We start from the raw sequence: 55979 nt of genomic DNA on the forward strand, positions 1-55979 counted from the left end.
AGACGTGACGATCCCCGCTCACCCGAACCCGGCACCGTACCCGAACACGGCGCCGGGCGAGCAGGTCGAGGCGCGCGCCTGCCCTACCCGGAAAAGGCACCACATGCATTCGCTCACCCTCGCAGGGACTCCCCGTCGCGGGCGGAGGGCCCAGCGCCTGTCCGCCGCGCTGCTCGCCACCCTCGCCCTGGCCGGCACGGCCGCCCTCGCCGGTGCCGCCGCGCCGGCCCGGGCCGCCGAGATCGACAACGCCATCACGAACGTGACGGTCACCCCGACCACGCCGAAGCAGGGGACCCAGCTCACCACGACGATCGCCTGGCAGGTCCCGGACGACACCACGGCCGGTGACACCTTCACGCTGGCCCTCAGCGAGCACCTGAAGAACCTGCCGACGGAGTTCGCGCTCCGTGACCCCGCCACCGGCGCGATCGTGGCCGACGCCACCGTCGTCGGGACGCGACCCTCCGTGGTCACGTTCACGATGACCGACTACGCCGAGGCCCACCTCAACGTCAGCGGACAGGCGTTCGTCACGTCGGACTTCGAAGGGAGCACCACGCCCTCCGGCGTCCCCACGCCGTTCACGTCGACCACGAACGACGGGCGCGACTTCACGACCGTGGTCACCCCGACCGGGGTGCCCCGCGGCCAGGACCAGCCCACCAAGTACGGCACCTACGCCGCCGCCGACCAGGGACGCTCCACGGCGGCCCGCTTCCTCACCTGGCACGTGCTCACCCCGCTGGGCGCGTTCGAGTCGGCCACGACGACGGACGCCGTCCCCGCGGGACAGGCCTGGACCTACGACTGCGACACCCTGGTCACCGACTCGATCCGCCTCAAGGCCGACGGCACCTCCGCCGCCCCCGTCGCCGTCACCCCCACGTCCTCCACCTGTTCGCCCGCCGGCTTCAGCGTGACCTGGGGTGCCCAGGTCGCCAACGTGCAGGACCGCGTCAGCATCGCCGTGAGCCTCCCCGCGCCGACCGGAACCGCGACGCCCGCGCAGACGTTCACCAACCTGGCGACGGTGTCGACCGTCGTCGGCGGCGTCACCACGACCGGTTCGGTCAGCTCGTCCAAGACCCAGGCCTCGGCCGGGGGAGAGGGCAGCGGTGACGTCCCTGTCCCCGTCCCCGCCGTCACCATCACGAAGGACGACGCCGCGGGCAACGCGGCCGACACCGCCGACGCCGCCGTCATCCTCGCCGACGGGACCGCCTCGCTGGCCTACCGGGTGACCAACACGGGTGCCGACGCGCTCGCCGACGTCACGGTCTCGGACGCGGTCGTCGCCAACGGGACGGTCACGGGGCTGAGCTGTGACTTCAGCGCCCTGGGCGGACCCGCCACCGGCGTCACCTGGGCCGGCCCGCTCGCGGTCGGAGCGTCGTTCGACTGCACCGCCGCCCTGACGGGTGTCACGGCCGGTGACGTCGACCACCACGACGTCGGCACCGTGACGGCGCGCGGTATCGGGTCGGGGCAGGCCGTCACGGCTTCGAACGACTGGTTCGCCCGCACCCCCGCCGTCGCGATCGCGCCCACGACGCCGTCGTCCGCGCCCACGACGCCGTCGTCCGCGCCCACGACTCCGGCCGCCGCCGTTCCCGCGGCGCGCCCCGCCGCTCCGGCCGTGTCGACGCCCCGAGCCGCCGCCTCCGCCGGTCTCGCCTTTACCGGAGCCGAGTTGACAGGCCCGGTCACGCTGGCCGCGCTGCTCACCCTGCTCGGTGCCGCGCTCGTCGTCGGAAGCCGTCGCCGAGCGGCCCGCGCCGCCCTCACCGGGGACGCCGACCGCACGCACCGCGGCGAGTAGCCGTCCGACACGGGGGTGCCGGGTCCGGCGGACGTCTCATCCGCCGCACCAGGCACCCCCCGTTCGTCCAACCTGCGCATCCCTGAAACAGACGTGGACTAGGTTCGCTACTCGTGGAAGAACACAACGGACACACGATGCGCGTCGTCAGCTACAACCTGCGCGAGCACACGGCCAAGGGCGAGATCCGTGCGCTCGCCGAGGACAACGACGCCGACGTGCTCTGCCTGCAAGAGGCCGACACGAAGGACATCCCCGACGAGTTCGGTGACTTCGCCCTCGCCGCCTCGACCCACAACAACCGTCTCGGCCTGGCGGCCTACTACCGCCGGACACGATTCGAGCTGCTGGGCACGAACGTCTACGCGTTGAAGAAGTCGATGCACGACCGGGTGATGTCACCGGCGCACGAGCGCCTGCTGGCCATGCACCTGGCCGACCGCCAGAGCGGACGCGACGTGCTCATCGGTTCGTTCCACGCCGCGCCCCTCACGGCCACGAACGGCCTGCGCAAGAAGCAGGTCGAGTCGGCGCACCGCCTGATGCGCGCACTGGCGCCGGGCGTGCCCATGTTGATGGTGGGCGACTTCAACTACCCGTGGTTCCACGGGGGTCTCCGCAAGCACATCGAGCGGGACGGCTTCGTGCTCACCCGCAGCTCGACGCCGACCTACCTCGGCTACAAGTACGTCAAGGGCCACTTCGATTTCGCGACGAGTTACGACCTCAAGATCGAGGACGTCGTGACGCTCCCGGCCGGGGTCAGCGATCACCGGCCGATCCTGGTCCGCGCCCAGGGGCTCTGAGCCCGCGGTCGCTCGGCCCACGGTGCCCGACGGGCCCGGTCACCTCTCGGTGGCCGGGCCCGTCGTCGTGGTACCGGGCGAACGCAGGAGGCGCGGTGCGGCCGACAGCCACACCGCGCCTCCTGAAGGTCGTCGCGCCCTCGGGCGCTCGTCGGGGTCAGGCGGCGAGTGCGAGCTCGCGCGTCTCGACCGACGAGGCCTGCACGATGGTGCGGCTCGGCTCGTGACGCCAGCTGCGACCGGGGATGACCCAGCCCGCGGCACCGTCGACGACGACGGACGCGCCGACGCGGACGGCGGCGGTGACGTCGTCGCGCCAGGCGCGGACGGCGAACTCGGTGCCGCGGTCGTCGACGACGACGAACTCGACGAGGCGGGCGGTGGTCAGGGTGGGCGCGGTCGTGACCGTGCCGGTGATGCTGATGATGTCGTTCATGATGCTCGATTTCGATGTGTGCTCTGTGCTGCGACAGAATCCGTGGGACGACCCGCCGGGTGGGCGGTCGTGGTCCGCCTGACGGCGGTGGTCGGGCCTGCGATGACGGCGGCCGGAGAAGTAGGGCATCGATGATCGGTGGTCATCGTGCGCATCCGGCGAGGTCGTCTCGCGTGGCTTTTCGGGCGGTGCACCGGTGTGGACTCGGTCGTCACCGCACGGGGACTCTGTGAGAAGAGAGGCCCAAGCGACTCATGACTGTAACACGCCCGGGGTACGCGCACCAGTGCTTCCTTGGAAGACCCGACGGGGTCGGGTGGTTGGCTGTACACATGACCACGATCCCCACCATCACCCTGAACAACGGAATCCAGATCCCCCAGCTCGGGTTCGGCGTCTACCAGGTCGACCCGGCCGAGACGAAGGACGCCACCCTCACGGCGTTCGAGGTCGGGTACCGCCACATCGACACTGCCGAGATGTACGGCAACGAGGCGGGCGTCGGCGAGGCGATCGCCGAGAGCGGCATCGACCGCGGCGAGATCTTCGTCACCTCGAAGCTCAACAACGGCTTCCACAAGCGTGACGACGCGCTCAAGGCGTTCGACGGCACGCTCGACGCGCTCAAGCAGGACTACGTCGACCTGTTCCTCATCCACTGGCCCCTGCCCGGCATCGACGTCGACTACGTCGAGACCTGGAAGGCCCTGGAAGAGATCCACGCGAGCGGCCGCGCGAAGTCGATCGGTGTCTCGAACTTCCAGCAGCCGCACCTCGAGCGCATCCTCGACGAGGGTTCGGTCGTGCCGGTCGTCAACCAGATCGAGGTGCACCCGTACCTGACCCAGGACGCTCTGCGCGAGTTCGGCGTCTCGAAGGGCATCCACACCGAGGCCTGGTCGCCCATCGCCCAGGGCGGCGTGCTCAAGGACGAGACCATCACCGAGATCGCCGAGCGCGTGGGCAAGTCCACCGCCCAGGTGACGCTGCGCTGGCACATCCAGCGGGGCGACATCGTCTTCCCGAAGTCGGTCACGCGGTCGCGCGTCGAAGAGAACTTCGACCTGTTCGACTTCGAGCTGACCGACGCCGACGTGGCCGCGATCACCGCCCTGAACAAGGACGAGCGCACCGGCCCGAACCCGGACGAGTTCAACTACATCCCCAGCTGATCCTCCGATCGGCACGGCGCCGCACCGAGGTGTGACGCCGGGGCACCGAGGCCGGGCCCGCACGTCGTCACGACGCGTGGGCCCGGCCTCGGCACGTCGGGGCATCCGGTGGGCGCCTAGTACGATCGACGTTTCCCCAGACCACAGCCGACCAGACCCGGAGGGCGTGACACGGTGCGACGGTTCGTCGGCGTCCTACGCCTGCTCGCGGCCGCCGTCGGCGTCGTCGCGCTGGTCGCCGACTTCGTCTACGTGCTCGGGTTCAGCACCTTCAGCTCGATCAACTACTTCAGCTACTTCACTCAGCAGAGCAACATGGCCAACGTCGTGGTGCTCACGGTCGCGGGGGTGCTGGTGCTGAGCGGCCGTCCCGAGCCCGGATGGTTCGCGGGTGTCCATGCCCTGGTCAGCACATACGTCATCGTGTCGGGCATCGTGTTCGGCATCATCGTCGCCGAGTCGGCCGGCCACAACTACCGCATCGAGGTGCCCTGGTCGAGCCAGGTGCTGCACTTCGTGATCCCGACCTTCGTGCTCGTCGACTGGGTGCTCGGTCCCGACCGCCCCCGGGTTCGCTGGCGCGTGGTGTCGATCGTGCTGGTGTTCCCGCTCGTGTGGGGCGTGTTCACGATCGTCCGCGGCGCTGACGTCGGCTGGTACCCGTACTTCTTCCTCGACCCGGCGCAGGTGACCTGGCCGGGCGAGTTCCTGCTCTACAACGGCATCGCCCTGGGGACGATCGTCGGCGTGCTCGTCGCGCTCGTCGCCCTCAGTCACGTGCGGCCGCACGCGCGGGCCCGGCCGGGGGGCGGGCCGGCGTCACCGACGCGCGCTGCGCCTCCCGCGGTCGGGGGACCAGGAGGCGCGGGTCAGGACGTCGGGTCGGGCGTCGATCCGTCGGTGGGCTCAGGGGCCCCGTCGGCCACGAGGTCGAGGTAGGGCGCCAGGCTCCGCATCGCCGCGGCCACCGCCGCGTCGTCGTCGAGCGCGCCGAGCTCGGTCGCCGCGTCGCCGCCCGTCAGGGCGACCAGGACGGGGGCTCCCGTGGCCGGCATCAGGTTGACGAAGAGTCGGTAGGGCGCGTCCTCGTCGAGCACGGCCCAGACCGTGGCCCGGGTGGACCAGAAGGCCTCGTCGAAACGCAGCCAGAGCACCTCGCGGTCGCCGACGCCGAGGGCCTCGATCGCGTCGGCGTGGGTGGACGGCAGCTCGGGCGAGAACTCGGGGACCCCGGTCTTGAGCACCCCCAGAGGGATCGTCGACACGGCGCGGTCGACCGAGAGCGACTCGCCCGTGGCGAGCCGCAGCCCGACGCCCTGGTCGCCGTACTGCACCCGGACGACGTTGCTGTCACGCAAGACGTCGAGGCCCTCGAGCAGGCCCGCGACGAAGCCCGACAACCCACCCGTCACCAGCGTGTCACCGGTCGGCAGCAGGTCGCGTGCCGGATCGTCGCCGAGCGTCGCGACGGCCAGGTCGTCCGCCTCGGCGCCCCAACGGGCCGGGAGCAGGTCGTCGAGCACGAGGGCGAGACGGTCGGCGTCCGAGACCCCGTCGGAGCCGGGGAGGGTCGAGACCTGGTCGGCTCCGGACCCCGCGAGGGCGTCGGCGACACTCGTGCCGGTGTCGGCATCGCTCGTGGAGGCGCGACCGGCGGCCCAGGACGCGGCCTGATCGAGACGGTCGGCCGCGTCGCCGAGCGAGTCGGTCGTTGCGTCGGACGTCCGGACCTCGATGGTGTCGTCGAGCGGCCGCGTACGGACCCGGGTCAGGGCGAGGGCGGCCTGCAGGGCCACCGACTCGGGCCCGCCGAGCAGGCCGACCCCGAGTTCGACCGGGTAGGGCCAATCGTCGCCGTGCACGCTGTGCACCCGCCCGCCGACCCGGCCACGGGCCTCGACGACGACGACGTCGTAACCCCGGTCGGCCAGGGATCGCGCCGCGGTCGCCCCCGCCATGCCGGCGCCGATGACGGCGATGCGCTCGTCCGCCCCGGCGACCTCGGCGACCTGCGCCGCGACGTCGAAGCCCGACTGACGGGCCCCGTAGACGGTGCCGCCCATCGTCGAGGCGACGGCTTCGCCGGCGAAGAAGAGCCGGTCGTCGAGGGGGGTCCCGAGCAGCCGACGGTCGGCGTCGGACGTGCCGGGCGTGAGGTGGCTCGTCGCCCCGAGCGAGTAGGGGTCGTCGGTCCACGAGCTGCGGCGGAAGGCGGCGGGGACGACGGTGGCCCCCGGGGTCGGGGTCGGGGTCGGCGTCGGCGTCGGGGCCGGCGTGCCGGTGGCCGTCGAGGTCGGGCTGCCGGCGGGCGTGGGGGACCCCGTCGTGCACGCCGACAGCACGAGGATCGCGGCCCCCGAGACCGTACCCGTCAAGAACGCTCGCCGACTGATGCCCATGGTCCGCCCATTCTCGCAGCCGCGGCGCACGACCGCGCGCCGGACCGGGCCCGCGGCCGACGCCTCGAGGCGGAGGCGGTCCTGGGGCCCGGCACCGCGCCTCCTGGGGTGTCCTGGCGCCCGGCGCCGCGCCTCCTGGTCGCGGTCTCAGGCGTCGACGGTCTCAGGCGTCGACGGTCTCGAGGAAGGTTCGCAGCAGATCGGTGACCTGATCGACGGGCAGCAGCGACGAGGCGTGGTCCTGGCCGACGAGCGAGTAGAAGACCGCGGCGGGCATGCGGCGGGCGGCCTCCTGCGACTCGCGGTGGCGGTCGACGTCACGCGTGCCCGCCAGCAGCAGCGTGGGGACCTCGACCGAGTCGAGCTGCGGGATCGTGAGACCACCCCCGGTCTCGGCCGCGGTGAAGAAGGCGGCCAGGGCGGCCGGATCGTCCTGCATGAAGGCCAGGCGGGTCTCGGGATCGATCGGGCGGCCGATCGTCTCACCCCACCGGTCCACGAAGCGGGCCATGCCACCCGTCGTCAGGGCGTCGTGCCAGTCGGGCGTGAACGTGGCACCGATGTTGCCGTTCATCGGGGCCCAACTGCCGCCGATCGTGGTCAGCGTGCGGATCCGGCCGGGCTCGTGCGCCGCGATCGAGAGCCCGATGCGGGCCCCGAACGAGTAACCGACGTAGTGCGCCGGCTCGAGCCCCGTGTCGTCGAGCACGGCCGCGACGTCGCCTCGGTGCAGGCGCATGTCGTAGGCCGTCGAGTCGTGGGGCTTGCCGCTCTTGCCGTGGCCGCGCATGTCGAGGGCGATCACCGTGAAGTCGCGCTGCAGGTCACGTAGGTAGCCGAGGCCGCGCCAGGTGCCGCGCGACAGACCCGAGCCGTGCACGAGCAGCAGGGGCGGACCGTCGCCGTCGACCTCGTAGGCGATCTCGGTGCCGTCGACGGGGTTCGGGGTGGTCGCACGCATCCCCCCAGTCTGGCAGCGCGGTACAGCCCGTGCAGGTTGTGGTCGTAGTGCTCGTTGCGCTCGTTGCGCTCGTTGCGCTCGTTCATCCCATGCGGCTCGTGCGGCCCGTGCTGTTCGTTCTGCTCGTGCGGCTCGTGCGGCTCGTGCTGCCAGGGCGACGGCGTTCCCGGGGCGTGCCGACGGCCGACGTCGGCAACTCCTGCATCGTGCCGCCGGCACCGTCTTCGAGCGGCGCCACGGGCGGCGGCCGCATCCGCGCTCAGGATTTGCCGTCCGGGTCGGCGCCACGTCGGTACGTCCTCCCCGTGTTCGGCGGCCGCTGAGGGGCGGCAGGCGTCCGGCTGGCCGGAAACGGTCAGGGCGAGGTGGGCATGGTCGGCCTCTGCGAGACCGGAGCAGGGTGGGGGCATGGTCGATGCTTGGACGGCGGCACAGATCCGCGAGGCGGAACGGCCGCACCTCGAGGCGGGCGAGCCCCTGATGCAGCGGGCCGCCGACGGACTCGCGGAGGTCGTCCGCGACCTGCTCCGCGCCTCCTCGGTGTCTCGGTACGGCCGTGCGGCCCGAGTGCTGCTGCTCGCGGGCAGTGGGAACAACGGGGGCGACACGCTCTTCGCGGGGGAGCCGCTCGCCCGTGAGCTCCTGCCCCGAGGAGGCGCGGTGACCGTGGTGCCCGTGGGGACCCGCGTGCACGAGGCGGCACTGGCCGCCGCACTGGACGCCGGGGCCGCTCTCGATGACGTGGGACCGTGGTGCGATCCCGAGGCCGTGGCCGCGCGGCTGCCGGGGTACGACGTCGTTCTGGACGGACTGGTGGGAACGGGATCGAGTGGGGTCGGGCTCCGAGGAGACGCGCTCCGCGTGGTGCGGGCCATGCTGCCGGTGATCACGGGCGCGGACTCGGCGTCGACGGGCGGCCTGCGGAGGTCGGCGCCGCTCGTGATCGCCGTCGACGTTCCGAGCGGCATCGGAGTGGACGACGGGGCCCTGCCCGAACCGCCCCTCGTGTTGCCGGCGGACGTCACCGTCACGTTCGGCGGGCACAAGGTCGGGCTGCTGGCAGGACCCGGTTCGGGGCTGGCCGGTCGCGTCGTGCTCGTCGACATCGGCCTCGGCTCCGAGCTCGCGCGCGTGACCCCCGCATTCTCGACCCGCTGATCGCGCGCGGCTTGCCGGGCCCCACGCCCGCCTTCCGGCCGCGCCTCCGCCTCGTCCCCGCGATCACCCTCCCCGGTGCGGGTGGCAACTCCTGTCCGCTGTCGTCGAGGGTACGACCGGACGGGGTCCGGCCACGTCGTGAGCGCCGGGGGCAGGAGTTCTCGACGCCCGGACCGCGTCGGCGGCCGGACGTGTCACCGGGTCGGTGTCGTCTCGTCCCCAAGGATCGTCATCCGTCGCCCCGTCCCCTGCACGAGGAACGATCGTGGGGCGGCCACCGCGGCTCGGACACGCTCGGTGGCATGACCACCATCGCCGAACTCGTCTCGTCCGCCGGAGGGCTGCTCCACAAACGCGACCTGGTCTCGCACGGAGCCACCGACCGTCACCTCACCGTCGCCGTCCGGTCGCGGAGCGTCAGCAGGCCGCGCCGGGGGTGGTACTCCACGTGGCCGTCCCACGACCCTCGCTACGTCGCGGTGGCCGTGGGGGGCCGGCTCACGGGTGCTTCCGCCCTCCATCTGCTCGGGGCGTGGTCGTGGCGTCGAGCCCCCGTCACGGTGTCGGTGCCCGTCACGGCTTCGCGCCTCCGGAGGCGACGTGGCGTGCGAGTTGTGTGGGACCCGGTCGAGCTGAGCAGTCGGGGTTCGACGTGGGCGGTGGACCCTCGAGACGCTCTGGCCCGTGCTGTCGTCGAGACGCGCTCGCTCGAGGACGCGGTCATCCTCGTCGACTGGGCGAGAGAAGCCGGCATCGTGCGGGACGACGAGGACGCCATCGAGGTGCTGTCCCGCAGGAGCGCCGACGCCGCCGGCCTCGTGGCCTGGAGCGACGGCGGCGCGGAGAGCATCCTCGAGAGCGCCGCCGGCACGAGACTCCGTCGAGCCGGGCACCACGTGGTGCGCCAGGTCCCCATCGAGGGGACCGGCAAGATCATCGACATGGTTGTCGACGGGATCGTCGGCTTCGAGACCGACGGCCGACTCCATCACGAGAGACGCTTCAACGAGGACCGGCTCAAGGACGCGGACATCGCCCGGAACGGCCGGGTTCCGTTCCGGGCGAGCACGACGATGGTGCGGGACAGGTGGGTGTCGACGGCCGCGGCGATCGACGCCCTCATCCGTACGGCGGGCGGCCCCCGTCCGGTCGACGGTGTCGGCAACTCCTCCCTTCCACGACTGCTCGGGTCCAGAGGCCGCAGGAGGTGGCGGCTCGCGGTTCCCCGAGGGCGCGACGGTCGAGCAGCGCTGTCATGGGCGACATGAGGCGCAGGCCGGAAGCCCCTCCGCCCGAGCCAGTGCGGAAGCCCCTGCGCCCGAGCCAGTGCGGAAGCCCCTGCGCCCGAGCCAGTGCGGAAGCCTCTGCGCCCGAGCCAGTGCGGGGGCCGCGACCGGATCAGCGCCGGGGGGAGTCCTTCGAAGAAGGAACGACGGAGAGTGGAGTCGTGATCGTCTCGAGCGACTTGCGAGCCGCGTCCACACCGAAGATCAGGGCGATGACGCCGCCGACCAGCATGACGCCCGCGCCGAGGAAGTACCCACCGGTCAGGGGCCCGCGGTCGCTGCCGTCGCCGATCAGGGCGCCGTAGAGGCTGGGTGCGACGGCCCCGACGATCTGGCCGAGCGCGAAGAAGTAGCCGATCACCTGGCTCCGTAGCTCGAGCGGGAAGATCTCGCTCACCGTCAGGTAGGCCGATGAGGCCCCCGCCGAGGCGAAGAAGAACGACACGCTCCAGAACGCGGTCTGCGTCGCGGCGTTCAAGACGTCCGCCTGGAAGAGGATCGCCGACACTGCCAGGACGGCCGCCGAGACGGCGTAGGTCAGGAAGATCATCTGCCGTCTGCCCCAGCTGTCGAACAACGGGCCCAACACGAGCGGTCCGAGCAGGTTGCCCACGGCGAAGATCAAGAAGAAGTACTGCGTGCTGCTGGGGCTCGTGCCGTAGAAGTTCTGGAGCACGAGCGCGTAGGTGAAGAAGATCGCGTTGTAGAGGAACGACTGCGTGATCATCATCGCGGCACCGACGAAGGTGCGCTTCGGATAGTCGCGTACCAGGGTGCGGATGATGGTCGTGAACGCGATCCGCCCCGCGGCGACCACCTCGATGGCCTGGTCGTCGGATACCGGCGTGAGGTGGTCGGTGCCCTTGTCGCGTTCGACCCGGGCTTCGATGTCGTCGACGGTCGACTCGGCCTCCTGCTCGCGGCCGTGCGTCATCAGCCACCGTGGGCTCTCGGGGATGTGCCGCCGCAGGTAGATGATCGCGAGTCCGAGCACGGGGCCGATGAAGAACCCGATGCGCCAGCCGACGTTCTCGGCGAACAGGTCGGGGTTCAACAGGAAGATGTTGGCTGTGGCCCCGAGAGCCGCTCCACCCCAGTACGTGCCGTTGATCGCGATGTCCACACGACCTCGGTACTTCGACGGTATGAGCTCGTCGATCGCCGAGTTGATGGCGGCGTACTCGCCGCCGATGCCGGCGCCGGCGAAGAACCGGAACACGGCCAGGAAGGCGAAGTTTGGCGACAGGCCGGCGATGGCGCTCGCCACGAGGTAGATCGCCAGAGTCAGGATGAAGAGCTTCTTCCGGCCGAGGCTGTCGGCCATGCGCCCGAAGATCAAGGCGCCGAAGACCTGGCCGACGAGGTAGATCGTGCCCAACAGGCCCACCTCGGCCGCGGTGAGCCCGAGGTCGGCCTGGAACCCGGCCGAAGCGACGATCTGGATCTCGAGCCCGTCGAGCACCCAGGAGAACCCGAGGCCCACGACGATCGACCAGTGGAACCTCGTCCACGGCAGGCGGTCCATCCGGGCCGGGACGAGACTGCGCGTGCCACCGCCCGAGGCGCCGGTCGGCGAGGTGGTGGGTGAACTTGTCATGGGTCGGCCTCCCGGTGATGCGTGACGACGAGTGCGCAGGCTGCAACTCTGCAGAAGCTGCACGTGCACGGACGCTACTCGCGCCCGGCGTCCCTGTCCGCGCCGACAGGGGGGTCGTCACAGCAGCACATGCGCGAGGGCTCGTGTCGAGAACTCAGGGCTTCCGAGGAGGCGCGGGCCGAGAGAACCGGGGCCCGGACGAGGGGCGAAGCAGCGATCAGGAGTTGGCCGCGTTCGTCGGTCGGCCAGGGGATCGGGCGGGAGGGGCGGGAGGGCTGGAGGTTGCCAGGGGCCACGAGGTCAGAGGTCGCCGTTGCGAGAACCGTCGCTGTTGTGGTCGCGGCGAGGCGCGAGGCGCGACCCGCGACCCGCGACCCGCGAGGGGCGAGGCGCGAGGCGCGAGTTACTAGTGCGCGACGACCGGCTCGGCTCCCTCGACGACCGGCGGGCGTCGCACGAAGAACGACCCCACGACGGCGAACACCGAGATGATCGCACCGACGAGGAACGCGGCACGGACGCCGGCTCCGGTCGCGGCGGCGCCGGCGCCGGACTGGCTGGCGGCGGCGGTCGCGGCCAGGGTCATCACCGTGACGAACACGGCCGTGCCGGCGGCTCCGGCCAGCTGCTGGACCGTGCCGACGATGGCGCTGCCGTGCGAGTAGAGGTTCGACGGCAGCGAACCGAGGCCCGAGGTGAACAGCGGGGTGAACATGAAGGCGAGCCCGATGCTGAGGGCGACGTGCGCGCCGAGCACCATGGGGATCGGCGTGGACTCGGACACCGTCGACATGAACCAGAGCACGGCGCTGACGAGCGTGGTGCCCGGCACGAGCAGCACGGTCGGGCCGTACCTGTCGAACAGGCGGCCCACGACGGGCGACAGCAGCCCCTGGACGAGACCGCCGGGCAGCAGCAGCAGCCCGGTGGCGAGCGGGTCGAGGCCGTGGACGTTCTGCAGGTAGATCGGCAGCACGATCAGGGTGCCGAAGAGAGCGATCATGCCGACGCCGAGCACCGAGGCCGAGATCGTGAAGGTGCGCGACGAGAACGTCCGCAGGTCGAGCAGGGCCCGGTCGCGGCGTTGCAACGAGCGCTGACGCAGGACGAACGCGGCGAGTGCGACGACACCGACGGCGAGCGGCACCCAGGCGGGCACGGCGGCCTCGGCCCCTTCGCCGATGGAGCTGAGCCCGAAGACGATCCCACCGAAGGCGAACGCCGAGAGGATGACCGAGGTGACGTCGAGAGGCACCTTCTTCGGGGTTGTGACGTTCTTGACCCGGGCGGCGCCGAGGGCGAGCGCGGCGAGCGCGATCGGCAGCACGAGGATGAACATGAAGCGCCACTCGAGCACGCTCAGGATGACGCCCGAGATGGTCGGCCCGATGGCCGGGGCGACCGAGATGACGATCGAGATGTTGCCCATGGTGCGGCCGCGAGTGGCCGGCGGCACGAGGGTGAGCACGGTGGTCATCAGCAGCGGCATCATGATGGCCGTGCCCGAGGCCTGCACGACGCGGCCGAGCAGCAGCACGCCGAAGCCGGGAGCGATCGCCGAGATGGCCGTTCCCAGGCTGAACAGGCTCATCGCGGTGATGAACACCGGGCGGGTGTTGAAGCGCTGCAGCAGGAACCCCGTGATCGGGATGACCACGGCCATGGTGAGCATGAAGCCCGTGGTCAGCCACTGGCCGGCCGTGACCGTGATGTCGAGGTCGCGCGTGAGGCTGGGTAGCGCGACGCCCATGATCGTCTCGTTGAGGATCACCACGAAGGCCGAGACGAGCAGTAGCCCGATGACGAGCTTGTTGCGGGCGGCGGTGTCGGCCTGGTCGACGTCGGCTCCCGTCGTCGCGGTGTCGCGGACGGTCGTCGGGGGAGAGGGGTCGATGCTCAAGTGGGGCTCCTCGGAGATGACGGCGGGTATGCCTGTGCGGCTGAACGTACGAGACGGTCCGGTTCTTCCCGATCCGTCACGAACGCGTCGCCGTCACCTGCGAGGAGGCGCGGTGCGGGTCGGTCAGACGTCGCGTCGCTTGACGAGCGCGAGCGCCAGTCCGAAGAGCACCACGACCCAGCCGATGAGCACCAGCAGGGCGCTCCACGGTTCGAGGACGAGGGCCCCGTCGGGGCTCGGCAGCGCCACGGCCGACTGGCCGGAGACGACGTAGTCGTAGAGCCGGGCGGCAGCGTTCGGCGGGATGATCTCGGCCAGCGTGTAGACCCAGGCGGCGTCGACGAACGCCGTGAAGATCTGGACGATGATCGGCAGCACGAAGACCAGGCCCACCGCGGCCGCGATGGCCCCGGCGCCGTTGCGGATGATGGCGCCCAGTGAGAAGGCGATCATGCCGGTGAACGCGATCGACGCCGCGGCGCCGAGCACGCTCTGCCAGAGGGCCCCGTCGCCGAAGTCGACCGTGATGTCGTTCGACGGCAGGATCGCGCTGTTGATCAGCAGGGTGACGACGAGGGCGACGAGCGAGACCACGAAGAGCGTCAGCGTGATGACCACGAGCTTGGCGACGACGGCGGGCAGGCGTCTGGGCACCGTGGCGAAGGTCGACCGGATCATGCCGGTGCCGAACTCGCCGGTGATCACCAGGACGCCGAGGATCGACGCGACGAGCTGACCGAAGACCACGCCGACCGAGACGGACTGCGCGACGATCTGCTGCTGTTGTTCGGCGCTGGCCTGACCGGCCTCGAACAGGCCCGCGCTGACCGCGAACAGCGCGCCGAAGCCGACGATGATGACGACCATGATCGACAGGCACCACCAGGTCGAACGCAGGGTGCGCAGCTTGATGACCTCGCTGCGGAGCACGCCGCCGAAGGTGAGCTTCGAGGTCGGACGTGCGGGGCGGTCGCGGTGACGGGTGGGGGTCGTGGCGGTCATCGGGTCGCTCCCTGGGGGGTCTGCGCGTCGTCGGCGACGTGGCTGCCTCGCGCCGCGCCTCCTGCGTGGTATTCGACGGAGTCTTGCGTGAGGGTCATGTACGCGTCCTCGAGCGAACGGACGAGCGGGGTGAGTTCGTGCAGCACGACGCCGGACGAGGCGGCCAGGTCGCCGACGCGCTCGGCGGTGACGCCCCGCAGCTCGACGACGCCGGGCTCGACGGCCGTGACGGCGACGTCGGGCCCCTGCAGCAGCGAGACCAGGTGGTCGGCGTGCGGACTGCGGACGCGGACCGCGTCACCCGAGGCCTGCGAGATGACGTCCGAGATGGGGGAGTCGGCGAGCACCTTGCCTCGCCCGAGGACGATGAGATGGTCGGCGGTCTGCGCCATCTCGCTCATCAGGTGCGACGAGAGGAACACGGTGCGGCCCTCGCTCGCGAGGAAGCGGGCCAGGGTGCGCACCCAGACGACGCCCTCGGGGTCGAGGCCGTTGACCGGCTCGTCGAGGATGACGGTGGCGGGATCGCCGAGCAGCGCGGCGGCGATGCCGAGACGCTGCCCCATGCCGAGCGAGAAGCCGCCGACGCGCTTCTTCGCGACCGACTCGAGGCCGGTCAGGGCGATCACCTCGTCGACGCGCTTCTTGCCGATGCCGTGGGTGGCGCCCATGGCGAGCAGGTGGTCGTGGGCGCTGCGACCGGTGTGCACGGCCTTGGCGTCGAGCAGGACACCGACCTCGTGCAGGGGCGCCGCGTGGTCGGCGAAGCGCTTGCCGTTGACCGTGACGCTGCCGCTGGTGGGGCGGTCGAGCCCGACGATCATGCGCATGGTGGTCGACTTGCCGGCGCCGTTCGGGCCGAGGAACCCGGTGACGAGACCGGGTCGGACCGTGAACGTCGCGTCGTCGAGGGCGCGCTTGTCTCCGTAGATCTTGGTGAGGTTCCGGGCTTCGATCATCGCGTGCGTCCTGTCGTCGGCATGCTGAGGGGTGTCCGCATCGACCCAGGCTAGGGGCGGGGGGTGTCCAGGGCATCCCCCGCTCGGCCGAGACCTGCGGACGGCGCATGGTCCCCCCGGTGGACACCCGGGGGCGGGGCCGACCGGTTAGGGTCGTCCCTCGTGATCGCCGACACCCTGTTCGCCGCCCTGCCCGCCTCGACCGGCGGGGGGTTCGTCCTGTTCAACCCGGACGAGTTGCTGCCCGCCCTCGGCCCCTGGGCCCTCGCGGGCATCTCGTTGATGGTCTTCATCGAGTCGGGTGTGCTGTTCCCCTTCCTGCCCGGCGACTCGCTGCTCTTCACCGCCGGCGTGCTGCACGAGGCGTTGGGGCTGCAGGTCTGGGTGATCGCGCTCTGCGCGTTCGTCGCCGCGGTGCTGGGCGACCAGGTGGGCTACTTCCTCGGCAACCGCTTCGGCCGCCGACTGTTCAAGGACGACGCGCGCATCCTCAAGACGGCCTACCTCGAGCGGGCCGAGGCCTTCTTCGCGAAGTACGGCGGTACGAGCCTGATCCTCGGTCGCTTCGTCCCGATCGTCCGCACCTACGTCCCGTTGGCGGCCGGGACCGCGGGCTACCGGTACCCCAAGTTCCTGCTCTTCAACGTGACGGGCGCCTTCCTCTGGGCCGTGGGCATGACCGTGCTCGGCTCGCTGCTCGGAGGCATCCCGTTCATCCGAGACCACATCGACGTGCTCGCGGTCGTGCTCGTCGTGCTGTCGGTCGTCCCGATCGCCCTGCACGCCCTGCTCGCCTGGCGCCGGTCGCGCCGCGAGGCCGCCCTCACCGAGTTCCGGACCGCCGACGTCGGCGACGACGCGGGCACCGGGCCCGACGCGGTCGGCCGCCCCGAGTGACCGCTTCGCCGCTCGGCTCGGTCGACGACCTCGTCGCGCGCGCCCTCGCGGTCCACGCCCGGACCCAGGAGGCGCGGCTCGGCTCCTCGCAGGGCGTCGCGACGGCCGCCGGGTCGCCACCCGTACCCGCCCGCACCCTGATCGGCGTCGCCGGTGAGCCCGGCGGCGGCAAGAGCACGGCTGCCGCAGCCGTCGTCGATGGGCTCACCCGGGTCGGGGTGAGGTCCGTCGTCGTGCCGATGGACGGGTTCCACCTGGCCGGATCCTCTCTCGGGCGGCTCGGACGCCTCGACCGCAAGGGAGCGATCGACACCTTCGACGCCGACGGCTACCTGGCGCTGCTCGACCGGCTGCGGTCGCGCTCGACGACGGTCTGGGCACCCGAGTACGTCCGCGGCGTCGAGGAGTCGATCGGCGGTGCGATCGAGGTCGACCCGTCGGTCGAGGTCGTGGTCAGCGAGGGGAACTACCTGCTGGCCGAGCTCGCGCCGTGGCCCGAGGTGCGCTCGGCGTTCGACGAGGTGTGGTTCGTCGACACCCCCGCCGAGCTGCGCCGTCGCTGGCTCGTCGCCCGGCACGTCCGGTTCGGCATGACGTCCGAGGCCGCCGCGGCCTGGGCCGCCGGCCCCGACGAGGCGAACGCCCGACTCGTCCGGGCCACCGGCGCCCGGGCCGACGTCGTCGTCGACGCCGGCCGTCTCTGGCCCGACGCTTGACCGCTTGATCGCCCGCCCGCGCCTCCTCGGTTCGGTGCGGGGTGCGCGAGGCGCGGCTCGAGATCTGCACACCGAGCTCAGGAGGCGCGGGTCGGGATCTGCAGAGGGGGTGCGGGAGGCGCGGGTCACGTTCGTCGGCCGACCGACCGACCGACCGACCGACCGGCCGTGTCGGGGGTCCGCCGTAGGGTGGACGATCATGCGCCTGTTGTTGATCCGTCACGGTCAGACCCCCGACAACGTCGAGGGCAAGCTCGGCACCGTCGCCCCCGGCGTCGGGCTCACCGACCTCGGTCGACGGCAGGCCGAGGCCTTGCCCGCGGCGCTCGCCGACGAGACGATCGGTGCGCTCGCGGTCAGCACGCTCGTGCGCACACAGCTCACGGCGGCACCTTTGGCCGCGGCCCGGGTGCTGAGCCCCACGGTGCTGGACGGGCTGCGCGAGGTGAAGGCCGGCGACCTCGAGGACCGCAGCGACACCGAGGCGGTCTCGGCCTACGTCGGTCGTGTCTTCGCCTGGGCCTCGGGCGATCTCGACGCCCGGGTGCCCGGCTCCGAGGACGGGCACGAGTTCTTCGCGCGGTACGACGCCGCCTTGGCCGAACTGGTCGCGGGGGGCGAGCGCGACGGCCACCGGACGGTCGCGGCGGTCAGTCACGGTGCGGCCATCCGCGCCTGGGTCGGATCGCGAGCGGTGAACGCCGACGACGAGTTCATCCGTCATCACCTGCTCGAGAACACGGGCGTGGTCACCCTCGAGGGCACCCTCGACCGCGGCTGGCGCCTGCAGACGTGGCAGGGCCTGCCCGTCGGCGGAGCCGAGCTGCTCGACCTCGACGCGCCCGACCCCACCGGCGAGTCCTACTGACCTTCGACCCGTGGTCGCAGGGCGCCCCGGGGCGCACGACGCCCTGGCTCCGCACGACGCCCTGGCTCCGCACGATTCCCCTGCTAGGCGAGCAGACGCTCCAGGGCCGGCCCGCCGAACTTGCCGTCGGGGTCGACGTCGCGCACGAGGGCCGCGAAGTCGGCCAGTCGCGGATACGCCGCCACGATCGCCGAGTGCGGCAGGGCCGACAACTTGCCCCAGTGCGGGCGTGGGGCGAACGGGGCCAGCGCCTCCTCGACGCGGGGGATCAGGGCGGCCACCTCCGCGGGGTGCTTCTTCCAGGTGAAGGCGATTCCGAGGCTGTCCTGTGGCGTCGGACTCAACCAGAGGGTGTCGCCGGCGACGGTGCGGGTCTCGCAGGTGTGGAGGTGGGGACGCAGGTCGTCTCCGAGGCGTTGCACGGCTCGGAGGGCGGCAGGGCCGTCGTCGAGGGCCACGAAGTGCTCGCTCTGCAGCTCCGAGCCCACCGACGGGGTGGCGTCGATGCGGAAGTGCGGCAGGCGGTCCGCCCAGGACCCGACGCTGCCGTCCATCGGCGTGGACTTCGTCCCGGTGACCTCGGCGTGTTCGTCGACGGGAGCGGGGCGCGCGCCCCAGAGGTCCCGGGGCATCGACACGTCGGCGAGGCCGTCGGGCACGCGTGACTTGACGAGCACCTCGCGGATTCGCTGGTCGAACTCGTGGAAGAAGCTGACGCTGTAGCCGGCGCCCATGACGTCGACCAGATGGTCGTCGACGCTCGACCAGGGCAGGTCGACGTAGGTGTCCTGCCGCATGCGGAACCCGGGCTGCACGTCGAGGGTCACCCGGACGACGACGCCGAGGGCGCCCAGGGCGACGACGCTGCCGTCGAACTCGGGCTGTCCACGACGCACGGTCCGCAGCGACCCGTCGGTGCCGACGATCTCGAGGGCCGAGACGGCGCTCGACATGCTGCCGAGGCCGAGACCCGAGCCGTGGGTGCCCGTGGCGATCGCCCCACCCACCGAGATGTGCGGCAGCGAGCCCATGTTGAGCAGGGCGAGCCCGTGTCGGTCGAGGTGCTGGGCGACGACGGCGTAGTTCGTGCCGGCACCGACGGTGACGCTGCGGCCGTCGTCGGCGATGACGGGGTCGGCGGGCAACGCCGTGGTCGACACGAGCAGGCCGCGGCCGTCGGCCACGTCGCTGAACGAGTGGCGCGTGCCCAGTGCCCGGATGCTCGGAGCGCCGGCGATGAGCTCGCTCAGCTCGTCGACGGTGCTCGGTCGCACGACCCGCGTCGCGCCGTAGCTGAAGCTGTCGGCCCAGTTCCGCTCGTCGCGTCGGGGTGGCCGGATGGTCTCGTGCGTCGTCGTCACCGGTCGAGTCTCGCACGCGCTCGCGGCGTCGGCCGGTTCAGGCGGCGATGCCCTCTTCGTCCTCGCGGACGGCGACCCGCTCGTTCGCGAGTCGGGTGGCGCGGACGCTCCAGAGGTGCGTCAGGCCCGCGAGGGCGAGCCCGGCGGCGAGCCAGAGCGAGAGCGTCAGGGCGGCCCGACCCCAGCCCTGGCCGGGGAAGTAGACGATCGACTGGGTCGCGTGCAGCCACGCCGATCCGTTCCAGAAGGCGCCGAGCGCGCCGAAGAACGGCGGCACGAGCTGCGACGAGAAGACACCGCCCGAGCTGGTGAAGTTCAGCATGACGAAGAGCATGGTCAGGGCGGGCGTCGTCCAGTGGCGCAGCAGGGGATGCAGGCCGATGCCGATGACCACGATGGCGGTCACGTACAACCAGCTGACGAGCGCCACCCCCCAGAGGCCGGTCGTGACGATGCCGTAGACGGGGCCGACGACGACCGTGCCGATCGCCGCGATCACGGCCGCCGTGACGACACCGGCGAGGAGGCGCCGGCCGAGACCCAGCCGAGCGCTCGCCGCCGAGATGGCGGCGGCGCTCGCGTACGCACCGACGCTGAGGGCGACGAGCAGGAAGAACAGCCCCTGACCCGTCGGGTCACCCTGTCCGCTCGGGACCACGTCGTCGACCTTCAGGGGCAGGCCGAGCCGATAGGCGACGGGGCCGAAGACCTTCTGCAGCACGCTCGCGGTCGTGTCCGACGCGGCGGACGAGACGTAGAGGGTCGCGTCGGCCGTGCCCACCTCGAACGCTCCGGCGATCTCGCGATCGGTGATGAGGGCCCGGGCCGCGTCGGCGTCGGCCACGGTGCGCACGTCGAGGGCGTCGGGATCGGCGTCGTTGAGCTGCTGGGCGAAGACCTCGCTCTGGGCCGTGCCGCCGACCACCGCGACCGGCACGTGGTGCGGGGCCGGGTGGCCGAAGGCGCCGAGGTAGGCGAGGGCCATGCCGGTGGCGAGGAAGAGGGGAATGAGCACGTGCAGCGCGAGGGAGCGCCAGGCGGCGGCGTCGGGGCGGGGCCGACGCGCGGCCGCCGGCCGGGCGTGCTGGTGACCGCGGGGGAGGCGCGGGTCGGGCCGGTCGTCCCCGCCACGGAGCGCGTCGTCGCGGAACGGGCGCCGATCGGGGTGCGCGCCGTCGTCGGGTCGGTGCAGGGTCAGGTCGGTGGTCGTCACGGGGCTCCTCGTGGTCGGGGGCGCCGTTGCCCGTCAGGTCGTACAGTTGCATTATGCAACACAAAAGGCGTCCTCGGTGTTCCCGTCTGCCCGCCGTTAGGCTGACCCCGTGACGGACCAGCGGGGGCAGCGAGGTATCGACACGGTCTACTCGGAACTCGAGACCGTGTCGCGGCGGGCCGTGGCCCGCGCCCGGCACAAGAGCGCTCCGTTGTCGTTCGTCGAACACTCGCTCGTCACCTTCATCGCCGCGAACCCCGGTTGCCGCGCCACCGACATCGCGACGGACTTCGGCCTCAACCGCTCGACCGTCTCGCGCCAACTCGGCGGGCTCGTCGAGCTGGGCCTGGTCGAGTCCGGCGAGGGGGGCGTGGCAGAAGGGCGACGTGGCCAGGCCCTCACGCTGACCGCCCGAGGCCACGACCTGCTCGGCCGCTCGGTCGACGCCAACCGCTCCGCCCTGGCCGATCGGCTCGAGGGGTGGACGGCCGACGAGGTCGACGCCCTCGCCGCAGCGCTCCACCGCCTCAACTCGGCCTTCGTCGACTGATCCCGACGACCGGCCCGGGCGGCGATCTGCCACCGTCACGCGACGCCTGTCGTCGTGGGCGACGCGGAGGGCCCGGTCGCGCCTCCTCGTCATTCGGGGTACAGATCGTGTGACGGATGTGACTGGAGTCACGTCGTGCGTCCTGCTGTGCACCCCCGACTGGGGACAAGCCGATCACGAGAAACCCTGAGGTGCGGGTTTACCCTTCCCGGTTCCGCCCGTAGGCTGATCGAGTTCCCCACCCCCGACGACCGTCGATCCGACGCGTCCTGCGGGCTCGGGACCGACCACAGATAGGTGCTCTTCCGTGACTTCGCCCGTGACCCCGCCCCGCCGTCAGGGCGTCGCCGCCGCCGCCGCGACGGTGCTGCTCAGCCTCACGCTGGTCGTGTCGGGCACGGTGCTCGGGGCCTCACCCGCGCAGGCGGCCTCGTACCCGTCGTGGGACGACGTCCAGGCCGCCCGCTCGAGCGAATCCGCCAAGGCCGCCGAGGTCAGCCGCATCCAGGGGCTGCTCGATCAGCTCGCGAGCGACGCCGCGTCCGCCCAGGCCGAGGCCGAGCGTCTCGGTGCCGAGTTCGAGAAAGCCCAGGCCGATGCCGACGCCGGCGCCGCCAAGCTCGCCGAACTGCAGTCGCAGGCCGACGAGAAGGCCGCCGTGGCCGATGCCAGCGAGCAGCGTGCCGGTCAGGTCTCGGCCCAGCTCGCCCGCACGGGTGGTGGCAACGTCTCGTCGCAGCTCGTGGGCGACACCGAGCAGGCCGACGACCTGCTCTACCGACTCGGCGCGATGAGCAAGCTCACCGAGCAGACCGATGGCATCCGTCAGCAGGCCGTGAACGACCGCAACGTCGCGCAGTCGCTGTCCGACCAGGCCAAGGTCGCCTCGGACGCGCTCGTCGAGTTGCAGGGGGCCGCCCAGGTCTCGATGGACGAGGCGCAGGCCGCGTCCGACGCCGCCGCCGCCGCCGTGGCCGCCCAGCAAGAGAACGAGTCGCGGCTCCAGGGCCAGCTCGCCGTGCTGCAGGACCAGAGCCTGCAGACCGAGGCCGACTACGCCACCGGCGTCGAGGTCGCGCGCAAGGCCGAGGAGGCCCGCAAGGCCGCCGAGGCCGCCGAGGCCGCCCGCCAGGCCGAGGCTCTCCGCCAGCAGCGCGCCGCGGCTGCTGCCGCCGCCGCCGCCCGGCCCTCGACGCCCTCCGCGCCCGCGCCCGCTCCGTCGACCGGCGGCGGTTCGTCCGGTGGTGGCGGTGCCTCGACCGGCTCGGGCTGGGTGCGTCCCAGCGCCGGCTACATGTCGAGCGGCTACGGCATGCGTGTCAACCCGGTGACCGGCGTCTACCGCATGCACGACGGCATCGACCTGGCTCCCGGCTGCAACAGCCCCATCTACGCCGCGACCTCGGGCACCGTGACGTTCGCCGGCCAGGCGAGCGGTTACGGCAACTACGTCCAGGTCAACCACGGCGGCGGCGTCTCGACCGCGTACGGCCACATCGTCAACGGCGGCATCAAGGTGTCCCGCGGGCAGAGCGTCGTCGCGGGCCAGTTGATCGCCCTCGTCGGGTCGACCGGCAACTCGACCGGCTGCCACCTGCACTTCGAGACCCGCGTGGGCGGCGCCTCGACCAATCCCGTGCCCTTCATGGCCGCGCGAGGCGTGCGACTCTAGGCACCCCCGAGGGGGCAGAATCGTCTGGTGACGAACACCGCTCCCTCCGCCCTGCCCCCGCTGCACCTCGAACGCGTCGCCTTCGACGACCCCCGTGCCGTCGCCCTGCGCGATGCCATGGACGCCGAGATGACCGTCCGCTACCACCGGGACGTCGTCGAACCCGTCGCCGTCGTCGAGGCGCGGAACGCCGCACTCACGGTGCACCCGTCGAACGTGTTGGGAACCGTGCTGGTGGTCGCCGAAGGCGGTGCCGACGGCGGTGCCGACGGCGGTGCCGACGGCGGGACGGCCGTGGGTCACGCCCTCGTGCAGAGCCGGGACGGCGAGTGGGAGGTCAAGCGTGTGATCGTCGCGGAGGGTCAGCGCGGCCGCGGCATCGGCCGGTTGTTGATGGCCGAGCTCGAGGCGGTCGCCCGCGAGAACGGCGCGCGTCGACTCATCCTGCAGACGGGCGACCGCCAGCCCGACGCCGTCGCCCTCTACGAGAAGATCGGGTTCACGCGCATCCCGACCTACGAGCCCTACGTCACGACCATCCCTCAGTCGATCTGCTTCGAGAAACCCATCGTCTGACGGCCGCGGGCCGATGCCCGTCGAGGAGGCGCGGGTCGCCACGACGACGGAGGCGCGCCCCGGTCGCGTGACCGGGGCGCGCCTCCTGCGCTCTGAGGGCGGGCGTCTTCGTGCGAGTCGGGCGGCCGTGGCCGCCCGTCGCCCACGGACCCGCCCGCTCGCGGACTAGAGGCCGGCCGTCGAGCGGATCCAGCTCGCGCTCTGCGACAGCACGGCGTAGTTCGACCCGGCCCGGGTGTTCGCGCCCGGGTCGGCCTCGTCACCGGTCGAGCAGACGGCCACGATCTGGCCGGCCACGATCAGTGGGCCACCTGAGTCACCGTGGTTCGCCGCACCGGTGGTGCCGTTCAGGTGCTGGGCGACCCCGCCGTAGGCGTCGGTGCTGCGGCCGGTGAGGCCGACCGTCGCCTGGTAGAGGCCGTCGGACTGCACCGAGTTGGCGCGCAGGCCGTAGCCCATGATCGTGCCGCTGCCCGACGAGGTCGCCTGGAACCCGAGGTTCAGTGACGGGTAGCTGCCGAGCGCTTTCGACTGGCCGAGGTGCACGAGCGCGATGTCTCCCGACGGTGCCGCGGCGACACGGTCGACGGCGATCGCGGTGCCCGGGTTCGTCGTGCTGTTCGAGTGGTAGACCTGCATCGACGTGACGCCATCGATGCAGTGGCGGGCCGTCAAGACCCAGTTGGCGTTGATCTGCTCACCGGTGCAGGCGTAGCTCGCGGTGCCTCCGGTCTGGAAGACCAGCTGCACGGCCCATGGCGTCGTGGGTGCTTTCTGGCCGCCGACGACGTCAGTCGACCGGATGGTGTCGTCGGGGCCGGCGGCGACGGCCGGGGTCGAGACCCCGAGCGATCCGACGGCGAGGGCCGCGGCGGTCAGGGCTGCGGCGACGAACTTCTTCATGTGGTTCCCCTTGGTTCGTGTCGGGTGGTGCTGGGCGGGCGGTCCGGCGATCGCCCGACCCGGGGATCGGGCACGTGCCGCCTGGGTCGAGCCTCCGCCTGGCCCTCGTTCGGGGGCAAGTCGGCACTCTGGCCGACGTGACGCCGGGCGTTGCAGGTGGCAACAGGGGTGCTGCTCGCGGCGGATGCGGGCGGGCGGGTAGCGTGTGCGGGTGATCACGCGACGAGACGCCGCCCTGCGGCTGGACATCCCGCTCGAGATGGCGAAGCGCCACGGCCTCCCGCCGAAGATGACGGTCGACGAGCTGGTCGCGATCGAACGGACGCCGCCGGCCTGGCTCGTGCAGTCCCGCGCCAACCGCACCGGCAAGCCGGTCTGGGTCGAACTCGAGTGCGTCGTCTGCGGGTACCACGAGGCGGCCCGCCCCAAGAAGTGGTGGCCCGAGTACACCTACCTCAGCTGCGACGACCACGGAGCGGACGAACTGCCCGAGCCCGAGCCGGGCGTGGTCCGGGCCGAGGTCGACGGCGTCGGCACCCGGTTCGTCGCCATCGTCGACGTCGCCCCCTGACCCGAGCCTCCTCGACCCCGACCCCTGTGCCCGTGCTTCTCGTGCACGCCGACTGTTCGCGGCGCGGCGCGGCGCGGCGCGGGCCGGGCCGGGCCGGGTCGGGCCGGGTCGGGCCGGTCAGACCGTGTACTGCACCGAGACGGGCGGCTCGAGCCCGGCGAGCAGGTGCACGTACGCCTGGCGGGCGTCCTCGACGAGCAGCTGGCGTTGGATGTGCTGGTCGTGCCACTCGACGAGGTCGTCGGGCGTGACGTCGTCGACGTCGTCGGCCACGAGATAGCTGAACGCGTAGGCGCTGCCGCCGTCGTCGAGGGTGCGGCGGTAGCCCAGGGTCTGGTGGCTGGTGGCATCGACGAAGACCTCCCAGCCGGGGTCGCTCGGGTCCGGCAGGGTGACGTCGACCACGGGGTGGGCGGCCCCGTCGGCGGGCGAGGCCAGTCTCGTCCCGAGGGTGGCCGACCGCATTGTCGTCGCAGCGGGGCCGGCCGTCGCGAGATCGGCGGTTCGGGCATCGTCCGACCAGGGATCGTCCGACGCGGCACGGCCCGTGCCGGAAGCGTTCGCCGACGAATCCGACGCTCGGGCCGCCGAGGCCGCACCGGCCAGCGACGACTCGGGTGAACTCGTGTCGGTGCCCCGCACGACGTCGTGGTCGACCCGGGCGACGGCACGACCGAGCGCGCCCTCGAACAGGTGCAGTCGTCGGGCCGTCGCGCGCAACCAGGCTTCGAGGGCGTCGCGTTCGGCGGCCGTGAACGGTTCGGGGTCGAAGGAGTGCACGGCGAAGGACGCGGCCTCGACCGACCACTCCCATTCGAGCACGATGCGGAGCAGAGCCGACCGGCGCGGCATCAACGCGAGCGTCCCATGACGCAGACCGGGCGTGAAGTGCAACTCGGGCTCGTCGAGCAGGTGCCGGACATCGGCGGCCGCAGCGGTCGAGGTGGTCGGCACGAGGAAGGCCACCCGGACCTCGCGCCAGGGTGCGGCGCGGATGGGAGGGGCGTCCTCGTCCCGCAGGATCGTCAGGCTGCTCGGCATCTCAGGAGGCAGGGCTGACGGGGCGTCTGCGGGATCGACGGGGTCTCGGTCGTTCGTTGCCATGGCCCGAGCATGGTGGCACGACTCGATGCGAGCCGGCTGGACGGGCCACCGCCCCGGGTCGGTGGGCCCACGGGCCCGGCCCAGGTCCGACGGGCCCGCCCCGGGTCGGCCGGCCCGACCAGCCGTCAGAACGAGAGTTGATCGACCGAGGTGAGCGGCACCCAGCCCTCGCGGATGCCGTCCGGCGGCTCGATCGTGGGCACCGGCCGCAGGGTGTCGGCCTCGGCGAGTTGCGCGAGGTCGAAGCCCGTCATCGCGGCGATGTCGCGGACGGGCACCTGGTAGGTGCGGTAGGGCCCGAGCGGCGGCGGATCACCCTGCTCGTGCGCCCGGGCGAACGCCGCCTCGAGGTCGACGCCGTCGAGCTCGGGGGACTGATCGAGCAGGTACGCCGCCGTGCGCAGCGAGCCCCCGTCTGACGTCGTCCATGCCGCGATCTTGAAGAACCGCCGCGGGAGGCGGATGCCGCGGTACGGCGCGTCGTCGTCGAGCAGCACGGGGGCCGTGAAGACCGTCAGCCTCTGCCGATGCGTCGAGGCGTACTGCAGCACCTGGTCCTCGAGACCCAGCCAGAGCTCTTTCGACTGGTTGAACTCGGCCGCCTGTGGGGCGGCGTTGGTGAAGCAGAACGTGTCGACGTTCGCCTGCACGGCCACCGCCTGCTCGCCCCAGACCGGGTCACGGCGACGCACGAGGTGCCCACGGTCGAGGTCGTTCGAGGCGTAGACCCCTGGCCCGGTCTGCTCGTCGTCGGGCACACGTCCGTCGAGATGCCAGTCGACGCCACGACCCAGGTCGACGAGCGACGAACCGTCGACGTTGACCGCCGTCAGGGCGGCCAGCCGCCGGACGGGGTCGAGCAGCACGGTGAAGTGGACGTAGGGCAGCTCACGCACGGTGGTGTGCACCGCGGGCAGCGGCAGGTCGACCGTGAGGAACGCCGGGTCGTACCCTGCCCGGTCGAGGTCGGCGGTGGTCGCGGCGGGGGGACCGTCTGCGGTGGGATCGTCTGCGGTGCTCATGGGCGCCTCCGGCGGGTCGTCGTGCTCGTGGGCCCATCTTGCCCACGACCCCCGACATCGGGACCGGTCGGGGTCAGTCGGCCAGGATCGCGTAGAGCGCGCGCCGGGTCTCGTCGAGCTTGGCGGTGGCGGCGGCCCGCTGGGCCTCGCTGCCGTCGTGGTGGAACTGCTTCACGACGCCCATCAGCTTCATGAGGCTGGTCTGGAACTCGCGGTCGGTGTCGCTCGCGTCGTCGGCCGTCGCGGCCCAGGCCTTCTCGATCTCGTCGGCGTGTTCGGCGACGTAGGCGCGGCCCGTCTCGGTCAGCGTGAAGACGCTCTTGGTCGCGGCCTCGTCGGACGAGATGAGCTCTTCGTCGACGAGCTGCTGCAGCGTCGGGTAGACCGAGCCGGGGCTGGGCTTCCAGGTGCCGTCGGTGCGCTCGGCGATGGCCTTGATCAGGCCGTAGCCGTTCGACGGGGCGTCGGACAGCAGCGAGAGGATCGCGAGCCGCACGTCGCCGCGTCGGGCCCGGCCGCGTCCGCCGCGGCCCGGACCGAAGCCACCGGGGCCGAAGCCCGGGCCGCCGGGGCCGAAACCGGGGCCGAAGCCGCCGAAGCCGGGGCCGGGGCGGAAACCGCGGCCGAACGGACGGCCGAAGCGGCCGTGCCCTTCGCCGCGTCCGAAGAGGTCGCGTCGGGCGTCGGGGGAGTCGTGGTGCTGGCGACGGGGGTCGCCGTGGTGCTCGGGGGTGAAGTCGGTACCCATGGGGTACTCCTTTCGGGTCAGGGGGAGAAGTCGAGATCGAGACGTTCTGTCGCGATGTGTCAAAGATATGTCGTTGACTATCGCGTGTCAAGGCCGTCGAGACACTCGGGCGAGAAAAAAAGGAGGCGCGTCCCGGCCGGGACGCGCCTCCTCTCGTCGTCGAGCGGTCAGCTCGCGGGCCGCACGTCGAACGCCGACGCGAGCTTCTCGATCTTCTGGGCCCGGCCCAGGCGGGGCAGGTCGCTGCCGTCACGGATGACGCGCCCACGGCTCTCGAAGTCGGCGAGGAAGTCCTGGGCCCAGGCGACGTCCGACGGCGTGGGGCTGATGACCTCGTTGATGACGGGCAGCTGCTCGACGTCGAGGCAGAGCTTGCCGGTCAGGCCAAGGGCGACGGCCACACCCGACTGCTCGCGCAGGACGGGGTGGCTGCTGCCCACCGTCGGCCCGTCGATGGGGCCGGGCAGCCCGCCGATGCGGCTGGCCACGACGAGCCGCGAGCGAGGGTAGGCCATGGCCAGGTCGTCGGCGCTCGTCCCGGTGTCGCGGCGGTAGTCACCGCTGCCGAACGCCAGGCGGAACGCGCCGCGGGCCTTGGCGATGGCCGGGCTCTCTTCGATGCCGAGGGCCGACTCGACGAGCGCGAGCACCGGCACCGCGCCTCCGAGCCGATCGAACGTCTCGGTGACGTGCTCGGGCGCCTCGGTCTTGGCGAGCATGACGCCGTGCAGTCCGGGCAGGCCCATGAGGGCGTCGACGTCGTCGGACCAGAAGTCGGTCGAGCGGTCGTTGATGCGCACCCAGGCTTCTCCGCCGCCCGTCAGCCAGGCGACGACGTCGTCGCGAGCGGCGGGCTTGCGGGCCGGGTCGACCGCGTCCTCGATGTCGAGGACGATCTGGTCCGCCCGTGACGCCTGTGCCGAGTCGAAGCGGTCGGGCGCGGTGCCCGGCACGAGCAGCCACGAGCGGGCGATGTCGGGGTTCGGTCGCGCCCGGCCGACCGTCGAGGCCCGGCGGGTCGTCGCCGTGGCATCGGTCGCGGCGACGTCGGGCTCGGCGGCGTCGGTCGCGGTCGGGTCGGAGGGGATCTGGCTGGTGTCGGTCATGACGTCGTCGTCCTTCGTCGCTCGGCGGTCCCGTCCACGCTACCGGCTCGTCCGGGCCCGTGAGTCCTTCCGACGAGGGCGAGGGCTCCCGGCCTGCGGTGCCGTTCGGGCGTAACGTTCAGGAGGATCACAGATCCAGGGAACGACCCCACCGACAGGAGTGAGCCATGACCGACGCGAACGATCCGCGGCGCGACCGCCCCGACCACGAGGGACGCGATCCCCAGTACGGCGACGACACGAACGACGCCCCGCGGTCCGACGAGACCGGTGAGACCGGAGAGCGGGCCGAGGTGCCCTACGGCTCCGAGGTGCCGACCCAGCAGCCCCCCGCCGTCGATTTCGGCGGCGACGCCCCGACGCAGCAGCAGCAGCCCGCCGTCGACTTCGGTTCGGACGCGCCGACGCAGCAGGGCCCGATCGCCGACGCGGAGGACCGCCCGGTCGTGGCCGAGACCCACGCGACGTCCGCCCCGTCCGACGAGGAGGCGCTGCCGGAGTCCGTGCCCGCCGAGTACGTCCCCGGCGACACGGCGTCCGACCGGCCCGCCGATGCCGACGCCGACGCGTCGACCGACGCCGACCGTCGCGACACCGAGGTCCTCTCCGAGTCCGACCGCGACGCGGCCTCGGCCGGCCGTCCCACCGAGGCCGTCCCCATGGTCGCGCCGACCGAGCCCGCCCAGCGGGCCTGGTCCGCCTCGACCGACGGCACGCGACGTCCCCTGCACGACGACGAAGCCCTGCGTGCGGCCGAGGCCGCACGCGCCGGTGACCCCGCCACCGGTGACCGGGGTGACGACACGGCCACCGCGGCGTCCGCGACGGCGGCGACCGGCGCCTCCTCGTCCACCCACGACGGGTGGGTCGACGACCGCTCGGACGCCGAGCGCGACGCCACCGACCGCGCCGCGGCCGAGCGTCAGCCCTCGTTCGGCCAAGACGCCCCCACCGCCGTCGCGCCGACCGCGGCAGCAGCAGGAGGCGCGGCTGCGGGTGCCGCCGCCGGTCGCGACACCGGGTCCCACGCCTACCCCCTGATCAAGGACTCGGGCATCGACCACGTGTCGGTGCGCCGTGAGCTGCTCGCCCAGCAGAAAGAGGAGTTCGGCGGCATCCGTTTCGGTGCCGGCCTGCTCGGCTGGTTCGCCGCGACGGGCTTCGGCCTGGTCATGATCACGATCTTCGGCGGCGTGCTCGCGGCCTGGGGCGGGGTCGCCTCGGGGTCGACCGCCATGGCGGACCTGCGCTCCTTCACGACCGACAACGCCGACGTGCTCGGTCTCACCTCGGGCATCGTGGTCCTCGCGATCATCTTCTTCGGGTACCTCATCGGCGGGTACACGGCCTCACGCATCGCCCGCTTCAGTGGCGTCAAACAGGGGCTCGCGACGTGGCTCTGGGGCCTCGTGATCACCATCGTGCTGGCGGTCGTCGTGGGCGTCGTCGGGACCCAGGCCGGCGACTCGTCGTCGCCGAACCCGTTCGTCCCCTCGATGGACGACCTGCAGTCGTCGTCCCTCGCCGGGCTGATCGGCCTCGGGCTCCTGGTCGTGCTGAGTTTCGGCGGAGCCGTCCTCGGTGGCCTGCTGGGTCAGCGCTACCACCGCAAGGTCGACCGCTTCTTCGCCGAAGAGGAATGATCGCCGAGAGGGGGGCGTCCCAGGCGGGTCGCCCCTCTGCTCGTCGCCCCATCCGACGCCGCCCGGGCGTCGAACACCGATCAACCCCACCGGGCAGCACAGACAAGGACCACTCATGCGCACCCCCCTCCGTTCATCACTCGGTCGAGGCGTCCTCGGCGCCGTCGCGACCGGAGCTCTCGTTTTCTCGCTCGCGGCCTGCGCCTCGACCTCGGACTCCGAGAGCAACAACACGGCTCCGACCCACCCCGTGAACCAGACCCGCGAGCCCGGCCCGGGCGAGAGCCTCCTGCCCCAGGCGTCGATCCCCGACCTGTCGAACGGCGTCGACACGCAGGTCGCGGTGGACGCATCGTTCGTCGAAGCCCTCACGACGCTCGGCCTGACCCCGGGCGTGGTCGGCACCGCGACCTTCACCGACGGCACGTTCTCGTTCCCGATCACGGGCGGGCACGTCGACTACTTCGGCCCTGACAGCGAGATCCGTCCCTACGTGCAGGGCGAGATCGACCACGACGGCTCGGGCCTCTCGCTGACCGCGGGCAGCACCGCCGTCGAGCTGAGCGACTTCCGCATCGACCCGGGTGAGTCGAAGCTCTACGGCACCGTGACGGCGAACGGCCAGGTCGTCGCCGAGGACGCCTATCTCTTCACCCTCTGGGGCGGCACCCTGAAGCCCCTCGAGGTCGTCGACGGCAACGCCGTGCTCGAGGGCACGACGGTCCACGTCAGCCCCGACGCGGCCGAGCTGCTGAACGAGACCTTCGGGACGGACGCCGTCCAGGACGAGATGCTCGTCGGCGTCGCGAAGATCACCGCCGCGACCGAGTAATACCGAACTGCGGCGTGATCCGGTACCTACCGAATCAGCCTCGAACCCGGTTTCGAACCATGAACCCAGTTTCTCCTGGGTTCATGGTTCGAAACCGGGTTTTTCGGCACCAGTCCGAATTGAGACAAGACGACAACCAGGTTTCGGGGTGCCGAAACATTGCTAGGGTCGAGGCATGAGCTCGACCGACGCCCGCCGCGCCGACGCCCACCGACCCCGTGGCGGCGGCCCCGGCCGGGTCGTCCACGCCCGGCCGCGCGGCACCCTGCTCGGCCCGGCGTTCGTCGCCGCGATCGCCTACGTCGACCCGGGCAACGTCGCCGCGAACCTCACCGCAGGGGCGGCGTACCAGTACACGCTGCTCTGGGTGCTCGTGCTGGCCAACGCCATCGCCGTGCTGGTCCAGTATCTGTCGGCCAAGCTCGGCATCGTCACGGGGCGCTCGTTGCCCGAGGTCATGGGCACGCGCCTCCGTCGTCGGCCGCTCCGGCTCGCGTACTGGGGGCAGGCCGAGCTGGTGGCGGCGGCGACCGACGTCGCCGAGATCATCGGCGGCGCCCTCGCGCTGCAGCTGCTCTTCGGTGTGCCGCTCGTCGTCGGGGGCCTGATCACCGGGCTCGTCTCGCTCGGCCTGCTGATGCTGACCCGGTACCGCGGCGGTCGGGTCTTCCAGACCGTGGTGATCGCCCTGCTGGCCGTCCTCACCCTCGGCTTCTGTGCGGGCCTGCTCTTCGCGCCGCCTTCGGCCGGGGGCATGCTCGCCGGCCTCGTGCCCCGTTTCGAGGACAGCACGGCCGTGCTGCTCGCCGCGTCGATGCTCGGGGCCACGGTCATGCCGCACGCCGTCTACCTGCACTCCGCGCTCACCCGTGACCACCACGGCGTCGTCGCCGAGGGGGCGGACCGTGCCCGCGTGCTCCGGGCCACGCGCTGGGACGTCGTCCTCGCCCTGCTGGTCGCGGGCGGCGTCAACGTCGCCATGCTCGTGCTCGCGGCCTCGACCCTGGCCGGTCAGGACGGCACCGACACGATCCCCGGGGCACAGCAGGCCATCGCCGCGGCGCTCGGGCCCGTGATCGGAGTCCTGTTCGCCGTCGGCCTGCTCGCGTCGGGTCTCGCCTCGACGTCGATCGGGGCGATGGCGGGCGCAGAGATCATGAAGGGGCTGTTGCACGTGCAGGTACCGCTCCTGGTGCGTCGCGTCGTGACGCTGATCCCGGCCCTCGTGTTGCTCGCGACGGGCATCAGCCCGACCTGGTTGCTCGTCCTCAGCCAGGTCGTGTTGAGCTTCGGGATCGCCTTCGCCCTCGTCCCGCTCGTCGTCGCGACGAGCGACCGGGCGCTGATGGGGACGGGCGTCAACGCGGCCGCCACGCGGGTCGCGGGCTGGGCGGCCGTGGTGGTCGTCGTCGCGCTCAACCTCGTCCTGATCGGGTTGACCGTCTCGGGGGCGTGAGGGGGCGGGTCGACCCGACCCGCGCCTCCTGTGTTCTCAGCGGTCGGCGTCGCCCGTGGTGGGTTCGATGTGTGGCCCGTCGTCGGGGGCCTCGCCGGCCGCGACCTTCTCGGCCTGGCGCCGGTCGAAGGCCGCCTGCATCGACTCGGCATGGTCGGTCTTGGCCTTCGCGAGGGCCTCGTCGTCGCCGCGCATGGTCGCCGCGGTCGAACGCAGGCGGGCCCCGACGGCTGTGACGAAGTCGGCCGGGCTGGGGCTGAAGTCGTCGCTCTCGTCACCGTCCCCCGCGTCGACGTAGTGGTGCAGCTCGTCGCCCTCGTCGTGTCGGATCGGTTGCTGGGCGTGTTCGACGCACAGCTTGGCGACCTCTTCGGCATGGGCGTGCATGACCGAATGGGCGGCGCCGGGCATCTCCCACAGGCGGGACGAGGGCAGCAGGTCGCCGACCCGACGCACCCATTCGCGCGGGGCGACGGCGTCGTGCTCGCCGCGGATGACCAGGGTGTCGGCGGTGATCTGCGGCAGGTGCCGCTCGATCGGGTACGTCATCATCTTGGGCAGGATGCGCGAGAACCAGCGCACGCCGCAGAGCACGTAGGCGCTGAGCGCCAAGAACTTGACGCGGCCGGGCTCGTGCCAGGCGGCCCGGGCGAAGCGCACCGCCTGCTCGAGCAGGTGACGGTGGGCCGGGTCGATGACCGGCCCGATCAGCACGACCGTCGACAGGTCGGGTCGGCGCGCGGCGAGGTCGACGACGATCTGCGTGCCCATCGAGTGCCCGACGACGATCGGGTCGTCGAGCCCGAGCTCGTCGATGGCCGTGCCGACGAGGTCGGCGTACTCGCGGATGGTGAGGGCGTGGCCCGGGTGCGGCACCCCGGCGAAGCCCGGCAGGTCGAGGGCGTGCACGGGGCCGAACTCGTTGAGGTTCGGCGCGAGGCGCTCGAAGTAGTCGGACGAGACGCCGATGCCGGGCACCAGCACGAAGGGACGCTCGCCGGTGTCGCCGATCGTGTTGACCCGCACGTAGAGGTCGCCGCGCTCGACGCGGCGGACGGTCACGTTCGTGTCGACGCCGCCCGACCGGGAGGCGTCACGAGCGGCCGCGCGGCGGGCCGAACCGGCGTGGCGACGTCGAGGACTCATCGGATCAGTGTGGCACGGCGGGCTCGGAGCCCGACGCGCTGCTGCGGCGTCGGCCCTCGATGCCAGGCCGACCCCGCCGTCCGGTCGAGGCGGGGTCGTCAGGCGGGGGCCACGACGCCGTCGAGGGCGCGCAGGTTGCGCCGCAGGATCAGCGACAGGGCGAGCGCCGACGCGGGCCCGGCGGCACGCATCCACCAGGCCGACGGGCGCCAGACGACTCGGATGTCGAGCGTCACGCGATCGTCGTCGTGACGGTGCACCCGGTAGCTCTCCCACCCGCGCTGGGGGTGGCCGACCAGGGCCGCGTGGCCGAAGCCGACCTCGGCGTCGGTCCGGACGACGGAGAACACCCGGCACGCGACGGGTGGGTGCAGGGGGCCGAAGGTGACGCCCCAGACGCTCGTCGCGCCGACGGTCACCCGGTCGGGCACCTCGAGCGGCACGAAGCCCGAACCGTGGTGCACCTGCCAACGCAGCACGGCGTCGCCCGCGGCGTCGAAGGCGGCCCGGCCGTGGCCGATCACCCGGCTGCGGGTCGTGACGTGGAACCCGGCGGGTGGCGGGCCGTCGAGGCTCGGTTCGCCCTCGAAGGCGTAGCCGTCGCCGAACCGGGCCCGGGGCGGGTGTGACGTCATGGGTCGACCCTGCCACGTCCTGGCGCGTCGGCGGGGCATGATCGGACCGTGACCGACCCGACCGACCCGACCGACCCGACCGCCCCGACGCCGACCCCGCCCACGGCCTACCTGATCCTGCACGGGTGGCGGAACCATCGCCCCGAGGGCCACTGGCAGCGCTGGCTCGCGGCCGAGCTCGAGGTCCGCGGGCACGTGGTGCGCTACCCGCAGCTGCCCGACGCCGACGAGCCCACGCCCGCCGCCTGGGAGGCCGCGGTGCGTCGGGAGCTCGCCGCCCTTCCCGAGGGCCGACCGGTGACGGTGCTGTGCCACAGCCTCTCGTGCCTGCTCTGGCTGAGGTTGCAGGCCGGCGACGAGCCTCCGCGGGCCGACCGGGTCGCGCTCGTCGCGCCTCCGTCGCCGGAGCTGATCGCCGGGCAGCCGATCCACGCGTTCGTGGCCGGCGACCCGTTCGACGGGCGTCGGCTCTCACCCGGTGGGTCCGCCGAGGCGGTCGTCGTCGCCGGCGACGACGACGAGTGGCTGCCGCTCGGCCCGGTCGACACCTGGGAGGCGCGGGTCGACGCCCCGGTCGTCGTCGTGCCCCGAGGCGGTCACCTCACCCCCGACTCGGGCCACGGCGAGTGGCCGGCCGTGCTGGCCTGGGCGCTCGGCGTGCCTGCGGCGGAGGCGTTCGGCTGAGAGCCCGCCGGGCCCGTCGGCTGGTGACGCCTACGCGTCCGGCGCGAGGAAGGCCGCGGCGGCGCGGGACAGGTAGGCGGGGTCGTCGGCACCGCAGAGCTCGCGGGCCGAGTGCATGCCGAGCAGCGGGATGCCGACGTCGATCGTGCGGATGCCCAGGCGCGTCGCCGTGATCGGCCCGATGGTCGAGCCGCAGGGCACCGAGTTGTTCGAGACGAACTCCTGGAACGGCACGCCGGCCTGCTCGCAGGCCCTCGACCACTCGGCCGCCCCGAGCCCGTCGGTGGCGTAGCGCTGGTTGGCGTTGATCTTGAGCAACGGCCCGCGGTTCACGACCGGCTGGTTCACCGGGTCGTGCCGCTCGGGGTAGTTCGGGTGCACGGCGTGTCCGGCGTCGGCGCTCAGGCACCACGACCCGGCCAGGGCCCTGCGGTGCTCGGTCGTCGTGGCCCCGAGACCGGCCGAGACCCGCGCGAGCACGTCCTCGAGCAGCGGCCCGGCGGCACCCGACGGCGTGGCCGAGCCGACCTCTTCGTGGTCGAACGCGGCGAACACGGCGACGTGGTCGAGCTCGACGCCCGACGTCGCGGTCTCGATCAGGGCGACGAGACCGGCGTGGGTCGACGACAGGTTGTCCATGCGCCCGGCGGCGAACAGCTCGCCGCCCATGCCGAGGACGGCGGGAGGCGCGGTGTCGGCAACGACCACGTCGTACCCGGTCACGTCGGCTCCGGTCAGCCCGGCCAACCCGGCGAGGTGGCCGAGGACGTCGGCCTCGTCGAGCGGCCCCGCCCCGACCACGGGGTTCAGGTGGCGCTGGGGGTCGAGCTTCAGCCCGTCGGCGTTGACGCCACGGTCGAGGTGGACGGCGAGCTGCGGGAAGCGCAGCAGCGGGCCCGTGCGCACGAGGTGCGTCTCGCCGCCGCGGGTGACCAGCCGTCCGGCGAACTCGAGGTCGCGGTCGAGCCACGAGTTGAACAACGGGCCGCCGTAGACCTCGACACCGGCCTGCAGCCAGCCGCGGGTGCCGGTGGTCGGCTTGGGCTTGAGCCTGAAGCCGGGAGAGTCGGTGTGCGCCCCGACCACGCGGAACGGCGTCGTGGCCGTCGCGGTGGCGGGTTCGATCCAGGCGATGACCGCGCCGTCGCGCACGACGTAGCGGCGGCCGGGCCCGGTGGGCCACTCGGCGGTCTCGTCGAGGGCGACGAACCCGGCGTCGTCGAGCCGACGGGCGGCCTCGGCCGCGGCGTGGAAGGACGAGGGCGAGGCCTGGATGAAGCGGGCGAAGTCGTCGAGGTGGGGGCGCGTGTCAGTCATCCCCACCAGCATGCACCACCCGAGGGCGGACCCGACTTCCGCCGAGATGTCACGACGTGCCTCTCATCTTCGAACGTCAGCGGCACGTCGTGACATCTCGGCGGGCACAGCAGCTCAGCGGCCGCCGCTGCCGCCGCGGTTCGCGCCGATGTCGCCACGGTGGGCGTCGGCCTCGGGGTCGGCCGAGTGCGGGTCCTCGTCGTCGACGGTCAGGGCGGCGTCCTGCTCGCCCGAGACGCCCCCGGGGCTCACGGCGACGTAGCCGTCCTCGCCCGAGTGGCTGCCGCCGAGCAGCTGCGTGACGTCGCCGTCCGGCGTCGCGTCGCCCGACCCGGCGGGCTCGCCCTGCGTGTCGGTCGGGCCCGACGGGTGGGTGGCGCGGTGCGTCTCGATCGCGGCGGCCTCGACGGCCGCCTGGTCGAGCGCGTCGCCGTGGCCGAGCTCGTCGTCCGGGTCGTGCGCGTCGGGGTTCGTGCGGGCGTCGCTCATCGGGTGTCCTCTCGTGGTGGACCTCCGACGCTAGGCGCACCGCGCCTCCTCGTCCGGGCTGCCGACGCGGCGGGTGGCGCCGGGCGCGTCACGGCGCCGTCGGCAGCACCGCGGCCCAGAGGTGGAACAGGGCGTAGGCGCGCCAGGGCGACCACGCCGATCCGGCGGCCTCGGCCTGCTTCGTCGTCAGGCCGCCCAGCACCCGCCGCAGCACGAGGTCGCCCGCGGGCCAGGCGTCGCGGTCGCCGAGAGCCCTGACGGCGAGGTACTCGACCGTCCAGGGGCCGATGCCGGGGACGGCGAGCAGACGGCGGCGGGCATCGACGTGGTCGACGTCGGGGGCGATCACGAGTCCGGAGGCGACGACCTCGGCCAGGGCGTGGATCGTGCGTGCCCGGCTGTTCGTCACACCGACCGCTGCCCGGAGCTCGTCGACGTCGGCCGCGGCCAGCCGGTCGGCGCGGGGGAACCGCGTGAGCCCGGTGCCGGCGACCGGATCGCCGTACGCCGCCACGAGACGTCCGGTGAAGGTGCGCGCCGCGGCGAGCGAGACCTGCTGCCCGAGCACGGTCATCACGGCCGTCTCGAAGCCGTCGGGGTTGCCCGTCACACGGATTCCCGGACGTGACGCGACGAGCGGCCCGAGCACGGGATCGTCGGCGAAGCCCCGTTCGACGTCGTCGAGGTCGGCGTCGAGGTCGAGCCAGTCGCGCACGACGTGTCGGGCCGCGTCGATGGTCGTCTCGGTCGGCACCACGCCGTCGGACCCGGTCAGCGTCACGTCCACCCCGGTCGGCGCGAACGCCAGGTCGAGACGGTAGGAGGCGCGCGCGGCCGCCGAGCCCAGCTCGACCAGTCGCGCGTGCGTGGCCGCGGCGACGTCGGTGGCTTCGGCCCCCGGCACGCTGTGCGCGGCCAGCAACCCGACGGCGTGGGCGTGATCCCAGGCACCGACCGGCTCCACCACGAAACGCGCGGCCGCCGTGCCGTGCCCGGGGGAGGTCTCGGGTGGTCCGACGGTCATCGCGCGGTCAGCGGCCGGCCGTCGTCTCCCCACACCCCCGACGACCCGCGCCGGTGGCTGTCGACGAGGTGCGTGTCGACGATGCCCGCGGCCTCCATCAGCGCGTGCATGGTGGTCGGCCCCACGAAGGTGAACCCCTTCACCTTGAGCGCCTTCGACAGGGCGACCGATTCGGGCGACGTCGTCGGCACCTCGGCCATCGTGCTCGGTCGCGGTGTCTCGGCGGGCCGGAACGACCAGACGACGTCCACGAGCCCGCCGTCCGCCCGCAGGTCGAGCGTCGCCCGCGCGTTGCGGATGGTCGCGTCGATCTTCAGCCGGTTGCGGACGATCCCCGCGTCCGCCATCAACCGTGCCCGGTCGTCGTCGTCGAAGCGGGCGACGACCTCGGGGTCGAAGTCGGCGAACGCGGCGCGGAACGCCGGGCGCTTGCGCAGGATCGTCGCCCACGACAGCCCCGACTGGAACGCCTCGAGGCTCAGCCGCTCGAACAGGCCCCGCTCGTCGCGGACGGGCAGGCCCCATTCGGTGTCGTAGTAGTCGCGCAGCAGCGGGTCGGTCGCCGCCCAGACCGGTCGGGCCAGCCCGTCGTCACCGACCACGACGCCGGTGCCCGTCGGGCCAGGCGGCACCACGCCCGGGGTCACCGCGTCGCTCACGCGCGCGCCTCGAGGTCGATCAGGATCTGCTTGGCCGCCATGCCCCCACGGTAGTTGCCGGCGGACCCGTCGCTCCGCACCACCCGGTGGCAGGGGACGACGACCGGCAGCGGGTTGGTCGCGCAGGCCGTGCCGACGGCCCGCACCGCCCGGGGGCTGCCCGAGGCGAGGGCCACCGACGCGTAGCTCGCCGTCGCGCCGTAGCCGATGTCGGGCAGGTGTTCGAGCACCGTCCGCTGGAAGCCCCTCGACAGGCGCTGGTCGAGCGGCAGGTCGAACGTGCGGCGCTCGCCGCGGAAGTACTCGTCGAGCTCGCGTGCCACGGTGTCGAGCCGTGACGGCGCCTCGACCACGCGGGGGCTGACGGTCGAGGCCAGGCGGTCGAGCACCGTGTCGTGCCCTTCGATCTCGAAGGCGACCCGCAGCAGGCCGACGTCGGTCGCGCAGACGAGCAGCGGCCCGACGGGGGAGTCGAGGGTGCGGTAGGCCACGTCGACGGCTCCGGCGTCGAGGGCGGCCTCGGCGAAGCGGGCGTGCAGGGCTGCGAGGCGGTCGTCGGTCGGGTCGAGGCCGGCGAGCAGACGGCGCGGGTCGTCCGACGCGTCGGGGGAGGAGGCGGTCATCGGACGCCCTTCGGCTCGGGTGACGGAGAGGGGGACGGAGACGGGAAGGAGGCGCGACCCACGGCCCGGCCCGGGACGCCGGTGGGTCGAGCTGCCGCCGGCTCGGCCAGCAGCCGGCGCAGCGCGGCGATCCCGTCGGCGGACGCGCGCCGGGCCGCGTCCGCGCTGATGCCCGTCACCTCGGCGACCTCGCGGTGCGAGAGCCCGACGAGGTGGTGGTAGACCACGGCACGGCGTTGTCCCGGCGGCAGCGTCCGCAGGGCTCCGTCCAGTTCGTCGGTGCGGGCGATCGCCTCGTCGTGAGGAGGCGCGGGCGGGGGTTCGGGCACCGTCCCGACCGGTCGGGGGCGCCGATCCCGGGCCCGCAGCACGTCGATGGCCTTGCGGTGCGCGATGGTCACCAGCCACGCCTCGAGGTTCGTCGACGCGGGCAGCGACGGGTAGGCGACGAGGGCCGCCACGAACGTCTCGCTCCATGCGTCGTCGGTGTCGTGCTCGTCGAGCACGGCCCGGCAGACGCGCCAGACGGTGCGGCCGTGCCGTGCGACCACGCGCTCGAAGGGTTCCACGTCAGAACAGCCGGCCGGTCTCGGGGCCCGACGGCTGCCCGGCCTCGAGCCCGAGCAGGAACCGTTTGCGGTCGAGCCCGCCGGCGTAGCCGACGAGGGCCCCTCCCGCGCCGACCACGCGGTGGCACGGAACGACGATGCTGAGCGGGTTCAGCCCGTTGGCGGCGCCGACCGCGCGGGCCAGGCCGACGCCGCCGAGCGCGGTCGCGAGCTGTCCGTAGCGACGGGTCTCGCCGAACGGGATGTCGCGCAGCAGGTCCCACACCCGTACCTGGAAGTCGTTGCCGCGCGGTGCCAGCGGGAGGTCGAAGGAGCGCCGCTCCCCGTCGAAGTACTCGCCGAGCTGGCGTTCGACCTCGGCGAAGTCGCTCAGCCCGACGCCGTCCCGCGAGATCGGGCCGAAGCCGGTCGGATCGGGCAGGTGGCGGTGCTCGTCGAAGTAGAGGCCGACGAGGCCCGTCTCGGCCCCGACGACGGTCAGCGGGCCGACGGGGGTGTCGACGGTGGTGTGGACGCTCACGGTGCCCTCCTGGCTCTCGGCGATGGTACTCACCCCGTAGACGCCCCAGGGCGTCGCGATGTGAGGTGACCGACCGAACCGGTCGGGGTGATCGGGACGGGCCGTCGAGAAGGTACCCTTGAACGCCCGGTCCGGGCACTCCACACTGTCGGGTGTGTGTGAGCGTCCGGGCCGGGTCTCTCGTCCCCAGGCCGGTCGGCCCTGTTCCCGATCGCCGCTCCGGCTAGTGCCGGGTGCGGAACTCGCTCTCGCCCACCGGGGGGATCTCGCTCACCTCGACGCGGTCGACCCGGGCGCCGCGGGGCCCCTGGCGCAGCCACTCGAGCAGCAGGCCCACCCGGTCGGGGCGCCCCTCGACCTCGACCTCGACCGTCCCGTCGGGCAGGTTGCGGACGAAGCCGCCGACCTCGAGTCGGTCCGCCTCGCCCTCGGTCGAGAAACGGAAACCCACGCCCTGCACCGATCCGTGCACGAGGGCCCGGCGTCTGATCACGTCGTCCATCGTTCGACCGTACCCGCGCCTCCTCGGTCTATCTGTCGACCGTCGACATGTCCGCGTAGCGGGCGCCCTTCGGGGCGGCGACGTCGTCGAGCTGGTGCATCTGCTCGGCGTCGAGCACCACGTCGTCGGCCGCGACGTTCTCGTCGAGGTAGGCGCGGCGCTTGGTGCCCGGGATCGGCACGATGCCCTCGCCCTTGGCGAGCAGCCACGCGAGCGCGACCTGCCCGGGTGTGGCGCCGACCGCGCGGGCGACCTCGTCGACCTGCTGCACGATGCGGACGTTGGCCTGCAGGTTGTCTCCCGAGAAGCGCGGCGCGAACCGGCGGAAGTCGTCCTCGGCGAGCTCGTCGACCGAGCGGATGGTGCCGGTGAGGAACCCGCGACCGAGCGGCGAGTAGGGCACGAAGCCGATGCCGAGCTCGCGGACGGTCGGCAGGATCTCGGCCTCGGGTTCACGGCTCCACAACGACCATTCGGTCTGCAGGGCGGTGATCGGGTGCGTGGCGTGGGCGCGGCGGATCGTCTCGGGGGCGGCCTCGGACAGCCCGAGGAACCTCACCTTGCCTGCCGTGACGAGCTCGCCCATCGCACCGACGGTCTCCTCGATCGGCACCTGGGGGTCGACCCGGTGCTGGTAGTAGAGGTCGATGTGGTCGATGCCGAGGCGCGTCAGCGAGCCGTCGACCGAGCGGCGCACGTACTCGGGCCGGCCGTCGACGGCGCGCTCGGCACGCGCCTCGGGGTCGGTCACGTTGCCGAACTTGGTCGCGACGACGGCCTGGTCGCGACGGCCCTTGAGGGCGCGCCCGAGCAGCTGTTCGTTCGTGTGCGGGCCGTACATGTCCGCCGTGTCGAGCAGGGTGACGCCGACGTCGAGCGCGCGGTGGATCACCCGGACCGACTCGTCGTCGTCGGTGCTGTTGCCGGTGTAGAAAGCGGACATGCCCATCAGGCCGAGGCCCAGGCGGCCGACGTCGAGTCCGCCGTCGACCTGGCCGAGTGTGGTGTTCTTCATGGCCCCGAGCCAACTCCTCCGCACCCCACGACGGCCCAGGCCCGGTGCGGGGCACGGTGGACGGAAGGAGGCGCGGTGCCCGTCGGACGGACACCGCGCCTCCTCGGCCCGCCGGGTTCAGGACCCGACGCTCGCCGCCGCCGTCAGCGGCGTCGCGCGCGGCGACGGACGACGGCCGAGCCGGTGACGAGCGCGAGGCCCAGGGCCAGGGCGGCGGCACCGAGGCCGAGGGGCAGGCCGGGCTGACTACCCGTGTAGGCGAGCGGTCGACCCGATCCACCCGTGGCCGAGCCGCCGGTGCCCGGACCGTCGGCCGCGGGCACGACCGGCGCCGGCGGGACGGTGGGGTCGGGGCTCGGCTCGGGGTCGGGCACGGGCGTCACGACGGGAGGCGCGGCGAGGGTGATCGTCGGCACGGTGCCGTCGGCGAAGGGGGCGGTGAAGGTGCCGACGACCTCGCCGTCCAGGACGACCCCGTAGTCCGTGCCGGGGACGAGGGCCTCGGCGCGGTAGACGCCGGCCGCGTCGGTGGTCGGGGTGGCGACGGGCTCGGGCTCGGCGGCGTCGGCCTCGATCACCTGCAGCTGCAGGGCCGCGGCGGGGGTGCCGTCGGCGTTCAGGACGGTGCCCTCGACGGTGACCGCGGCGGGCGCGGCGATCTGCACCGGCGGGATCGTCCCGCTCGTCGCGGGGGCGGTGATCGTGACGGCCGAGTCGACGTCCTCGTCCAGGACGACCTCGTACTGCTCACCCGGGGTCAGCCCGCCCGCCGTGAAGGAACCGCCCGCGCCGGTCTCGACGCTGGCGACCGGGGTGGTCTCGCCCACCGGCACGACGTCGACGGTCGACCCCGTCGCGGGAGCCGAGCCGTCGGGCTCGACGATGCTCGTCGTGACCTCGACGGTGACGGGCTCTGCGGGCAGAGTGATGGTGACCGGCTCACCCGGCGTGAGGGCGTTCGTCGAGCCGCCCGTGGTCACGTCGGTCACGACGTAGTCCTTGGCCGGGTCGAGCCCGGTGAAGGTCGCCTGCCCGGCCTCGTCGGTCGTGATCGTCTGCGAGGGGAAGGCGTCGCCCTCGGCGGCGATCGAGAGCTCACGATCGGGAACGGGGGCCGTGGTTCCGTCCGCCGCGGCCTGCACCAGCGTCACGGGCAGCGTCACCGCGACCGGAGCCGTCGCACCCGTGAACGCGACGTCGCGGACGACGTCGTCACCGTCGACGGTGACGGCCTGGGCGGGCACGTCGGCCGCGGCACCGGGCGTGGCGACGTCGACCGAGTAGTCCCGACCCGACACCAGGCCCGGGAACGCGTAGGCGCCCGTGGCGTCGGTGGTGGTCGTGCGGCTCTGGCCCGTCACGGTGTCGACCAGGGTGACCGTGGCGCCGGCGTACGCCTCACCGTCGGAGGTCGCGACGCCGCTCGCCGTGAACGTCTTGGTCACGAACCAGGTCTGGTACACGGGGAACCCGGAACGTTGCTGGTACGTGAAGGTCAGGGTCGAGAGCGGCACGGACGGGCTGAACCAGGCGGCGGCGCCCTCGGTGTCGGCCGCCGCCGCGTTGCCGGTCAGCACACCCGTGGTGGCGTTCCACGTAGGCACGTCGCGCGACCCGGCGGCGTCGCACGACGGCGACGGGCCGCCGGCCGCGGTACGGCAGTAGTTGTAGGTGCTCTGGAACCCGAGTGCGCCGACCGGCACGGCCGCGCCGGCGGCGTCGGTGGCCGACACGGTCACCTGGTCGGCGTCGACGTCGCCGAGCACGAACGACCAGTCGCTCGTGGGCGTCGCCCGGTCGAAGGTGTAGGTCGTTGCCGACGCCGCCGCGGCGGTCGGCGAGTCCTGGGTCGGGCGCAGGTTGAGATAGGGGCGGCCGCGGCTCGAGTCGTACTCGGCACCGACCGGGGTGCCCGTGCCCTGCCAGGTGCTCGACCCGCTGGGGATCGTCGCCTGGCGCGAGGTCGACGTGAACGTCGCCTGCGGGAAGTCGCCGGGCAGCGTCATCGTGCCCGTGTAGGCCCGTGCCGTCCCGTCGACGGCGAAGTCGGCCCAGCCGACCGTTCCCGGCCCGGCTGCCGAGGCGCTCGCCGCGCCCCCGAGCACCAGGGCACCGGCCATGACGACCGTCACCCCCGTCGCCGCCCACGCCCTGATGCGCTTGGTGACCATGTCGTCGTCCTTCCGGACCCACCCCTGACGAGGGCCACGAGGTCGAGGTTATGTCAGGTGTGGGTGTCTTGTCACACGGCCGATCGTCACGCGGCGCCGCGACGTGCCCGGGACGACGACGATGCGCCGCCTCGCGACCGGGACGACGAAGGGGCGCCGCCTCGCGACCGGGACACCCGGTGCGGAGGTCGGCGCCCCTTCGGGGACGTCTGGGGTCAGCGCTTCTTGACGTTCGAGACGATGTCCTCGGAGTGGCTGCCCGTCGCTCCCTTGGCCTTCTTGTCGGCGCGCTTCTCCTTCAAGGAGCGCACGGCAACCTTCGCGGTGCCTTTTTTCGCTGATTTCTCTGCCATGGTGGTGCCTCCGTCGCGGACCGAGATGATCCGGTCCGCCCGAGGCTACGGTGCCGCGGCCCCGGTGTCTGTAGCGACGACCATGTTCACGGCTCCTACACTGCCCAGTGGCCGGGTCCGCCTCGCCCGAGGTGTGTCCGCCCCGCACCCGATCGCCCGCGAACGCCCGCCCGACCCCGACGACATGCAGAGACGACAGGCACCGATGACCCCCGTCCCCACCTCGACCTCGGTCGCCCCGACGCGCAGCGAGCGCCTCGACGAGCTGCCGTTCACCTCGAAGCACCGCCGCCTGCTCGCCGGCTCGGGCATCGGCTGGGCCCTCGACGCGCTCGACGTCGGTCTGCTCTCGTTCGTCATCGCGCAGCTGATGACCGTGTGGAGCGACCAGGCCGGGCAGCTCGCCTGGGTCGCCTCGGCCGGGTTCGCGGGCATGGCGATCGGCGCGGCCGTCGGTGGCTCCCTGGCCGACCGCCTGGGCCGCAAGACCGTCTTCGCCTTGACGCTGCTGCTGTACGGGCTCGCCACCGGCCTCTCGGCCCTCTCCTGGTCGGTCGGCGTGCTGCTCGTCCTGCGCTTCGTCGTCGGACTCGGCCTGGGCTCCGAACTGCCGGTCGCCTCGACCCTCGTCAGCGAGTTCTCGCCGCGGCGCATCCGCGGTCGCGTGGTCGTCCTGCTCGAGGCGTTCTGGGCCGTGGGCTCGATCGGGGCGGCCCTCGTCGGCTACCTCGTGATCCCGACGAGCGACGACGGCTGGCGCTGGGCCCTGCTGATCGGCGCCGCCCCCGCGCTCTACGCCGTCTTCGTGCGGCTGAGGATGCCCGAGTCGGTGCGCTTCCTCGAATCGAAGGGTCGTCACGACGAGGCCGAGCGGACCGTCCGCGGTTTCGAGCAGGCCGCCGGCGTCGCCGCGCCGACCGTCGTCGCCGAGGAGGCGCGGGTCGTCGCAGAGCCCGCCCGCGCCTCCGTCGGTCGGTTGTTCGGTGCCGGGATGGCGCGCCGCACGGTCGCGATCTGGGTGGTCTGGTTCATGACGAACTTCTCGTACTACGGCGCCTTCGTCTGGCTGCCGTCCTTGCTCGTCGCGGCGGGGTTCCCGCTCGTGCGCTCGTTCGAGTACGTGCTGATCATCACCCTGGCGCAGCTGCCGGGGTACGCGGCCTCGGCCTGGCTGATCGAGACGTGGGGTCGCCGGGGGACGCTCGCGACCTTCTTGCTCGGGTCGGCCGTCGCGGCGGTGTTCTTCGGCTTCGGGGCGGTCAGCGGCAGCGTCGCCCAGATACTCGTCGCGGGCATGGCCCTGTCGTTCTTCAACCTCGGCGCGTGGGGCGCGCTCTACGCCGTGACGCCCGAGCTCTACCCGACGCCGCTCCGAGGCACGGGTGCGGGGTGGGCCGCGGGCGTCGGGCGCATCGCCTCGATCGCCGCCCCGTTGTCGGTTCCGCCGCTGATCGCCCTCGGCGGGCCGCCCACCCTGTTCGTCGTCTTCGGCGCGGTCTTCGTCGTGGGGGCCGTCGCCGCCACGATGCTGCCCGAGCTGCGCGGCACGCGGCTCGCCGAATGAGCGCGCGTCGCCGGTCGCGTCGTCGCCTCACGCCGCGTCGGCTGCTCGGGATCGTCGTGGTGCTGGTGGCCGGGGCCGTCCTCGTGGCGTTCCCGCGCCTCCTCGGCGACGGGTCGGGGGACGGCGGCCCGGGAGGCGCGGGTGCGGTTCCCGTGCCCACGAGCGTCCCGGCCGCGGCGGCCGAAGCCGTCGTCGAACGCGTGGTCGACGGTGACACGGTGATCGTCACCGTCGAAGGGGAGCGCGAGCGCATCCGCCTGATCGGCGTCGACACCCCCGAGGCCGTGAAGCCGGACGCCCCGGTCGACTGCTTCGGCCCCGAGGCCAGCGCCTTCACGACGGCCGCCCTGCCCGAGGGGTCGACGGTCTGGCTCGAGGACGACGCCTCGCAAGGTGACGCCGACCGCTACGACCGGTTGCTGCGCTACGTCTGGTCGCCCGACGGCACGATGCTCAACGAGCGGTTGGTCGCCGAGGGTTACGGGCGTGAGGACACCTACGACGACGCGTACCGCTACCGCGACCGGTTCGTCGCCGCCGAGGCGTCGGCCGAGCGGGCCGGCGCCGGGCTCTGGAACGCCTGCCGCTGACGGCCCGGTGCCGGCTGCGGCGGGTTCCCGTCATCGGCGGCGGGTCGGCGCCGACCCGCCGCCGATGACACCACCCCGCCGCAGCCCGCTCACCCGGCGGCTCGGCCACCAGAAGGCGTCACCGGTGAGGAAGACGAGCGCCGGCACGAGCACGGTGCGCACCACCAGGGTGTCGAGCAGCACGCCGAGGCAGACGATCACGCCGACCTGGGTCAGGGCCACGACCGGCAGCACGCCGAGGACGGCGAACACCGCGGCCAGCAGGACGCCGGCGCTCGTGATGACGGCTCCGGTCGACGCCAGGGCCCGCACCATGCCCTCGCGGGTGCCGTGCACGAGGCCCTCCTCGCGGGCCCTGGTGGTGAGGAAGATGTTGTAGTCCACCCCGAGTGCGACGAGGAACAAGAACGCGTAGAGCGTCACCGCCGTGTCGAGCGCGGGGAACCCCAGGACGTTCTGGAACAGCCAGGTCGAGGCCCCGAGGCTCGCGAAGAACGTGGCCAGCACCGAGGTGATGAGCAGCACGGGGGCCACGAGCGACCGCAGCAGCAGGGCCAGGACGGCGAACACGACCGCCAGGATGATCGGCGCGATCAGGTCGACGTCGGCCTGCGCGGCGACCTTCGTGTCGTAGGCGGCGGCGTCGCTGCCGCCGACCAGCGCGTCGGCGAGGCTGCCGCCGGCGTCGGCGTACCCGGCACGCAGGCGCTCGACGGTGGCGAACGCGGCGTCGCTCTCGGGCTCGGCGGTGAGTTGCAGGTCGACGCGGGTCAGGCCGCCGTCGGTCTCGCCGGGCGTCGCCGTGTCGACCCCGTCGGTGCCGGACGCGAGCGCCGTCGCCTCGTCGGCCACGGCCGACGGCACGAGCACGGTGGTGCGGCTCGTCAGCCCTGCCGTGAACGACTCGTCGATGACCTTCTGGGCGGTGACGGAGTCGGGCTCGCCGAGCAGCTGGTCGGTCTGCGAGAGGCCGACGGCGTATCCGCCGAGGCCGAGACAGAGGACGCCGATGCCCGCGACGGCGGTCACGGCCACGACGGCCGGACGGCGTCGGACGCCGCGCCCGAGACGGTCCCAGAAGCCGCGTCGCGGTGCCGCGGGGTGCGCCGCGCCTCCTGCGGACACTGCCGACGCTGCCGACGCCGCCGACGCGTCGGACGAGGAGGCGCGGGGCACGAAGGGCCAGAACAGCCCGCGACCGCAGACCACCAGCGCCGCGGGCAGGACCACGAGGGCGAACACGATCGCGACGGCGACGCCGACCGCGCAGGCGAGGCCGAGGGCACGGTTGCCCGAGAGCGACGCGAGCAGCAGCGTGAGCAGGCTCAGGACCACCGTGCCGCCACTGGCCGCGATGGCCGGTCCGGCGCTCGTCACGGCGGTGCGCATGGCGCGGTGCCGGTCGGGCCGCAGCAGCAGCTCCTCGCGGTAGCGCGCGACGAGCAGCAGGGCGTAGTTGGTCCCTGCACCGAACACGAGCACCGAGAGGATGCCCGAGATCGAGGCGTCGATCGAGATGCCGAGCGGCTCGGCGACGGCGGTGGCGACCCGGCCCGCCAGGGCGTCGGCGGTACCCACGACGGCCAGCGGCACGATCCACAGCACCGGGCTGCGGTAGGTGACGATCAACAGCACCGCCACGACGATCACCGTCACGAGCAGCAGGCGGAGGTCCGCGCCGGCGAAGGCGTTCGCGACGTCGTCCTGGAACCCGATGGGCCCGGTGAGAAGGGCGTCGAGCCCGGCGGGCAGGTCGGCCGAGGCCGCGTCCCGCAGGCTCGTGGCGGTGCCCGCGACGTCGGCGTCCGCCGTCGCGGCGTCGAGCGGAACCGCGACGAGCGCGACGGTGCCGTCGTCGCTGACCCGGGGCCTCACGGCCTGCGGCGTGGTCGAGAGTTCGGCGAGGACGCCGGCCCGGTCGTCGATCGCGGCGAGGTCGCGGGTGTCGAGTCGGTCGCCGCCGTGGCGGAAGACGACGATGCCCACGGTCGTGTCGGCGCCGGGGAACCGGCTCAGCAGGTCGGTGACCTGCGCCGACTGGCTCGTGTCGGGGACGCCCGACGGCGGGGCGGCGTCGCCCTCGCTCGCCGGGAGGACGGCGAAGAGGAGTGCGACGGCCACGGTGGTCGCGGCGAGCACGGCCCAGGCGGTGCGGTGGCCGCTGACGATGCGGGCGAGGGTGCGCATGCTGATCCTTCAGTGACTGAATGTCTTAGTAGCTAAGAGTATTGCAGATCACAAGAGCATCCACCAGACTCGTCACGCAGGAGGTTCCATGCCCACCCCGAGAGACCCGGGCCCCACGGCCCCGACGGCCCGTCCGCCGCGCTCGCCGCAGGCCGACGCGATCGTCACCCAGATGCAGAGGCTGACCACCGAGTCGCAGAAGGTCGCCCAGGCCTTCGCCTCGAGGCACGGCCTCGGTCACATCGACCTCGAGGCGCTGCTCCACGTCATGCAGGCCGAACGGGACGGTGATCCCGTGACGGCCGGCGGGCTCGGCGAGCTGCTGGGTGTCACGTCCGGGGCGGCCACGGGCGTCATCGACCGTCTCGAGAAGGTCGGACACGTCCAGCGCAGTCGTGACGCCGCGGACCGCCGTCGCGTGCTCGTCCGCTACTCCGATCGCGCCCGCGAGGTCGCCGGGGCGTTCTTCGGCCCCCTCGGGGTGATGAGCGACCGCGTGATGGCCGACTTCGACGAGGCGGAGCTCGCGACCGTCCGGCGGTTCCTCGAGGGCATGTCGGGCGCGATGGCCGAGCGGGCCCGCGAGGTGGGGCGTCCTGCCTGAGGCGACCCGCGCCTCCTCGGTGGCAGGCGGCTCCGACCGTCGGTGCCCGGCGGCTCCGACCGTCGGTGGCAGCGGGTAACGTCGTCGTGACCCCGGAAGGCAGGTGGCACGTGACCGACCACGTCTCGGCTCTCGACCTCTTCTCGATCGGCATCGGCCCGTCGAGCTCTCACACCGTCGGCCCGATGCGTGCCGCCCGCGAGTTCCTCCTCGGCGTCGAGCTCGACGGCCGGCTGACCGACGTCGCCCGGGTCGAGGCCGTGCTCTACGGCTCGCTCGCCGCGACCGGCCTCGGCCACGGCACCCCCTCGGCCGTGCTCGCCGGTCTCGCGGGCATGCAGCCCGAGACCTGCGACCCCGAGGTCGTCTCGGGCATGCAGCAGGCGGTCGAGCACGGCGGCGGCCTCCGATTGCTCCGTCGGCACCAGATCGCCTTCGCTCCCAACGACCTGCGCATGGCACCGCTGACGCGCATGCCGCGACACCCGAACGCCCTGAGCGTCGAGGCGTTCGACGTCGACGGCGCGAGCCTCGCCCGCGAGGTCTACTTCTCCGTCGGCGGGGGATTCGTCGTCCGCGACGGCGACGACGAGCAGGCCGTGCCGACCGCCGAGGCGCCGTTCGCCTTCTCCGACGCCGACGACCTGCTGCGCCTCTGCGACGCCGAGGGCGTGTCGATCGCCGAGCTCGCCTGGCGCAACGAGGTCGCGCTGCACGGCGAGGCCGCTGCCGCGTCGGGTCTCGACTCGCGATGGGCCGCCATGAGCGCCTGCGTCGACGCGGGTCTCGCGGCGACCGGCGTCCTGCCGGGCTGGATGAAAGTGCCGCGGCGCGCACGCCAGTTCGCGACGATGCTGCGTCAGCAGGACGAACGGGCCACCGCCTTCGCCCTCGGCGGTTCCGCGATCGACCAGGGTCGCGCCTCCTCGCTGCTGGCGTCCGACCTGCCGGCCCAGTGGCTGCAGGCCTACGCGATGGCGGTGAACGAAGAGAACGCGGGCGGCGGTCGCGTGGTCACGGCCCCGACGAACGGTGCCGCCGGTATCATCCCGGCCGTGGGTTACTACGCCATGCGGTTCCACGGAGCGACCGCCGACGAGCTGGCGCGCACCTACCTGCTCACGGCTGCCGCGATCGGGTCGCTCTACAAGCGCAACGCGTCGATCTCGGGGGCCGAGGCCGGGTGCCAGGGCGAGGTCGGCTCGGCCGCGTCGATGGCCGCGGGGGCGCTCACCGCGCTGCTCGGCGGGACGCCGCGCCAGGTCGAGAACGCCGCCGAGATCGCGATGGAGCACCACCTCGGGCTCACCTGCGACCCCGTCGGCGGTTTCGTGCAGGTCCCCTGCATCGAGCGCAACGCCATCGCGGCGGGCACGGCCGTCGCCGCGACCCGCATGGCCCTGCTGGGCGACGGCAGCCACGTGGTCAGCCTCGACACCGTCATCGAGACGATGCGCCAGACCGGCCGCGACATGAAAGACAGCTACAAAGAGACCAGCCGCGCCGGTCTCGCCGTCAACGTCATCGAGTGCTGAGCGCGGGCGGCGCCGTCGCACCAGGAGGCGCGGGTCGTGTCGCACCCCGCCGCTAGCCTCGTCGCATGACCCCGCCGCGCCGCCCCACGCCGTCCCGCCCCGCGACCCCGGGCGGCACCGACGTCCCGCGGCTCGACCCCGTCGACCCACAGGGGCTCGTCGACCTCGGCACCGACCTGCTGGGTCCGCGCGACAGCCGTGAGCTCGAGCGCTACGTCCGCGCCGACCTGACCGACCGCGACCTCGAGGGGGCCGAGTTCACCGAGTGCGTCTTCGAGTCGCCCCGGCTCGGGTCGGCCCGCCTGCGCGGCGCCCGGCTGGTCGAGTCGGTGCTGACCGACTCGTTCGCGCCCGAGCTCGCCGCGTCGCGAAGCACCTGGCGCGACGTCCGCATCGAGCGGCCCCGGTGGGGGTCGGCCGAGCTGTTCGACGCCGAGCTGCGCTCGGTGCACCTGGTCGGCGGCAAGATCGACTTCCTCAACCTGCGGGGGGCTCGTCTCACCGACGTCGTGATCGAGGGCTGCACGATCGGCGAGCTCGACCTCGGCGGTGTGCAGGCCCTGCGGGTCGCGCTGGTCGACTGCCGCATCGGCACGCTCGACGTGGCCCGCGCCTCCTTGTCGCACACCGACCTCCGCACGAGCGACTTCTCGCGCATCGACGGCTTCGAGGGCCTGCGGGGCGCGACGATCGACGAGCTGCAGCTCGCGACCTTCGCCCCGACGATGGCGGCCCACCTGGGGCTCGTCGTCGGCTGAGGGCGGTTGCCGGGCTGCCGTTCCTCGTCGCCACGGGCGCGAACGACGAACATCGTCCGATGGGCGGTCGTTCATCGGGACACTTCTTCGGACCCGTTCCGCCGGCTGAGGTCACGTGGCGCCTGGCCTGCGGATTCGAGTATGCCTGTCCCGCAAATGTGCTCGGTGAAAGGGGGGCGGGGTCTAGACGCGACAGGCATTCGGGCTCATCGGATGCGCCCAGATGTCGACCTCGCGACAGGCTCTCGCAGCACAGCGCGATGTTCTTGTAGCGCTCGGTGTTGACGATGAGCACGTGCATGTCAAACATGGCTTGTCGGGTACGACTTGAGCTAGGCCAGGCCTCCGCGAGGCCCTCGACGCGTGCCGTGCCGGCGACGTCCTCGTCGTCACGAAACTCGACTGTCTCGTCCGCGATCGCTGCGAGATGCAACAGCGATCGCGGACGAGCTCACGGATGAGGCGTCGCGCTGAAACTCGGGGGAGCGGTCTACGACCCCACCGACCCGGTCGGCTCTTGTTCAACGTCCTCGGCAGTGTGGCCGAGTTCGAGGCCGACCTCATTCGTGCCCGGACCCTCGAGGGCATAGCTATCGCCAAGGCCGCCAGCAAGCTCCGAGGCCCGAAGCCCAAGCTCGCCGCCTCCCAGGACAAGCACCTCGTGCAGCTGCACCGCACCGGCACCCACACCACCAACGAGATCACTGAAATCTTCGCCGTCGCCCGCCATCTCTGACACGTGCCACTTGCCGTAGTCGCCATGGAGAAAGCGTCCGTAGAGCTGGGCCATCAAGAGCTCGTCATTCATGTAAATCTTCGAATTGTCACCAAAAACGCTGCCGATACCGTCTTCCATGACGGCGACGTTCTTGACCATGAGGTCCCATTCTTCAGCTAGCTGCGCTTCGTCAGTGGTGCAGTCGCGTGCTGACCGGACAACCTGCGCCAGAAACAGCCGGTCGCCCGACTGAAAGTACTTACGGAGGAGTAAGGCGTGCATCACGACCCTCCAGCGGGCTTCCTCCTCGACGTGCCCGAAAAGATTGACGGAGCGACCGATCGGCATGACCGCGTCTAGGCGTTCATAGTCTGCGACGGTCGAGAGGAAGTGTCGGACGCGGTCGCTTGCTGTCGGATGATCGCTGGACCCCATGCAGACACCCTCTCGTCTAGGTGATCCTTCGGTTAATGGCACAGCAACTCGGCACATGCCCTTGCGGTGGTCACTCAACGAGATCTGTTCCAAGCTGACCTATTGAGACATCTCGCGACCCGCAGGTACAAGAGAGTGACTGACCCGCGGGGTCGTTCGGTGACCGTTCGGCTACCGCACCCCTTGGTCTCGGCAGCCCTGCTTACTGGGCTCGGGGATGAGGGCGTGATGCCGGTTCTATACTCCTGGTCGCGTTCGAGCATCTACCTCATCTGCCCGGAAGGCGATGCCGCGAAGTATCAACACCGCATGAGTCAAAGCATGGACTCCTTCAGCTTCAAGTGGGAAGCCGTTGTTTTGCCGGTAATCGGCTGCTCCATCGGGCAACACCTCGTATGTGTCGATCTCCGTAGTCGACGAGCCAGTCGCCGCACAGCCGAGGACGAACCCATCGGCTGTTCCACCATGGCCCTTCCGTGGAGTAGATGTAGGTCCTCACTCGCGTGGTCGCTCACAGCGACCGGGTTCATGGTGTCTTCGTCGAAGAATCTTCCTGCGCGGTCAAGGCGTCGCGGCCGTCTTGCGTTAGTGGAGTCAGGCCGAGGAGGTTGACTACAAGGAGTAGGCCGCCGACGGTGGCAAGGCTTGGCGATGAGGAGAAGATTACCGTCGTGAGGCCGGCTGTACTGGCCCCGGCGAGTGGGCCCGCAAGAGCGATCAGACGTTTATGGCCTCCCTTAGTTGCCGCGTAGGTCACCGCGCAGGTGCTCCAGCCGACGAGGAGAGCGCCGGATGCGCCTCCGAGGTAGCGACGAACTGCGATCCAGTGTCCGGTCTCGTGGGCTGCGATGACCAGGAGGACAAGGAGTGGGGCGGCGGCAAATTCGAGAGTTGTCGTCAAATCTGCGCCGAGGCTGGTCAGAGCGAGCGCTGCCAGGAGGCTGATGGTGGCTACGGCGGCGCCCCACGTGCGAGACACACCGCGGAGGGCATGGGCCAGTAGCCACCGAGATCCGGGTGGTGCGAGGGTGCGGCGGAGTTTGCCCCATCGATGCACTTGGTGGCGCGTGGCAGTATTTCGAACGTCAGCCCTGTCCATGACTCTCAGGCGCGTAGCGCAATCCGCGCGAGCGAGTCCGTTGATGAGCAGGAAGGCTGAGGCGACAGCCTCGAGCTCGTGCGGGGACTGGGCGTCTGAGGTGATTTGCTCGTCGGTTCCTGTCGCCGGGTCTGTGATGCGCGCTGTCCCTCCGGAAGATGACACACGCACTCCGTCGTGGAGTGTCACCGGTAGGTCGATCATGCGGTGATGGATCGGTTGCGTCGGATGCGCACCAACGCCGGAACGGCGACGGTCCAGATTGCTGCGGCTACCAGCAAAACGATCGTTCGAGCGGAATCGGTGGCGAAGGTGGAAGCGAGGGCCAGGGGTGCGATGGTCAGGGCGACGGCCTCGAGAAAGGCTATGACGGGGGCGCCGGGCATCTCCAGATCGGCCGGGAAGTGAACTCCCGCGAGGAGGCATGCAGCTGAAGCGAGCGCGGTGCAGGCAAGAACAGTTGTCCAGGGCACCGCGGCGAGGTGCCCGAGCGCGGCGCCTACTCCAGTGACTGCCAGGAGAAGCATCCCCGCCAGCATCGCGGTCGTGCCCAGTTTGATGACGCCCCACATGGCGGAGCTCTCACGTCGGATCGAGGTGCGTAGCCAGAGAGCCCGCCGATTCGTGCCGTAGGTGATGAGGCAGACCGACGACGGCACAGCCACCATCAGAAGGAACATGACCGTTGCCCACGCTGGGGATGCCGGGGGGGTGACCAGAACTGTGGCTACAACGGCAATCCCCATCAAGGTCACCGTGGAGGCGAAAAGCGGGTTCCGCACGCTCTGCACGACGTCAGCAAGAGCGGAGCTGAGATGTGTTCGCGAGGGCGTCGGGAACCATCGCACGACTGCGGCGGCATGCTCGGGTGGCGCGAGCCGTCCGATGACACACAGCGCACTTGCTGCGGTCCCCAGAACAACCACAACCAACACCACTGCTGTCCATGATTTATTGGCAGCATCTGCCAGCGGGAGGGCGCTCACCCATTCTTCTCGGGACCACCTGGCGTACACGCCCGCTGAGGCGGCGAGGGCGACACCTGCGGAGATGCTGGTGGCGATCGTCCGGGGAATTCCCAACCGGCAGAAAAGAGCTTCCGCTGCCTTGATTAGTGCAGCGAGGATGACGGTGCCGGCTGCAGAACCGAGGACCGCGCCCGCCACAAGAGCAGGGCCAAGTCGCGATCCGCTGAGGTGAACACTGGACGCAATCACAGGCGACATGACCAGAGGCGCAAACACTGTCGCGATCGCGATCGGAGTCGCAAGCTGGCCCAGCAACCAGCTCCCAGGTCGCAACGGTGTTGCGGCGAGCATCGGTGCGAGCTCGCGTGGCGCTGGGCTGAGAACGAGGAGGACTGTGATCGTGCATCCCGACGCGAGGGCCGTTCCGGCGATGATCTCACCCAGAATTTGCAGTTGGACTGGCTCTGGAATCGTTACCGAACCAGCGCCGGCGGTGAGGACGGCTATGACTTGCCAGGCGATGACACCGACTGCGGTGACAGCGAGGAGCACCTGAGAGAGGGTGCGTGAGCCGGTGACGCTTCGAGAGAGGTCACCGAACCAGATGCCACAGATCAATCGGGCGACGCCCAGCGAATCGCGAATCACAGCTGGTCGAGCTGCCTCGTGTTGATGCGTCGGCGCGCATGCATCCGGAAAGCCATCAAGCTCGCCGCGGTGAATCCGGCAGTGATGGTCACGAACCAGATGGCGCTGCCGGGGGAGATGAATTGGGTCGACGCAAGGTCGGCACCGTCACCGGCGGTAGCGGTGACGAGACCGGGGACACCCGCTGTCGAGTTCGTCGCCACAGCGAGAGCCGTAACGGCCATGGCGGAGACAACGACGATGAAAGCCGCAGCGATAGCCGAGCCAAAGACGGTGAGAGTGATACGGAGTGCGGTCATAGTGTGAGTTACCTTTCAGCGCGAATGAGATCTCTGAATCGCTGCGTGTCCCGAGTCGGAGCGTGGAGTCCAGTTGTCGTGAGGAAGAACTCCTCGAGGTCAGGCATGCCCGAATTGCGAACGAGCTCGCT

54 protein-coding genes and 1 pseudogene (1 of these 55 running past the window's edge) are annotated in these 55979 nt (G+C 72.0%); 24 read left to right on the plus strand and 31 right to left on the minus strand.

The window, feature by feature from the left end; all coding sequences use genetic code 11:
• The first annotated feature begins 103 nt into the window (after positions 1-103).
• Together EDF50_RS05835 and EDF50_RS05840 are read left to right on the plus strand one after the other, a co-directional pair.
• Positions 104-1822 (plus strand): Ig-like domain-containing protein, encoded by a 1719-nt coding sequence (locus EDF50_RS05835; RefSeq protein ID WP_123518638.1) that lies wholly within the window; start codon positions 104-106, stop codon positions 1820-1822.
• 113 nt (positions 1823-1935) lie between these two features.
• Positions 1936-2628, plus strand: a complete 693-nt coding sequence (locus EDF50_RS05840; RefSeq protein ID WP_370453972.1) for an endonuclease/exonuclease/phosphatase family protein — start codon at positions 1936-1938, stop codon at positions 2626-2628.
• Between the two features lie 157 nt (positions 2629-2785).
• Here the strand turns inward: EDF50_RS05840 and EDF50_RS05845 are convergent, their stop codons facing one another.
• The gene (locus tag EDF50_RS05845; protein WP_123518639.1) at positions 2786-3064 is read right to left on the minus strand and encodes a hypothetical protein; all 279 of its coding nucleotides are present in this window, start codon (positions 3062-3064) and stop codon (positions 2786-2788) included.
• Positions 3065-3396: 332 nt separating this feature from the next.
• On the opposite strand from EDF50_RS05845, the gene EDF50_RS05850 reads away from it, so the two are divergent.
• Both EDF50_RS05850 and EDF50_RS05855 read left to right on the plus strand, forming a co-directional pair.
• A complete protein-coding gene (locus EDF50_RS05850; RefSeq protein ID WP_123518640.1) occupies positions 3397-4236 on the plus strand; it encodes an aldo/keto reductase in 840 nt (279 codons plus the stop codon).
• A 174-nt stretch (positions 4237-4410) separates the two neighbouring features.
• Complete coding sequence (locus tag EDF50_RS05855) at positions 4411-5175, plus strand: Pr6Pr family membrane protein (protein ID WP_123518641.1); 765 nt, start codon at positions 4411-4413, stop codon at positions 5173-5175.
• Here EDF50_RS05855 and EDF50_RS17055 read toward each other — a convergent pair.
• On the minus strand, positions 5106-6635 hold the full coding sequence (locus EDF50_RS17055) for an FAD-dependent oxidoreductase (protein WP_123518642.1): 1530 nt from the start codon (positions 6633-6635) through the stop codon (positions 5106-5108). The two genes, EDF50_RS05855 and EDF50_RS17055, sit on opposite strands and share 70 nt — an antisense overlap.
• A 163-nt stretch (positions 6636-6798) precedes the next feature.
• Positions 6799-7596, minus strand: coding sequence for an alpha/beta fold hydrolase (locus EDF50_RS05865; protein ID WP_123518643.1), 798 nt, complete (start codon positions 7594-7596; stop codon positions 6799-6801).
• A gap of 47 nt (positions 7597-7643) precedes the next feature.
• Here EDF50_RS05865 and EDF50_RS05870 point away from each other — a divergent pair, with 47 nt between their 5' ends.
• The 3 genes from EDF50_RS05870 to EDF50_RS05880 all read left to right on the plus strand — a co-directional run bounded on the left by EDF50_RS05870 (position 7644) and on the right by EDF50_RS05880 (position 10022).
• On the plus strand, positions 7644-7919 hold the full coding sequence (locus EDF50_RS05870) for a hypothetical protein (protein WP_148076769.1): 276 nt from the start codon (positions 7644-7646) through the stop codon (positions 7917-7919).
• Positions 7920-8004: 85 nt separating this feature from the next.
• Entirely contained in the window at positions 8005-8754 is a 750-nt protein-coding gene (locus tag EDF50_RS05875; RefSeq protein WP_123518645.1) for an NAD(P)H-hydrate epimerase, read from the plus strand.
• Positions 8755-9056: 302 nt separating this feature from the next.
• A complete protein-coding gene (locus tag EDF50_RS05880) occupies positions 9057-10022 on the plus strand; it encodes a glycyl-tRNA synthetase (protein WP_123518646.1) in 966 nt (321 codons plus the stop codon).
• Between the two features lie 130 nt (positions 10023-10152).
• Here EDF50_RS05880 and EDF50_RS05885 read toward each other — a convergent pair whose 3' ends face one another.
• From EDF50_RS05885 to EDF50_RS05905, 4 genes are all read right to left on the minus strand, one after another.
• Positions 10153-11637 carry an MFS transporter gene (locus EDF50_RS05885; RefSeq protein ID WP_123518647.1) on the minus strand — a complete coding sequence of 495 codons (1485 nt, stop codon included), beginning with the start codon at positions 11635-11637 and terminating at the stop codon, positions 10153-10155.
• A gap of 406 nt (positions 11638-12043) precedes the next feature.
• Positions 12044-13537 carry a DHA2 family efflux MFS transporter permease subunit gene (locus tag EDF50_RS05895; protein ID WP_123518648.1) on the minus strand — a complete coding sequence of 498 codons (1494 nt, stop codon included), beginning with the start codon at positions 13535-13537 and terminating at the stop codon, positions 12044-12046.
• 123 nt (positions 13538-13660) lie between these two features.
• Positions 13661-14539, minus strand: coding sequence for an ABC transporter permease subunit (locus tag EDF50_RS05900; RefSeq protein ID WP_123518649.1), 879 nt, complete (start codon positions 14537-14539; stop codon positions 13661-13663).
• On the minus strand, positions 14536-15498 hold the full coding sequence (locus EDF50_RS05905; protein ID WP_123518650.1) for an ABC transporter ATP-binding protein: 963 nt from the start codon (positions 15496-15498) through the stop codon (positions 14536-14538). Before EDF50_RS05905 ends, EDF50_RS05900 begins: the two co-directional genes overlap by 4 nt.
• Positions 15499-15660: 162 nt before the next feature.
• Between EDF50_RS05905 and EDF50_RS05910 the strand changes: the two genes are divergently transcribed.
• From EDF50_RS05910 to EDF50_RS05920, 3 genes are all read left to right on the plus strand, one after another.
• Positions 15661-16395 carry a DedA family protein gene (locus EDF50_RS05910; protein WP_233570374.1) on the plus strand — a complete coding sequence of 245 codons (735 nt, stop codon included), beginning with the start codon at positions 15661-15663 and terminating at the stop codon, positions 16393-16395.
• On the plus strand, positions 16392-17111 hold the full coding sequence (locus EDF50_RS05915; RefSeq protein ID WP_123518651.1) for a nucleoside/nucleotide kinase family protein: 720 nt from the start codon (positions 16392-16394) through the stop codon (positions 17109-17111). The genes EDF50_RS05910 and EDF50_RS05915 overlap by 4 nt, the downstream gene beginning before the upstream one ends.
• Positions 17112-17310: 199 nt before the next feature.
• Positions 17311-17979, plus strand: coding sequence for a histidine phosphatase family protein (locus tag EDF50_RS05920; RefSeq protein WP_123518972.1), 669 nt, complete (start codon positions 17311-17313; stop codon positions 17977-17979).
• Positions 17980-18062: 83 nt separating this feature from the next.
• On the opposite strand, the gene EDF50_RS05925 is transcribed toward EDF50_RS05920, so the two are convergent.
• Positions 18063-19340: an FAD-binding protein gene (locus EDF50_RS05925; RefSeq protein ID WP_123518652.1), complete on the minus strand. Its 1278-nt coding sequence runs from the start codon at positions 19338-19340 to the stop codon at positions 18063-18065.
• 37 nt (positions 19341-19377) lie between these two features.
• On the minus strand, positions 19378-20553 hold the full coding sequence (locus EDF50_RS05930) for an ABC transporter permease (RefSeq protein ID WP_123518653.1): 1176 nt from the start codon (positions 20551-20553) through the stop codon (positions 19378-19380).
• Positions 20554-20662: 109 nt separating this feature from the next.
• Here EDF50_RS05930 and EDF50_RS05935 point away from each other — a divergent pair, with 109 nt between their 5' ends.
• From EDF50_RS05935 to EDF50_RS05945, 3 genes are all read left to right on the plus strand, one after another.
• Entirely contained in the window at positions 20663-21103 is a 441-nt protein-coding gene (locus EDF50_RS05935; protein ID WP_123518654.1) for a MarR family winged helix-turn-helix transcriptional regulator, read from the plus strand.
• Between the two features lie 307 nt (positions 21104-21410).
• Entirely contained in the window at positions 21411-22775 is a 1365-nt protein-coding gene (locus EDF50_RS05940) for a M23 family metallopeptidase (protein ID WP_148076770.1), read from the plus strand.
• 27 nt (positions 22776-22802) lie between these two features.
• Positions 22803-23351: a GNAT family N-acetyltransferase gene (locus tag EDF50_RS05945; RefSeq protein ID WP_233570376.1), complete on the plus strand. Its 549-nt coding sequence runs from the start codon at positions 22803-22805 to the stop codon at positions 23349-23351.
• 165 nt (positions 23352-23516) lie between these two features.
• Here the strand turns inward: EDF50_RS05945 and EDF50_RS05950 are convergent, their stop codons facing one another.
• Entirely contained in the window at positions 23517-24254 is a 738-nt protein-coding gene (locus tag EDF50_RS05950; RefSeq protein WP_123518656.1) for a trypsin-like serine protease, read from the minus strand.
• A 211-nt stretch (positions 24255-24465) separates the two neighbouring features.
• Here EDF50_RS05950 and EDF50_RS05955 point away from each other — a divergent pair, with 211 nt between their 5' ends.
• Positions 24466-24825: a hypothetical protein gene (locus EDF50_RS05955; RefSeq protein WP_056046678.1), complete on the plus strand. Its 360-nt coding sequence runs from the start codon at positions 24466-24468 to the stop codon at positions 24823-24825.
• Positions 24826-24942: 117 nt separating this feature from the next.
• Here the strand turns inward: EDF50_RS05955 and EDF50_RS05960 are convergent, their stop codons facing one another.
• The 4 genes from EDF50_RS05960 to EDF50_RS05975 form a co-directional block, all read right to left on the minus strand.
• Positions 24943-25929, minus strand: a complete 987-nt coding sequence (locus EDF50_RS05960) for a hypothetical protein (RefSeq protein WP_148076771.1) — start codon at positions 25927-25929, stop codon at positions 24943-24945.
• Positions 25930-26054: 125 nt separating this feature from the next.
• Entirely contained in the window at positions 26055-26951 is an 897-nt protein-coding gene (locus tag EDF50_RS05965; RefSeq protein WP_123518658.1) for a DNA/RNA non-specific endonuclease, read from the minus strand.
• Between the two features lie 73 nt (positions 26952-27024).
• Positions 27025-27699, minus strand: a complete 675-nt coding sequence (locus tag EDF50_RS05970) for a PadR family transcriptional regulator (protein WP_123518659.1) — start codon at positions 27697-27699, stop codon at positions 27025-27027.
• Between the two features lie 167 nt (positions 27700-27866).
• Positions 27867-28805 (minus strand): CoA ester lyase, encoded by a 939-nt coding sequence (locus tag EDF50_RS05975; RefSeq protein WP_123518660.1) that lies wholly within the window; start codon positions 28803-28805, stop codon positions 27867-27869.
• Positions 28806-28972: 167 nt separating this feature from the next.
• Here EDF50_RS05975 and EDF50_RS05980 point away from each other — a divergent pair, with 167 nt between their 5' ends.
• From EDF50_RS05980 to EDF50_RS05990, 3 genes are all read left to right on the plus strand, one after another.
• Positions 28973-30448, plus strand: a complete 1476-nt coding sequence (locus EDF50_RS05980; RefSeq protein ID WP_123518661.1) for a CvpA family protein — start codon at positions 28973-28975, stop codon at positions 30446-30448.
• 115 nt (positions 30449-30563) lie between these two features.
• Positions 30564-31280, plus strand: coding sequence for a hypothetical protein (locus tag EDF50_RS05985; protein ID WP_123518662.1), 717 nt, complete (start codon positions 30564-30566; stop codon positions 31278-31280).
• Between the two features lie 175 nt (positions 31281-31455).
• Complete coding sequence (locus tag EDF50_RS05990) at positions 31456-32736, plus strand: Nramp family divalent metal transporter (protein WP_123518663.1); 1281 nt, start codon at positions 31456-31458, stop codon at positions 32734-32736.
• 36 nt (positions 32737-32772) lie between these two features.
• On the opposite strand, the gene EDF50_RS05995 is transcribed toward EDF50_RS05990, so the two are convergent.
• Entirely contained in the window at positions 32773-33882 is a 1110-nt protein-coding gene (locus EDF50_RS05995) for an alpha/beta fold hydrolase (protein WP_123518664.1), read from the minus strand.
• A gap of 98 nt (positions 33883-33980) precedes the next feature.
• A complete protein-coding gene (locus EDF50_RS06000; RefSeq protein ID WP_158612646.1) occupies positions 33981-34517 on the minus strand; it encodes a DUF1990 family protein in 537 nt (178 codons plus the stop codon).
• A gap of 48 nt (positions 34518-34565) precedes the next feature.
• Between EDF50_RS06000 and EDF50_RS06005 the strand changes: the two genes are divergently transcribed.
• Complete coding sequence (locus tag EDF50_RS06005) at positions 34566-35201, plus strand: alpha/beta hydrolase (RefSeq protein WP_123518665.1); 636 nt, start codon at positions 34566-34568, stop codon at positions 35199-35201.
• 30 nt (positions 35202-35231) lie between these two features.
• Here EDF50_RS06005 and EDF50_RS06010 read toward each other — a convergent pair whose 3' ends face one another.
• From EDF50_RS06010 to EDF50_RS16800, 11 genes are all read right to left on the minus strand, one after another.
• On the minus strand, positions 35232-36518 hold the full coding sequence (locus EDF50_RS06010; RefSeq protein WP_123518666.1) for a M18 family aminopeptidase: 1287 nt from the start codon (positions 36516-36518) through the stop codon (positions 35232-35234).
• 114 nt (positions 36519-36632) lie between these two features.
• Positions 36633-37007, minus strand: a complete 375-nt coding sequence (locus EDF50_RS06015; protein ID WP_123518667.1) for a hypothetical protein — start codon at positions 37005-37007, stop codon at positions 36633-36635.
• 88 nt (positions 37008-37095) lie between these two features.
• Positions 37096-38031: a DNA-3-methyladenine glycosylase gene (locus tag EDF50_RS06020; protein WP_123518668.1), complete on the minus strand. Its 936-nt coding sequence runs from the start codon at positions 38029-38031 to the stop codon at positions 37096-37098.
• Positions 38028-38690: a DNA-3-methyladenine glycosylase I gene (locus EDF50_RS06025; RefSeq protein ID WP_123518669.1), complete on the minus strand. Its 663-nt coding sequence runs from the start codon at positions 38688-38690 to the stop codon at positions 38028-38030. Before EDF50_RS06025 ends, EDF50_RS06020 begins: the two co-directional genes overlap by 4 nt.
• Positions 38687-39313: a methylated-DNA--[protein]-cysteine S-methyltransferase gene (locus EDF50_RS06030; protein WP_123518670.1), complete on the minus strand. Its 627-nt coding sequence runs from the start codon at positions 39311-39313 to the stop codon at positions 38687-38689. Before EDF50_RS06030 ends, EDF50_RS06025 begins: the two co-directional genes overlap by 4 nt.
• Positions 39310-39864 (minus strand): RNA polymerase sigma factor, encoded by a 555-nt coding sequence (locus tag EDF50_RS06035; protein ID WP_370453973.1) that lies wholly within the window; start codon positions 39862-39864, stop codon positions 39310-39312. The genes EDF50_RS06030 and EDF50_RS06035 overlap by 4 nt, the downstream gene beginning before the upstream one ends.
• A 19-nt stretch (positions 39865-39883) precedes the next feature.
• Entirely contained in the window at positions 39884-40402 is a 519-nt protein-coding gene (locus tag EDF50_RS06040) for a methylated-DNA--[protein]-cysteine S-methyltransferase (RefSeq protein WP_123518975.1), read from the minus strand.
• A 223-nt stretch (positions 40403-40625) separates the two neighbouring features.
• On the minus strand, positions 40626-40904 hold the full coding sequence (locus EDF50_RS06045; protein WP_123518672.1) for an acylphosphatase: 279 nt from the start codon (positions 40902-40904) through the stop codon (positions 40626-40628).
• A gap of 28 nt (positions 40905-40932) precedes the next feature.
• Positions 40933-41919 (minus strand): aldo/keto reductase, encoded by a 987-nt coding sequence (locus EDF50_RS06050; RefSeq protein WP_123518673.1) that lies wholly within the window; start codon positions 41917-41919, stop codon positions 40933-40935.
• A 143-nt stretch (positions 41920-42062) separates the two neighbouring features.
• Positions 42063-44090, minus strand: a complete 2028-nt coding sequence (locus tag EDF50_RS06055) for a carboxypeptidase-like regulatory domain-containing protein (RefSeq protein ID WP_123518674.1) — start codon at positions 44088-44090, stop codon at positions 42063-42065.
• A gap of 215 nt (positions 44091-44305) precedes the next feature.
• Entirely contained in the window at positions 44306-44443 is a 138-nt protein-coding gene (locus EDF50_RS16800; RefSeq protein ID WP_199738651.1) for a hypothetical protein, read from the minus strand.
• A gap of 205 nt (positions 44444-44648) precedes the next feature.
• Here EDF50_RS16800 and EDF50_RS06060 point away from each other — a divergent pair, with 205 nt between their 5' ends.
• Both EDF50_RS06060 and EDF50_RS06065 read left to right on the plus strand, forming a co-directional pair.
• Entirely contained in the window at positions 44649-46007 is a 1359-nt protein-coding gene (locus EDF50_RS06060) for an MFS transporter (RefSeq protein WP_123518976.1), read from the plus strand.
• Complete coding sequence (locus tag EDF50_RS06065) at positions 46004-46597, plus strand: thermonuclease family protein (protein WP_123518675.1); 594 nt, start codon at positions 46004-46006, stop codon at positions 46595-46597. Before EDF50_RS06060 ends, EDF50_RS06065 begins: the two co-directional genes overlap by 4 nt.
• Positions 46598-46627: 30 nt before the next feature.
• Here the strand turns inward: EDF50_RS06065 and EDF50_RS06070 are convergent, their stop codons facing one another.
• Positions 46628-48784, minus strand: coding sequence for an MMPL family transporter (locus EDF50_RS06070; protein WP_123518676.1), 2157 nt, complete (start codon positions 48782-48784; stop codon positions 46628-46630).
• An 88-nt stretch (positions 48785-48872) separates the two neighbouring features.
• On the opposite strand from EDF50_RS06070, the gene EDF50_RS06075 reads away from it, so the two are divergent.
• The 4 genes and pseudogenes from EDF50_RS06075 to EDF50_RS06095 all read left to right on the plus strand — a co-directional run.
• The gene (locus EDF50_RS06075; protein WP_123518677.1) at positions 48873-49388 is read left to right on the plus strand and encodes a MarR family winged helix-turn-helix transcriptional regulator; all 516 of its coding nucleotides are present in this window, start codon (positions 48873-48875) and stop codon (positions 49386-49388) included.
• 110 nt (positions 49389-49498) lie between these two features.
• Positions 49499-50923 carry an L-serine ammonia-lyase gene (locus EDF50_RS06080; RefSeq protein ID WP_123518678.1) on the plus strand — a complete coding sequence of 475 codons (1425 nt, stop codon included), beginning with the start codon at positions 49499-49501 and terminating at the stop codon, positions 50921-50923.
• Positions 50924-50988: 65 nt separating this feature from the next.
• A complete protein-coding gene (locus tag EDF50_RS06085; RefSeq protein ID WP_123518679.1) occupies positions 50989-51681 on the plus strand; it encodes a pentapeptide repeat-containing protein in 693 nt (230 codons plus the stop codon).
• A gap of 394 nt (positions 51682-52075) precedes the next feature.
• Positions 52076-52417, plus strand: a pseudogene (locus EDF50_RS06095) (recombinase family protein); the annotation flags it as partial.
• Between the two features lie 1716 nt (positions 52418-54133).
• Here EDF50_RS06095 and EDF50_RS16420 read toward each other — a convergent pair.
• The 3 genes from EDF50_RS16420 to EDF50_RS06110 all read right to left on the minus strand — a co-directional run.
• Positions 54134-55453, minus strand: a complete 1320-nt coding sequence (locus EDF50_RS16420; RefSeq protein ID WP_148076772.1) for a hypothetical protein — start codon at positions 55451-55453, stop codon at positions 54134-54136.
• A 92-nt stretch (positions 55454-55545) separates the two neighbouring features.
• Positions 55546-55848: a hypothetical protein gene (locus EDF50_RS06105; RefSeq protein WP_123518681.1), complete on the minus strand. Its 303-nt coding sequence runs from the start codon at positions 55846-55848 to the stop codon at positions 55546-55548.
• A gap of 8 nt (positions 55849-55856) precedes the next feature.
• Positions 55857-55979 carry the end of an ABC transporter ATP-binding protein gene (locus tag EDF50_RS06110; protein WP_123518682.1) on the minus strand. It continues 651 nt past the right edge of the window, so only the last 123 of its 774 coding nucleotides appear in the window; its start codon lies off the right edge, out of view; the stop codon is at positions 55857-55859.

Source organism: Frigoribacterium sp. PhB24 (assembly GCF_003755185.1).
Lineage (GTDB): Bacteria > Actinomycetota > Actinomycetes > Actinomycetales > Microbacteriaceae > Frigoribacterium.

Bases quoted from the DNA above. Each gene is read 5' to 3' on its own strand.
- EDF50_RS05835 (WP_123518638.1), top strand. From the start codon at position 104: ATGCATTCGCTCACCCTCGCAGGGACTCCCCGTCGCGGGCGGAGGGCC.
- EDF50_RS05845 (WP_123518639.1), bottom strand. From the start codon at position 3,064: ATGAACGACATCATCAGCATCACCGGCACGGTCACGACCGCGCCCACC.
- EDF50_RS05850 (WP_123518640.1), top strand. From the start codon at position 3,397: ATGACCACGATCCCCACCATCACCCTGAACAACGGAATCCAGATCCCC.
- EDF50_RS17055 (WP_123518642.1), bottom strand. From the start codon at position 6,635: ATGGGCATCAGTCGGCGAGCGTTCTTGACGGGTACGGTCTCGGGGGCC.
- EDF50_RS05865 (WP_123518643.1), bottom strand. From the start codon at position 7,596: ATGCGTGCGACCACCCCGAACCCCGTCGACGGCACCGAGATCGCCTAC.
- EDF50_RS05875 (WP_123518645.1), top strand. From the start codon at position 8,005: ATGGTCGATGCTTGGACGGCGGCACAGATCCGCGAGGCGGAACGGCCG.
- EDF50_RS05880 (WP_123518646.1), top strand. From the start codon at position 9,057: ATGACCACCATCGCCGAACTCGTCTCGTCCGCCGGAGGGCTGCTCCAC.
- EDF50_RS05885 (WP_123518647.1), bottom strand. From the start codon at position 11,637: ATGACAAGTTCACCCACCACCTCGCCGACCGGCGCCTCGGGCGGTGGC.
- EDF50_RS05900 (WP_123518649.1), bottom strand. From the start codon at position 14,539: ATGACCGCCACGACCCCCACCCGTCACCGCGACCGCCCCGCACGTCCG.
- EDF50_RS05905 (WP_123518650.1), bottom strand. From the start codon at position 15,498: ATGATCGAAGCCCGGAACCTCACCAAGATCTACGGAGACAAGCGCGCC.
- EDF50_RS05920 (WP_123518972.1), top strand. From the start codon at position 17,311: ATGCGCCTGTTGTTGATCCGTCACGGTCAGACCCCCGACAACGTCGAG.
- EDF50_RS05950 (WP_123518656.1), bottom strand. From the start codon at position 24,254: ATGAAGAAGTTCGTCGCCGCAGCCCTGACCGCCGCGGCCCTCGCCGTC.
- EDF50_RS05960 (WP_148076771.1), bottom strand. From the start codon at position 25,929: ATGGCAACGAACGACCGAGACCCCGTCGATCCCGCAGACGCCCCGTCA.
- EDF50_RS05965 (WP_123518658.1), bottom strand. From the start codon at position 26,951: ATGAGCACCGCAGACGATCCCACCGCAGACGGTCCCCCCGCCGCGACC.
- EDF50_RS05970 (WP_123518659.1), bottom strand. From the start codon at position 27,699: ATGGGTACCGACTTCACCCCCGAGCACCACGGCGACCCCCGTCGCCAG.
- EDF50_RS05975 (WP_123518660.1), bottom strand. From the start codon at position 28,805: ATGACCGACACCAGCCAGATCCCCTCCGACCCGACCGCGACCGACGCC.
- EDF50_RS05980 (WP_123518661.1), top strand. From the start codon at position 28,973: ATGACCGACGCGAACGATCCGCGGCGCGACCGCCCCGACCACGAGGGA.
- EDF50_RS05985 (WP_123518662.1), top strand. From the start codon at position 30,564: ATGCGCACCCCCCTCCGTTCATCACTCGGTCGAGGCGTCCTCGGCGCC.
- EDF50_RS05990 (WP_123518663.1), top strand. From the start codon at position 31,456: ATGAGCTCGACCGACGCCCGCCGCGCCGACGCCCACCGACCCCGTGGC.
- EDF50_RS05995 (WP_123518664.1), bottom strand. From the start codon at position 33,882: ATGAGTCCTCGACGTCGCCACGCCGGTTCGGCCCGCCGCGCGGCCGCT.
- EDF50_RS06000 (WP_158612646.1), bottom strand. From the start codon at position 34,517: ATGACGTCACACCCGCCCCGGGCCCGGTTCGGCGACGGCTACGCCTTC.
- EDF50_RS06010 (WP_123518666.1), bottom strand. From the start codon at position 36,518: ATGACTGACACGCGCCCCCACCTCGACGACTTCGCCCGCTTCATCCAG.
- EDF50_RS06015 (WP_123518667.1), bottom strand. From the start codon at position 37,007: ATGAGCGACGCCCGCACGAACCCCGACGCGCACGACCCGGACGACGAG.
- EDF50_RS06020 (WP_123518668.1), bottom strand. From the start codon at position 38,031: ATGACCGTCGGACCACCCGAGACCTCCCCCGGGCACGGCACGGCGGCC.
- EDF50_RS06030 (WP_123518670.1), bottom strand. From the start codon at position 39,313: ATGACCGCCTCCTCCCCCGACGCGTCGGACGACCCGCGCCGTCTGCTC.
- EDF50_RS06045 (WP_123518672.1), bottom strand. From the start codon at position 40,904: ATGGACGACGTGATCAGACGCCGGGCCCTCGTGCACGGATCGGTGCAG.
- EDF50_RS06050 (WP_123518673.1), bottom strand. From the start codon at position 41,919: ATGAAGAACACCACACTCGGCCAGGTCGACGGCGGACTCGACGTCGGC.
- EDF50_RS06055 (WP_123518674.1), bottom strand. From the start codon at position 44,090: ATGGTCACCAAGCGCATCAGGGCGTGGGCGGCGACGGGGGTGACGGTC.
- EDF50_RS16800 (WP_199738651.1), bottom strand. From the start codon at position 44,443: ATGGCAGAGAAATCAGCGAAAAAAGGCACCGCGAAGGTTGCCGTGCGC.
- EDF50_RS06060 (WP_123518976.1), top strand. From the start codon at position 44,649: ATGACCCCCGTCCCCACCTCGACCTCGGTCGCCCCGACGCGCAGCGAG.
- EDF50_RS06065 (WP_123518675.1), top strand. From the start codon at position 46,004: ATGAGCGCGCGTCGCCGGTCGCGTCGTCGCCTCACGCCGCGTCGGCTG.
- EDF50_RS06070 (WP_123518676.1), bottom strand. From the start codon at position 48,784: ATGCGCACCCTCGCCCGCATCGTCAGCGGCCACCGCACCGCCTGGGCC.
- EDF50_RS06075 (WP_123518677.1), top strand. From the start codon at position 48,873: ATGCCCACCCCGAGAGACCCGGGCCCCACGGCCCCGACGGCCCGTCCG.
- EDF50_RS06085 (WP_123518679.1), top strand. From the start codon at position 50,989: ATGACCCCGCCGCGCCGCCCCACGCCGTCCCGCCCCGCGACCCCGGGC.
- EDF50_RS06105 (WP_123518681.1), bottom strand. From the start codon at position 55,848: ATGACCGCACTCCGTATCACTCTCACCGTCTTTGGCTCGGCTATCGCT.